We start from the raw sequence: 55,043 nt of genomic DNA on the forward strand, positions 1-55,043 counted from the left end.
TCGAATTACAGTTTTATGCCTGGCGGCCATAGCGTTGTGGAACCACCTGACTCCATGCCGAACTCAGCAGTGAAACGCAACCGCGCCGATGATAGTGTGGCAGCTGCCATGTGAAAGTAGGTCACTGCCAGGCACCCAATATAGTACTCCTGACTATACAGCTTTATGCGGAGCGGTAGTTCAGTTGGTTAGAATACCGGCCTGTCACGCCGGGGGTCGCGGGTTCGAGTCCCGTCCGCTCCGCCATCATACAAAAGCCCTGACCTTACGGTCGGGGCTTTTTTCATTTCCGGCTGCGCCGGACTTGCTGGATGAAGTCGGTGCTTTGCACTTTAGCCTTCAAACACGGTTGCAGGTAACTTTCAGGGCTGCCCTGCTTGCGTAAAATTCCGTACAATGCTCGCCTTGTTTCAAGGGGGACTCATGTCTATCAATTACAACAAACTGGTGTTCTGGAACCTGGCGGCGTTTGCCGTGCTGGGCAGCTGGTTCTGGCTGCCGAACCACGGTTTCTGGTTCGGGCTCGACAAGGCGGTGTTTTATTTCTTTAACCACAAGCTGGGAGAGAGCCAGACATGGGTTAACCTGATCGCGGCACTCAACAACCGGGCCTTTGATGGCGTGGCGCTGCTTGCCATGGGCGCTGTGTATTACAGCTTCTATCGTAAGGGAGACTCGGAACAGCGCCAGCGGCTGGTGATCATCGGCGTATGCATGCTGCTGACCGCAGTCGGGCTGAACCAGCTGGGACGCGCCATTCCGGTGGAGCGCCCCAGCCCGACCCTGACCTTTGACAACGTGCTCAGGCTGACCGAGCTGGCACCGTTCAAGACCAAGGATTCCTCCGGTGACAGCTTTCCCGGTGATCACGGCCTGATGCTGATGATCTTTACCGCTTTCGCCTGGCGTTTTCTGTCCTGGAAAGCCGGCCTCTGGGGTTGTTTATTTGTGGTGGTGTTCTCTGCGCCTCGTGTGATGGGCGGGGCGCACTGGTTTACCGATATTTATGTGGGTGCCTTTGCCGTGGCGGCCTTTGGGCTGGCCTGGTTGTTGCAGACCGGACTGATGGACGCTCTGGTCAGGAGAATACAGGCAGTCCTGCCGTCACGAGGCCGCTGACGTTTCCTTTCTTTCCAGCAGGGCCGGCAGCTGGCGAATGAGCCAGCTCTTGGCCTTGCCCATGGCATCTCTGCGCCAGGCCAGTACTACATTGGCACTTTGTGGTGCTATGCCTGCCACCGCTTTCAGCTCTCCTTGCTCCAACATATCTTCAAACCAGCTCAGAGGCAGGGTCGAGATCCCCAGCCCGGCCCTGAGCGCACTTATCTTGTCTTGCATGGTGCTGACGGTCAGGCGCGACTGCTTGCTGAATAAATGATAAGTGAGTGCAGGCTTATTGCGTGCCGTGTCAGCCACGGCAATGGCGCGATATTTCTGCAGCGTTTCGTCACTAAGCGGGGCCCTTTCCTGGTGAATGGGATGAGCAGGATGAGCAACGTAAATAAAGCTTTCCTGATAGAGCTGCTGCGTTTTAATGCTGCTATGTACCGGCAGATCATGTTGTAGCGCAGCAATCGCCAGATCAGCCCTGCCGGTTTCCAGTGCTTCCCAGCTGCCAGCCAGAATCTCATGAGACAAGCGGATATCGGTATCAGTCTGTTGCAGCAGGGCTTCGAGCGCCGGAAACAGGTGATGACAGGGCAGAATGCCGTCAACTGCTACGGTCAGACTGGTTTCCCAGCCCCGCTCCAGGGCCTGAGCACTTTCTACCAGCTGACTGGATGCCTGTAACAGATGGCGTCCCTGTTCCAGTAACAAACGTCCTACTGGCGTAAAGCGGGTTTTGTGGCCTGAACGATCAAACAGGGTTAAATCCAGCTCGTCTTCCAGTTTCTGAATGGTATAGCTGAGTGCAGAGGGTACCTTGCCCAGCTCATCGGCAGCAGCGGCAAAGCTGCCTCTGCGTTCAATGGCGTCAAGTACTCTCAGTGCATCCAGGGTCAGGGCTTTTTCCCGTTGCATCAGAATTCTCCCAGTGTGCTGAGCAGAGTGGCACCCAGACTGGTGGTCAGCAGAGATCCCAGAGTGGTGACTGCAATAATGTTGGCTGCCAGCACGGCATTGCCACCCATGGCCCGGACCATAACGTAACTGGCGGCGGCGGTAGGTGACGCGTTGATCAAAAACAGCATTACCAGCTCGGCATCTCTGAATCCTATTGCCCAGCCTCCCAGGGTAATAAATCCCGGCACCAGTATCAGCCGCAGCAATGTAATCACAGGCAACAGGCCGGTGTCTTCTCTGCCGGATTTCAGACTGAGGCTGGCTCCGGTACATAGCAGTGCAAGCGGTAGCGTCATTTGAGCCAGTGATGCGCCGGTTTTCATAAAGATATCTGGTAGTTGCCAGCTGCTAAGAGCAAAGGGCAGGGCGGCAACAATACCAATAATCAACGGGTTTTTAACAATGCCAAGCATAATGGCGGCGGGGCGTACTGCGTCACCGGTATTCAGACTGCGGCTCAGGGTTATCACCGCCAGAATATTAAACAGTATGGTCAGACAGGCAACATAAAACGCCATGGCGGCAACGCCCTGGCTGCCATAGGCATTGTTGACATAAGCCAGCCCCACTATGCCCATATTGGCACGAAAAGCCCCTTGTACCAGAATGCCACGCAATGATCTTTTGGGTGTCAGGCGGGTGGCCAGCAACTCCAGTAGCAGGAACATCAGTAAGGTAGCGGCAATACCATATACAATCAGTCCCGGGCTGGCCATCTTACTGATGTCGGCACTGACAATACTGGTGAACAGCAGCACCGGCAGTGTGATGTTAAAAACCAGCTTGCTGGCCCCATCGATAAAGCCTTCATTCATCATCTGCGTGCGACGCAGAAAGAAGCCAAGCAGTAATAACAGGCAGATAGGACCGGTAATTGACAGAGAAAACAGCAAGCTGTTGGCCAAAGCATTCATATTGTAATGAGTATGACGGAAAAATCAGGGATCAAGCATGCAGTGACCGGGCCCTGTACGCAATATCAATGTCAGAGAAGCGTGAAGTCAGCAAACGAAAAAAGGCGCATGAAAGCGCCTTTTTTCGTTTTATGACTGATAATTTCCGGCCCGCTCGGGCTGATACTCCACATCGGTAATGGTCACTGTCAGCGGCCTGCCGTTAGGACCGGGCCATTCAATGCATTGGCCCACAGACAAACCAAGCAGAGCGGTACCAATGGGGGCCAGCACTGAGATTTTGTCTTTGCTGCCATCCATGTCGCGCGGAAAGCAGAGAGTCTTGGTAAAGGTTTCATCACTTCCTGCCATACTGAAGCGGATCACCGAGTTCATGGTGACAATATTATCCGGCATCTCCTGAGGAGTGACGATAGTCGCCCGTTCCAGCTCGTTTTCCAGCCGGCGCACTGCATCCGAGTCGGGTTGTTTGTCGAGCAGCGCCTCAAGTCGGGCAAGATCGAGAGTAGAAATTGTTACAGGCGGCAATTGAGCCATATTAACCTCCAACCAAAAAAATCAGGCAACGCCCAAAAAGCGCTGCCTGTATTCAATGACTAAAGATATACCCTAAGAATTCAGATTTGACCAGTAGCGCTCATGGCTATTTTTTCTGTAAGGAAAAGTTCCGTGGCTTGAGGCGAAAACCGCCCTTAATTTGCGTTAAATCAAAAAAGTTCCGTAGCAGTTCGGGCAAACTGCTCTCAGTCGAAACCATCTTGATCAACATATTAAGGACAGAATATGAAAAAAGTTGCTCTTCTGGTCGCTGCCGCCCTGATAGCCCCTTCCGCTGCCTTTGCTCACCAGGCCGGTGATATTCTGGTTCGTGGCGGTGCGGTAATGGTTAGCCCGACTACGGATGCCAACGACCCCCTGGATGTGCAATCCAACATGCAGCTGGGTTTGACCTTTTCTTATATGGTTACCGATAACTGGGGTGTTGAGCTGCTGGCCGCAACTCCGTTTTCTCACAGCGTTGAAAGTGGCGGTAATGAGGTAGCCAAGGTTAAGCACCTGCCACCCAGCCTGATGGCTCAGTATTACTTTGGTAGTGCCCAGAGCAAGGTGCGTCCTTATGTGGGTGCTGGTATCAACTATACCTTTTTCTTTGATGAGGAAGGCAAAGGGCTGCTGAGTGGCACCAACGTAAAAGCGGATGATTCCTGGGGGCTGGCTGCACAGGCCGGTCTGGATATGAAGGTGACGGATAACCTGTTTGTTAACGGCTCTGTCTGGTATATGGATATTGATACCGATGTAAAAACCGACCTTGAAACCTTTAAAACCGAAATTGATCCCATTGGTCTGATGGTGGGTCTGGGTTATCGTTTCTGATTGATTTGCAATACGGGTTGAGAGGGACTAAACCTCGGCAGTGTTTTTGGGCAGACCATGGGTCTGCCCTTTTTTATTACCGGAATATCATCAAACTGCTGCAACCGGCAGTTCTACCTGCGCTTTTATTTTATCAACAATATAGCCGCCAATAGGAATGGCAGAAGTGGCTGCCGGCGACGGTGCATTACATACATTCAGGGTGCGTCTGGTATTTACAAACAAAAAGTCGTCTACCAGGTTGCCGTCTTTGGATACAGCCTGAGCGCGAATACCTGCCGGATAGGGGGTGAGGTCACTCAGTGCCAGGCTGGGGCAGTATTTGCGTACCAGTTCCAGATAGCCGGCCTTGTTGATGGAATTTTTCATCTCGGTCAGGCCGGGTTTCAGGTTTTTCATCAGTACTTTCAGAATGCCCGGATAAGTGAGCATCTCAAGAGTATCACTGAGGGAAATATCCCGTTTGTTATAACCTTCGCGTTTGAACGCCAGCACCGCATTGGGGCCCACGGTAACGGTACCGTCGATCATGCGGGTCAGGTGCACGCCCAGGAAGGGCATGTTCGGATCCGGAATCGGATAGATCAGGTGGTTTACAATCTGATTATGCTCAGGCTTTAGCAAATAATACTCACCACGGAAGGGACAGATCTTGAATTCGGGCTGCAGGCCCAGCATGCGCACTACTCTGTCGGCCATCAGGCCGGAGCAGGACACCAGGAATTTACCCTGAAAATCACCCTGGCTGGTTTGCACCACCACCTGCTCGGCTTCTTCCTTCAGGCCGGTTACTTCTGTACTGTAACGAATTTCGCCACCCAGCCGCTCAAACTCCTTGCCCATGGCCGCGGTCACTTTCTTGTAATCGACAATGCCGCTGGACGGCACAAAAATGCCACCCACGCCGGTAATGTTGGGTTCGCGCTCATTGAGCTCGTCGGCATTCAGCCAGTAGCGCTCCAGACCATTGGCTTCGCTTCTGTCCCACAGCGCCTTCATGCGCTCCATTTCCAGTTCGTTGGTGGCTACCAGCAACTTGCCGCACTCATCAAAGGGAATGTCATGCTCACGGCAGAACGCCTTGGTAGCGCGGTTACCCTCAAGGCAGAATTTTGCCTTCAGGCTGCCTGGTGTGTAGTAAACACCGGCATGGATAACACCGCTGTTATGACCGGTCTGGTGCCGGGCCGGGCCACTTTCCTTTTCTACCAGCAACATTTTGCTGTCGGGGTAGGTTTTTTTCAGCTGCCAGGCGGTAGACATGCCGACGATACCGCCGCCGATAATAATAAAATCAAACACTGTGCTGCTCACTCTTTGTTAGAGAAGACAACGCCGGGGCGGCCCCGGCGGTCTTAAATCATTGTTTTTAATATCAGGGTGCCGTCGGCACTCTGTCAATGGCTTTAGCCCTGGCGTGGATTTTTCAGGGTTTTGGCGTGAGTAAAGTAACCCCGCTGACGCATCAGCTCACGGCGCAGGCCGTCGTGGGCAGTAAACTTGTCACGGCCGTGCAGCCAGAAATGGTTGTTGATCAGCAAAAATGAACCGGTAGGCACGCGCACCGACAGCCGGTGAGCACTGGTTTCCAGCGCTTCAGACAGCTCGGCCAGCCAGACGCCTTCTTCATAGTTCTTGGGCTGCACAAACTGGTCAATGTAAGACATGATGGGCTTGCCACTACGATCGGTATCGAACACGGCGTGGAACACATCCTTGGTGGTGTTCTTGCTGGGTGGTGCTGCCCAGCGCATCACGCGGCGAGCCATAGGATCGGCATAGAAGCGGTCCAGGTGCTCCCAGTCGTCCAGGTGCAGCAGCAAAGAGTTACCGCCTTCCATATTCTGCTCATCAATTTTCAGCATCAGCACATAGTCGGTGTCCTGCTCCACAAAGGTACCGTCGTTGTGTAGCTCCATCACTCTGTGCGCCTGACGCAGGTAGCTGTCGGAGGCATCCTTGTTCTGTACCACAAAGCGGGCGTAGTACTGACCGCTCATGGCATCGAAATTGGAGCGGCCGAACAGATGGGCAACTGCAGTGGTGAATTTGACCATCTCTTCGGCCTGCTCAACCTTGTCCAGGCCTTCTGGGGTGATCAGCAGGCCACCTGTGTTGCGGTCCACCAGGGTATTTACCAGCAGCGGCTGCAGTGCCTGACCACACAAATCGTTCAGGATCTGGGCAACCCGAAAGCGCAGAAAAGACTTGTATTCCAGCGCTTGCACCGGCCATTCGGCAGTGGCCTTCAGATAGGCGTTCACGGTTTGCTCATCAAAGCGCAGCTCCAGCAGACGCTCAGACTGGGCAGAGGGTGCCAGGCTAAAACCCTGGTACTGGTGATTAACAAAATCGGCGGTAGCAATGTTAGACATCTTGGGGGCTTCCTTGTAATGACACTGTGTTGATGAATGCGATTAATGTCGCTTTATATATAAAATGTCGACATTTTCGGCTTGTGTCAATTATTAGTGGTGATTTTATGATCTCCGTTACAATTTCGTTATAATGCGCCCCATTCATTCACAGTGAGACATCATCATGAGCAACCCCGAGGCTCCGCGGGAGAACCTGGCCCGCACCGCCTACCAGCAACTGAAACAGGACATTATTGAAAGCCACTTCGGCCCCGGCGAAAAGCTGCTGATGAGCGGCCTTAAAACCCGTTATGGCCTGGGAGTGAGCCCGCTCAGGGAGGCACTGTCGCAGCTGGTATCGGAGCGGCTGGTCACGGCAGAGAGCCAGCGTGGTTTTCGTGTCAGCCCCATGTCGGTGGCCGAACTGCAGGATATTTATGACGCCCGCGCTCAGCTGGAAGGCCTGATCGTGGAGCTGGCCATGACCCGGGGCGACGATCTGTGGGAAGCTGGGGTGGTGGCGGCACATCATGCCCTGGCCAAGGTGACTCAGCTTAATTCGGTGGAAGATCAGCTCGATCAGTGGGATGGCCGGCATCAGGCTTTTCATGAGGCGGTGGCTGCCGGCTGCAATTCGCCCCAGCTGCTGGTGGTACGCCGCACCCTGATGGATCAGGCTGCCCGCTACCGGTATTTATGGCTGAAACGCACCGTGTTCAGTGAACAGGCACTGGCCGATAAGCAGCAAGAGCATCAGGCGTTGCTGCAGGCCATATTGGCGCGTCAGCCAAAAGCGGCGGCCATGATGCGGGAGCATCTGCAAAGTCCGGTGCCCATCATTACACAAGTGCTGGCTGAGCGGGGTATCAGCTGAATCAGCCCGGCTGTGTTTGCGTGTATTGACTGGTTTTTTACAAGAAGATCTTGCTAACTCAAGTCAAGACGTGTAAATATTCAGACATTCAGATGTCTAAACGTCTTAATGTGCCACCACGGCTCATAAGTCAGCCGCTGGTTTACAGCAGGTGCGGTGATATCAAGGCATAATGGACTCACTTGAAGTAAGCAGTAAGTAATCAGGAGCAAATCATGGGTTTTCACAGTGCGCGTCATGTTGAAGCGCTGAATCAGTCGCTGTCCGAGCTGAATGGCGATATTAATGTGTCATTTGAGTTCTTTCCGCCCAACAGCGAACAGATGGAACAGACCCTGTGGAACTCCATTGAGCGACTGAAAACGCTGGAACCCAAGTTTGTATCCGTGACTTACGGTGCCAACTCCGGCACCCGGGACCGTACCCACAAGGTCATTAAAGACATTCAGGAAAAAACCGGCCTGATTGCCGCTCCGCACCTCACCTGTATTGATGCCAGCCGCGACGAGCTGCGGGGCATTGCCCGGGACTACTGGAACAGCGGCATTCGCCAGATAGTAGCCCTGCGCGGTGATCTGCCCGAAGGCATGGAAAAACCCGATATGTATGCCGCCGATCTGGTCAGCCTGCTAAAGGAAGAAGCCGACTTTGATATTTCGGTAGCCGCCTATCCGGAAGTGCATCCGGAAGCCAAAAGTGCCCAGGCCGATCTGCTCAGCCTGAAGCAGAAAATTGATGCCGGGGCCAACCGGGCCATTACCCAGTTCTTTTTTGACGTGGAGTCTTATCTGCGGTTTCGGGATCGCTGTGCCACCGTTGGCATAGACGCAGAAATTGTGCCGGGCATTCTGCCGGTATCCAACTACAAAACCTTGCTCAAGTTTGCCGGTTTTTCCAATGTGCGTATTCCGCGCTGGATGCACCAGCGCTTTGAAGGCCTGGATGATGATCAAAATACCCGTAATCTGGTGGGTGCCAGCATCGCCATGGATCAGGTCCGTGTGCTGAGCCGGGAAGGAGTGAAAGACTTCCATTTCTATACGCTTAACCGCTCCGAACTGACCTATGCCATCTGTCACAGCCTGGGTGTGCGCCCGCCGGTGGCCACCGGCGCCGAGTAAGCCCCTTGTCAGTAAAAGCCCCCGGCAACGCGGTTGCCGGGGGCTTTTTTATGGCCGAAAGCGCAGCAGCCGCAGGGCGTTGAGGGTGACTAACGCAGTGGCACCCGTGTCGGCCAGCACCGCCAGCCAGAGGCCGGTGACGCCGGTAATGCTGGTGATCAGAAATACCGCCTTGAGCCCCAGCGCCAGGGTGATGTTCTGGCGAATATTGGCACTGGCGGCCCGGGACAGCCGCACCGCCTCGGGCAGCGCCGTGAGCCGGTTGTGGGTGAGGGCAGCATCGGCGCTGTCCAGCGCGACATCCGTGCCCTGACCCATGGCAATGCCGATGCTGGCCTGCTTCAGGGCCGGGGCATCGTTAATGCCGTCGCCCACCATGCCGAGGCAATGCTGCTCACTGAGCCGGGCTACCTGCTCCAGTTTGTGCTCGGGTTTAAGGCCGGCACGGTAGTCCATGCCAAGCTCAGCGGCAATGTGCCGTGCGGTTTGCTCATGATCACCGGTCAGCATCAGACTTTTTACTTTCAGCTTGTGCAGGGCGGTCATGGCGGCTTTGGCATCCTGGCGCAGGGTGTCTTGCAGCGCAAACAGGGCGGCAATCTGTTGATTAACCACCAGCACCACCAGGGTGCAGGCGGCGGCCCGCAATCGCTCCATATCGGCGATTTGCTGAGGGCTGAAGTCGGCTTCGGGTAAATAAGACGGCGCACAGAGCAGCACCGGCTGGTCTTGCCAGCGACTTTGAATGCCGGCCCCGGGCAGAGTGTGTTTTTCACCGGTTTCCAGTGCTGCAATCTGCTCCTGAGCGGCAGCATTGACCAGGGCTCTGGCAAGAGGGTGGTGAGAGCCGCTTTCCAGCCCGGCGGCCAGCGCCAGCACCTGCTCCCGCCCAAAACCGGCATACAGGCACAGCTCCCGCAGCACCGGCTGCCCCTGCGTCAGGGTGCCGGTTTTATCAAAGGCCAGCATATTTACCTTGCCCAGTTGCTCCAGCGCGGCACCGCCCTTGATTAACACACCCATGCGGCTGGCCGCTGCCAGTGCCGAGGTAACTGCCGCCGGGGTGGAAATTACCAGGGCGCAGGGACAACCAATCAGCAGCAGCACCAGACCGCGATAAATCCAGGTTTCCCAATTACCGGCAAACAGCAAAGGCGGCAGCACTGCCACCAGAGTGGCGGTAGCGATCATGGCCGGGGTGTACCAGCGGCTGAAACGATCAATAAAGCGGGCAATGGGTGCACGGTTGGCGTCGGCGTGCTCCATCAGATGCAGAATGCGGTCCAGGGTGCTGTGGCCGGGTTGTGAGGTTACCGTTAAGCGCACCGACTTATCCACCACCAGGCTGCCGGCGGCCAGCTGAGCGCCGCGCTCATGCTCCACCGGCACAGACTCGCCGGTAATGGCGCTTTCATCAAAGGCAGCCTGCGCATTCAGCAATATGCCATCGGCGGGCAGGCGGCCGCCGGGGTGCACTTCTATTTCATGGCCGGGTTTAAGCTCGCTGATAGCCACTTCCCTGATGCCCTCGGGAGTGATCAGTCGGGCTTGCTCCGGCACCAGTGCCATCAGGGTTTTTACGCCCTGGCGGGCCTTGCCGGCGGCCAGGTTTTCCAGCTGCTCGCCAATGCCGAACAACAGCAGCACCATGGCCGCTTCGGCGGTTTCTCCCAGAAACAGGGCCCCGCTGGCGGCCACCGCCATCAGCATTTCAATGGAAAACGGCGATCCGCTGCGGGCCAGCCGCCAGGCCTGACGCACGATGGGCACCAACCCCCAGAGTGTAGCCAGGGTAAACAGCCAGGGCGCAGCCGCCGGCCACAGCAGCTGGGCCGCACCGGCCAGCAGCATCAGCAGCAGCAGGGTTAACAGGAAGAAATAACGCCGCCAAAACGGCACGTTGGGGGTTGCGGGGGCCTGATCATTAAAGGGAGTAAAACCGGCGGCGTGAATGGCCCGAACTACCTGTTCCCGGTTGCCTTCAGCAGTCAGCCGCACCCGCAGCAGCTCGGTGGCAAAGGCCACCTCGGCGCTGTGCACACCGGGCAGGCGCTTAACGGCGGTTTCTATTTTGCCGGCACAACTGGGGCAGTCCATACCATGAATGCGCCAGCGATGCTCGGTGGTATTGGCGATGGGGGCAGCAGCACCGCCGTCATGGCCGACGGCGGTGGATTGATGACAGCTGTTTTGATCACAGCAGTGACGCATGACTGACTCTCCTGATAACACACTGTTGTCAGTGTAAACCCTGGAGCTTAGTCAAGAGTCAACCGGGCAATGCTTATGCCTTCAGCGCCTGCTCCAGATCGGCAATAATGTCGTCGGCATGCTCAATGCCAATGGACAGACGGATCATTTCGGGCTTAACGCCGGCCTGTGCCTGTTCTGTTTCGCTCATCTGGCGATGAGTGGTAGAGGCGGGGTGGCAGGCCAGTGATTTGGTATCGCCAATATTCACCAGTCGCTTGATAAGCTTGAGCGCATCATAAAAACGCACACCGGCTTCATAACCGCCCTTGAGGCCAAACGACAGAATGGCCGAGGGCTTGCCCTGCATAAACTGCTGCGCGCGTTCATAATCGGGATGACCTTTCAGACCGGCGTAGTTCACCCAGTCTACCGCGTCGTGCTGTTGCAGATACTCGGCCACCTTGAAGGTGTTCTCCACATGGCGCTCCATGCGCAACGACAGGGTTTCCAGGCCCTGCATCAGCAAAAAGGCGTTGAGCGGGGCCAGGGCGCTGCCGGTGTTGCGCAGCGGCACGGTGCGGGCGCGGGCAATAAAGGCGGCGGGGCCAAAGGCTTCGGTATACACCACACCGTGGTAAGCGGCCTCGGGGTTGCTGAACTGAGGGAAACGCTCCTTGTGTTCGGCCCAGGGGAACTTGCCGCTGTCGACAATAATGCCGCCCAGGGAGTTGCCGTGGCCGCCAATGTATTTGGTGAGCGAGTGCACCACAATATCGGCACCAAACTCGATGGGCTTGCACAGCACCGGCGTGGCCACTGTGTTGTCCACCACCAGCGGCACGCCCTGGGCGTGGGCCACATCGGCCAGGCCTTTAATATCAACCACGTTGCCCGCCGGGTTGCCGATGCTTTCGCAATACACCGCCTTGGTGTTGGCGTCGATCAGTTTGGCAATGGCTTCGGGGCTGGCATTGTCGGCAAAGCGCACTTCAATGCCCAGATCCGGCAGCATATGGGCCAGCAGGGTGTAGGTGCCGCCATAGAGCTGAGGCGTGGTAACGATGTTGTCGCCGTTTTTGGCCAGAGTGATCAGGGCGTAGTGAATGGCGGCGCTGCCGGCAGACACCACCAGGCCGGCAATGCCGCCTTCCATGGCGGCCACCCGCTGCTCCAGCACGTCGTTGGTGGGGTTCATGATGCGGGTGTAGATATTGCCGGGCACTTCCAGGTTGAACAGATCGGCACCGTGCTGGGCGCTGTCGAATTCATAGGCTACGGTCTGATAAATGGGCGTAGCCACTGCCTTGGTGGTGGGATCCGTGGTGTAGCCATGGTGAATGGCCAGAGTTTCGTCTTTCATCAAAAAATTCGTCCTTGTGCTTTGGTCGGGTTTTCCAATGTAGGCAGTTTGCCGAAGGGAGTAAAGGCCGGAACTAATGCGGCAGTAATACCGTGGCCAGCAGGCCACCCCGGGAGTGATTGCTCAGGTGCAGTTCGCCGCCGTGCTGGTGTATTAAGGTGCGGGCAATGGCCAGCCCCAGTCCGATGCTGCCGTCTTCCAGATTGCGGGCGCTGTCCAGCCGGGTAAAGGGCTTGAACACTTCCTCCAGCTGATCCTCGGCAATGCCGGGGCCAAAGTCACGAATAAGAATGCGAATATGATCGGGCTCGTCCAGCAGCCGCACTTCCACCCGTTTGCCGTATTTAATGCCGTTCTCCAGCAGGTTCTGCAGAGCCCGGCGCAGTGCCTGGCTTCGGCCGCGAAACAGAATGGGCTCGCACTCTTCCAGGCTGACGCTATGGCCGGCATCCTGCAGATCATCACACAGGCTCTGCACCAGGCTGGACAGATCCAGGTCCCGCATGGGCTCGTCCTGACCGTCGTCCCGAGCAAAGCGCAGGGTGGCATTGAGCATTTGCTCCATGCGTTTCAGCCCCTGTTGCAGCTTGTGCTTGTCTTCTCCTTCGGGCAAAAACTCGCAGCGCAGCTGCAGGCTGGTAAGCGGTGTGCGCAAATCGTGAGAAATGGCCGCCAGCATGCGGGTACGGTCGGTCACAAAGCGGTCCAGCCGCTCCTGCATGCGGTTAAAGGCAGAGAGCGTATCGCGAATTTCACTGGGGCCGGTTTCCGGCAGCGGCTCGGCCTTGTCGCCCCGGCCCAGTTGTTCGGCCCGGCGTGCCAGCTGGTTAAGCGGCCGCGTAATGCGTTGCAGCAGCCAGATCATCAGACCGGTCAGCAGGGCGGCCAACAGCCCCAGGGAGAACATGGCCCTGAGCGACCAGCCGGTATTTTCTGCATCCACCAAAGAGGTGAAATGTAACCAGACGCCTTTATCCAGCTCAATACCGCCATGGAGCCGCACATCAGGGCCATGGTGATGAGGATGGCGAGGCCGGCGCTCCGGCGGCGTGGGCAGCGCATGGCCGCTGCCGGTTTCTGCGTTTATATGAATGGCAAGCGTCTCCGGATAGCCCAGCCGGTTGCGCACAATGCGCTCAAATACCGGATTGCGCTCACCGTCTTCGGGTGCCTGCCGGCTCAGACTCAGCAACAGGGTTTCGCTGCGGCTGGCGCGCAGCACTTCCCGCTGCAGCTCGGGAGGCGACTGATGTAATAAGCGGGTGACCGCCATCAGCCGCTGCAGAGTAAAGCGGCTGTTTACCAGCCCCAGTGCTTCTTCCCGTTCCAGCCGGTAAATTTGCAGGCTTACCAGCTGCACCAGCGCCAGGGCGCACAAGGCCACCAGAATAATCTGGCCGGTGAGGCTGCCCAGCCAGAAGCGCAGCCGCTGCTTAATCTTCATGGTGCACATCCGCTGCCAGCATATAGCCGCCGCCCCAAATGGTTTTGATCAGTTCCGGGTTTTTGGAGTCGGCTTCCAGCTTGCGCCTAAGCCGGCTCACCAGAGTGTCGATGGCACGGTCAAAGGCCTGGGCTTCCCGGCCCCGGGCCAGATCCAGCAGCTGATCCCGGCTCAGCACTCTGTTTGGGTGCTGGGTAAAGACGTGCAGCAGATCAAACTCGGCGGTACTCAGGCTGATAGTAATACCATTGGGGCCGGTCAGCTCCCGGCGTGCTGTGTTCAGCAGCCAGTGCCCAAAGCGTAATTTTTTTGGCATATCGGCAGTGTGATGATGCTCGTTACCATGCTGGCGGCGCAGCACCGCCTTGATGCGTGCCAGCAGTTCGCGCGGATTAAAGGGTTTGGGCAGGTAATCGTCGGCCCCCATTTCCAGGCCGATGATGCGATCCGTGTCTTCGCCCATGGCAGTCAGCATTATAATGGGCACCTGATTGCCCTGGCCTCTGAGTTCCCGGCACAGTGTCAGGCCGTCGTCGCCGGGCAGCATTAAATCAAGAATAATAAGATCGGGCTGGTGGCGGGCCAGATGCTGGCGCATGGCATGGCCATCGGGCACCGCCTGCACCCGGTAGCCATGCTGCTCCAGAAAGCGACGTAATAAATCGCGAATTTCTCCGTGATCGTCCACCACCAGTAACTCTTTACTCTTGTTCATTGTGCTCTCCTGCCATACCGGGCTCAGTATAGGTGCCGCCATGGCGGAAATAATGTCAAAGTGTGTCAGTGTGCGGCGCTGTGACACTTTGTTGCAAAAAACGGCCTGTCCGACACAGTTTGCTGACAATCTCCTGCTTTACTGAATAGCGTATTCATCAGTTCGGGAGAACATTATTATGAAAACTCGTCACACTGCTTTGTTACTTGCCGCCAGTTTACTGACCCTGCCCGCTTTGGCTGTGGCTGCTCATCATGGAGGCGAAGGTAGAGGCCCCATGGCTGAAGAATGCCACCATGGCCAGATGAAAGGTCACCACGGCAAGGGCCATGGCTATCATGGCAAGCGCCACCATGACGGCAAGGCCATGAGCCCGGCCCGCTTTGAGCAGCGACTCAAGGCCCGCATGGAAAAACTGGAAACGCCCGAGCTCAAGGCTCAGTTCATCAATACTCAGAAAGCCCGTCTGAATATGATGGAGCAAAAGCAGCAGCTGCACCGGCTGATGGCCGAGCAGCGGGCCGGCAATGAGACCAATGAAGAGCTGAAAACGGCCATGCTGGAAAAGATTGCTGCCGACAGTAAGCTGAAACAGCAAAAGCTGAAACTGATGCACGATGCTCTGAACACGCTGGAAAACTGATCAGGGGGTGACGTCTCTGTCGATGGGCTGCTGCAGTGAGATCAGCGTTTCGGTAGACTGAATTTCCTCAATCGGCTGCAGGCGGTGGATCAGTACCTGCTGCAGCTCGTCAATGGAGCGGGTCATGACCTTGATAAAAATATTGTAATGGCCCGTGGTGTAATAGGCTTCCACCACTTCTTCCAGCGCCTCCAGCTGCGCCAGCGCCCGCGGATAATCCCGGGCGCTTTTTAGTATGATGCCAATAAAGCAGCACACATCGTAACCCAGCTTCTTGCCGTTTACCTGTACGCGGGTGCCTTCAATAATGCCGGCCTGCTTCATTTTTTCTACCCGCACATGAATGGTGCCCGGGCTCACCTGAAAACGCTTGGCCAGCTCCGCATAGGGCGTGCGGGCATTGTCCATCAGTGCCCTCAGAATGGATTTGTCCAGATTGTCGATTCGATAATGTGCGTCGCCTTTTTCCATGTGCATTTATCAGATCCTTAAAAAAATGGCTTTGTATTAGTGAATTTAAGATCATAAAGGAGTTTTTGCCAGTGGTTGTTGAATTTGATGTTTGTTTCCATGATTATTCTTCAAAACCAATCAGCAAGCTCAGGTGAATGAGATGAAAAAAGCCTATATTGAACGTCAACGCCAAATCCGTTTTGTGAAAGAGTATTTCTCCGGCCAGCTGGCGCAGCAGCTCAATTTGCTGGAAGTTCAGGCTCCTATTCTCAGCCGTCTGGGCGATGGCATGCAGGACAACTTGTCCGGTGCCGAAAAAGCCGTACAGGTAAAAGTAAAGGCCATTCCCGGCGAGCGTTATGAAGTGGTGCACTCCCTGGCTAAATGGAAGCGTCATACGTTGGGACGTTTTGGCTTTGAGCCGGGTGAGGGCATTTATACGCACATGAAGGCACTGCGCCCTGATGAGGATCGCTTAAGCCCCATTCACTCCGTGTATGTGGATCAGTGGGACTGGGAGCAGGTGATCAGCGCCGAACAGCGCCACGAAGGTTATCTGGTACAGACCGTTGAGCGCATTTATGGTGCCATCAAACGCACCGAGCAGGCCGCTGCCGACGAGTTTGGTATTACCCCCTTTCTGCCTGAAAAAATTCATGTATTGCATGCGGAAGAGCTGCTGGCCCGTTATCCGGAGCTGGATGCCAAGGGCCGTGAGCGTGCCATTGCCAGGGAAATGGGTGCCGTCTTCCTGGTGGGTATCGGTGGCAAGCTGAGCCATGGCGACAGCCACGATATGCGCGCCCCTGATTATGACGACTGGTCTACTGAAAGCAAAACCGGTCTGGCCGGCCTCAACGGCGACATTCTGGTGTGGAACCCGGTACTGGAAGATGCTTTTGAGCTGTCTTCCATGGGCATTCGAGTAGATCAGGAAGCCCTGCGTCGTCAGCTGGCGCTGACCGGTAACGAAGACCGCGCCAGCCAGGAGTGGCATCAGGCACTGCTGGCCGGCGGCCTGCCCCAGACCATAGGTGGTGGCATCGGTCAGTCCCGTCTTGCCATGCTGCTGCTGCAACTCAGCCATATCGGCCAGGTACAGTGCGGTGTATGGCCGGCCGAGCTGAGCGCAACCGTAGACGATCTGCTGTAACATAACCGGGCACAGCAACCAAAAAGGGGGCACTGATACAGTGCCCCCTTTTGTTATTTAATACCAAACGGTCAGGTTGCCAGACAGGTCTTCAGCTGATTGTTTAAAAAGCTCATGACCTGATGGCGGGTGACCATGCCAATCACCTTTTTGCCTTCTACTACCGGATACAGCTTGGGTTTGGGCCCGCCCATGGTGCGGGCCAGTTCAAATACGTCGGTATCTGTGGTGACGCTGAGCGGATCCTGGCGCATCAGGTCAGATACCACGACCCGGTTATCGCAGTGATAGCTGGCACCCAGCAGTTTGGGAATGCAGTCCTGCTCCGACAGAAAACCAATCAGCTGTCGCTGGTTGTCGACCACCGGCAGCCCGCTCAGACCTGAGTCCAGCATGCGATCCAGTGCTTCCGACATCGACATGTCTGCGGTCAGCACGGGCACACTGTGCCGCATAATTTCACCCACTGTTGCCATGGTCATTCTCCCTTAAGTAACTGATATACCGATTGTGGCAGGCAATAAGCCTATAATCCATTCAGATCTACAAAGTTGTAAGACGTATAACAAGGATCAGAACCGATAAGGAAAACGAATGCCCACTACATAATCAGGCGCATCTGGAGTAAGACCGGCGGCCCAGTTGGCTACCAAAGAGAGATTGTCACTGATGGCCCAGGTAACACCCATACCCATTGAAGCCGAGTTGCCATCAGAGCCCGGTACTTTGCCTCCGCCTCCTACATCAAAGGTTTGTTCAGCTTCCAGATTAAAGCTTTGATTGAAGTTTAAAGACATACTCAACCGCTCGCTGAGAGCAAAAGCCATTCCGAGGCCGTACCCAAAGCTGTCACCCAGCTGTACTTCACCAGGCTGATTACCATCTTCGGCAGAGATATCATCAAAGCTTCCTTTCAGGTAATGAGTGTAATCAATACTGGCAAACAGAATGGCCGGGTCTACAGTTTTGACAGCAGAGAAGCCGGTAGAAAGCGACCACAAGCCAGTGCCGGTTGCCAGTTCGGAGGGCACATCCCTAAGATTATTGTTGGAGGCATTAGGTGTATTAGGGATGCCGAAGGGATCCTTACCTGTGGGTGCTGTAACCTTGACGTTCCAAACCAAATCAGGTCTGCTCTGATTTTCTGTTAATACTCGGTAATAAATCGCGGCACTGATATCCCCCAGTCCGCCATCATTTCTGTCTGTTACGGATACAATATTAGTGTTGTTACTGCCGGCACCACTGTCACTGGCGGAGAAATCCATGTAACGATATACGTAAGGAATTTTGAGCTCGGCTTGCCAGCGATCATTGAAGGTATAGCGTCCTGTTACATCAAATGTCCATTGATGAGAGCGAATACGATCAGTATCTATTCGACCGAGAAAAATAGCATCGTATACAACCAATCCTTGTAAAAGTAGTTGCTTGCGATCGTAGTAGGCATAGCTTAAACCAAAATCCATACTGAGCTTTCTGTCGAACACATTATGCTGTTCAAGCAAAAGATCTTCAGTTGAGCGGCTGGGAGCTGGTGCCCGTCTTTGAGAGCTGGCTCGTGTATCTGAAACCTGTCCGTTTATCTGAGTCTGGCCGGACGAAAGCTGACTTTGCAGACGATGAAGCTGCTGGTTTTGCAGAATAAGCTGCTGGCGCAGCCGATCCAACTCTTGTTGCATCTGATTATCATTTGCGGGTGAAACCTCTTGTGCCATAAGAAAGGGAGAGTAACAACCAGCCATTGCCAGTAAAATGGTTGTTTTTTTCATATGCGTTCCTTGCATCGGTTGGTTTAATTATTTGAACCCTATCGGTAGTTGCTGGCGTAACGTGTTTGCAATGCTCGCATAGGGACCCAGGCCGTCGCCCATATAAATTTTGGCCTGATTAGAAAGTAGCTGATGATTATCTTCTATGCGAAATTGTTGGACAAAACCTTGATTACCAGTAGCATTTCTCAGCATCTGGCGAGCCACGGTCTGACCATTGCCAGAAGTAACCGCCATTCCTATGGTCGAAGGTGTGAACTCAAACTGCATCATGCCATCAGGAAGATTTATCTGGTACTGCCCCTGAGAGATCGGGCTACCTTTCTGAGGCATATAACCCGGTTGAAAGCTGAAGTCGTTAACTCCTGTGTTTGCATCACCGGCAATTTGTGCCAGCTGCACAAGACCGCTGCCGTTGGGCACACTGTCACTTATGCCTCCATCAGATGGATCTGGCTCTTGGTTACCATATAAATTGACCCCGACGCTCGGGCCTGAACGATTAAAGTTAACGTTCAGCTGCATGCCGCTGGTGATCATGCTTCCCATGGGTCCGGAAATAGTTGTGACAAACTCAATCCCAAAATAATGAGACTTATTAGCTGCTATAAACTTTCCTCGCTGTGCATCCAGAATATCATCACCGAGAAGAATACCTGTCCCATTGTTGTTAAAGGGAGAGGGAATTTCGTTTGCCTGGCTGATACCAACCACTGAGGTCAGTGCCAGGAAGCCTGCTACCCATTTCATGGTAACCTCACAACAAGTCTTTATAGTTGAATCCAAACTCCATCAGTGCCGCATCAGATACAGGAACAAAGCGGTTATCTCTGCCTCGGGCAGTTAGTGGAGGTGCGGGGTTGGCGAGAATAGAGTATTTATCATAGTCTTTACCAATAATGGCTAAGACAATATTGTTCCATCCAGCAAGAAACTCATCCATTTCTACTATTTTGTTACCTAATGCCGGGTCTGCAAGATAAACTCTGTTTTCACTATCAACCTTTTTAATGACAACAAAGTGCTGGAAACCTTTTATATCAAGTAGTACAATGGAGGGTATTTTAAGCTTGACTATCTCTTTGTCTTTTATTTTAAAACCTTTAGCTTCCATGCCAAGCATCTCAACATAATTTTTCATATCGAGCATAGAAAAACCAAATTGTGCTACTTGGTCAGGGTTTGCCATGGCCAACATACCATCCAATACCCATTTCTCATTAGTGTGCATATTATAGGAATACTTTAATATGGTTGCTACCGATGCAGCTCCACAGCTGAAATCAGTTTGCTGTTTTACGACACCAAGGAATTTTCTGTCAGCTATGCTGACTACTTTTTTACTTGATGTGCCAATGCCCGGAACAGTGCCGGTCATATCAATACTGGATGCATGGGAAGGTATAGATAACAAAACCCCAATTAGCAAATATGATTTAAGCACCTTTATACCCTCCCTGAAAAATAAAAAGGCTCCGGTGTTAACCGGAGCCATAATTGCGTTAGAAGTTGCCAACGCTAAGTGCAAGGTTGTTGCTTTGCAGGTTATTAGTGCCTGCGGTAACGTTTACGCCAATATTGCCTGATGATCCATTAAGGGAACCACCACTCAATACAGCATTATTTACGTTAGTTCTGCCAACTACTGTTTTATAAGTAATCAGCTCTCCAGAGAGCGTAACTTCTCCCAGATCAACTGTGCCAGACTCTTCGAATTTGAAGTGACTTTCTACTCCATTGTCTCGTGGGCTATTAGCTGCTGAACTACCGGGAGTGCCGTCAAAGTCAAGATGACCTATATAATTGTCTCCGTCCGGGTGATTCTGGCTAGGACGATTGATAGGGCCAAGCCAGATTTCAGGATAAACATTATTACTTTGTTCACTTTCACCCTGATAACTGCCGGATACATTTCCGCGCATAGTCAAGCTGACTTTTCTTGCGACATCTTCTTCCAGTAAAGTTTTGTTAACAGTAGTATTGCCAGTAGCAAACTGTTTGTTGTCCACAGTTGCCATGGCCATCTGGGCGTCTTTACCATAAGATACCGCAAAGTTATTAGCCTGAACGTTACTGTTACCGGCCGCAACGTTTACACCAAGGTTGCCGCTGTTTTCTGACAGGCTGCCACCATTAATAACCGCATCGTTATGGTTACCGTAGTTGAGAGTGGCATTGCCACTGGCTACCTGTGCGGAGCTTATTTCTGCATCAACCGCAGCACCCTTATCATCGAAAATCGGGAACAAGCCTCTACCTTGAGCAACGGATTCCCCGCCTACAGGGTCTGCTTCACTATCACCGAGTACCGTAATGGCTGCATTGTTGGCCTGAACGTTATTGTCACCAGAGGACATGTTAATGCCTACGTTACCAGCCAGGTCACTGGCTGTGCCTTCACCTCCCAATTTTGAATTGTTAGTGTTGCGGAAGTTGTTAATGGCTGAACCTTCCTGTCCAGCATTTGCATTGTTATTGGTAGAGTTTTGATAGCTGTCAATGGCAGCCATGCCCAGTTTATTCACACCTATTGCACCATAAACCCAGGCACTACCTCCAAAATCAATATCAGCAGAAACATCTATTTCTTTATAGATATCCATGCCGGTATCTTTTCCTTTTCCGCTTTCAGCGTTTGCATAACCACTGATACCGAGTATCACTATGGCAGCTACAGGTGCTAAAGTAAGCTTTTTCATTGTCTCTCTCCTTGAAAGCAATTAACTTTCTTTACCGTCTACTGATGCAGTAAAGTATCGGCATTATCTAACAGGAGCCGATATTCTGTTTACTGCGACATTGCCGTTGCCGGCAATCTGGTTTAACTGAATGGCACCGGAAGAGCCCTTCAGAGAATTTTGGCTTAACCTCACGTTTTTAATGGAATTGTCTGATTCAGCAGGTGTGGAACTTTCTGAGTGAGTATTTATTCCAATCAGAAGTTCATTGCTGACAATGGCATTCTTTCCAAATGCTATCGCCATTGAATTTAGCTGGGAATTTCCTCCGCCTGCTACTTGATTGACAGAAATAAGGCCGTGGCTGTTGTTTAGTGAGTTTTTGTGTATTTCTACTAAAGCACCGGAGCTACTCTCAGTCAAAGTTCTGTTATGAGTGTAGGAGCGAATTGATGAGCTGGCGTGATCATCAGCGGAAATTGACTTCAAGTTCACTTGAATATTGTTGTCTCCGGCAGCCATATTCAAACCCAACGAGCCCTTAATGCTATTTAGGGAGTTGCTTTCCAGGATGCTGGAATTAAGATGGGTGTCTGCAAAAGTCAAACAAGGCTGTGCCAAGCTCAGTGCAACAAATAGAGCAGGTTTAACCAAAAAACAGGTTCTGGACCGATGCCTTAAAATTTTTAGCACGTATTTCACGGTGCCGGACTTTTCCAATGTCACATTCATTGTCTTGCCTCAAATACAAAACAAGAAAATCTCCGGGTTTAAGTTTTGTTAACTTTTAGCTCTTCTCTAAGTGCCCAAGTTGCCCGAAGCTCCTGCATCTAGATAAGCCAGAAGTGTGCCAATGTGTAAATTTGATAAAAATCAAAGACTTACTTTTTTCTCATTACTTTTCTGGTCTCAGTTGTGAGTCAGCGCTTTATTTTTTGTCTTTTTTTTCAATGAGTTATATTGACTTTGATATGACGGCATCTTCTTATTTTCAAGAAAATAAGTAATTCAGTTATGCTTTCTTGATTTTTTATAACGTAAGGTTTTAAATTCAATGTTTGATACAAAGTAATCTAAGATTAGTTATCAGCTCGGATGGCTAAAGCAAGCAGGGAGCAATAATGGAGAACAAAATACGGCATGCAGGAAGACTGTTTATTCATCACAAGGATGAGTATTTTATAAATGAAATCAAAAGGATGGGTTGGGATGTGATTGACAGGCATAGCCTTTATTCAGGCTCGATGCAGGATGTCGCAGATGCTCTGGTTGGTGTCATTGAGATTAATGATAGCTCAAGCATAGACTCAATAGAATCTTTTATACGTACGCATAATGAGATTTTCTGGATTGCGGTGATCAAAGAAGCTCTGCTCAGAAGACAGGATGTGAAGATGCTTCTTAAAAGTTATTTTTATGATTTTCATACATCACCGCCAGACTATACGCGGCTTAAGTTCATTATTGGCCATGCGATGGGCATGGCGAGGCTCTGTGATTTCAAGCGGCAGCAAGTAAGCACCACTGCAACGCCACACAAACCGACAGAACTGATACTGGGTAACAGTACCTGCCTACAGCTTCTGAGAAGTCAGATTCAACGTTTATCGGAATGTCGTTTACCAGTTCTGATAACTGGAGAAAGTGGTACCGGCAAGGAGCTGGTGGCTAGACAACTGCATGAGTCATCTTCTTGTTCAAGGGGTCCTTTCATTCCGGTCAACTGTGGTGCCTTGCCCGCGCAGCTTATACATTCTGAGCTGTTTGGTCATGAGAAAGGGGCATTTACTGGTGCGAGCCAGCGTAAAATCGGAAAGCTGGAGGCAGCAAATAATGGCTCTTTGTTACTTGATGAAATCGGTGACCTGCCGCTGGAGGAACAGGTTAGTCTGTTACGCTTTTTACAGGAGAAAACCATTGAAAGAGTAGGATCAAATCAGTCTATACAGCTTGATGTCCGCATTATTGCAGCAACACATGTTGATCTTGAGCTGGCAGTTAAAAAAGATAAATTTAGAGACGATCTCTACTTCAGGCTCAATGTCATTCGTTTACGTGTGCCGCCACTTCGTGAGCGTGGAGATGATATCTTGCTGTTAGCAAGGCATTTTCTTGACCAGCAGCTCGAGAGTATGTCTTCCTGCCCTGTGCTTGCATTCTCTGAGCAGGCTGAAATTGCAATGCTTCAGCATGACTGGCCCGGTAATGTGAGGGAGCTTCTTAACAGGGTTCAGCGTGCCAGTGTAATGACGACAGGGCGTTATATTCAACCTCAAGATCTGGAGCTGGGTTGCCCGGGTTCAGGCAAGAAAGATGACAGAGTATGCCTCAGGGTGGTGCGTGAAACCGCTGAACGTGAAGCATTGGCCAAAGCTCTTAATGAGACAAACGGTAAAATCAGTAAAATGACTGAAAAGCTTAAAGTTTCACGAGCCACTCTTTATCGGTTGCTGGATAAGCACAGCCTGCTCTGAAGATATCTTGACAATACAAGAATCAAACGGCCGCCTCAGTGCGGCCGTTTATCATTATCTGCTCAGCCTTTAGCGCTGATTTTGTTATTCTGGCCTGCTTATCACCAGCATTAAGGAGCAAGAAGCGAATGTCAAAAGCGGCCAGGGGATTTGCACCCCGTTCATTACTGCGCTTGGTTCTTATCGCTTTTATCCTGGTATTGCTGCCGCTTATTTTGCTGGTCATTCAGAACAGCCGCACCCTGGAACAGGTTAACCGGCTGGCGGAAGAGGGCATACAGAGTGCGGTTATCGACACGCGCCGCGCCTCGGACATGAATGATCTGGCGCTGGATATGGAAAGGGCCATTCGGCGCTATGCGGTGCTGGAAGTGCCGGATCTGCGGCTGCATTATCTGCGGCTGCTGGAGCGTTATCGTATTGAGATGGAAGCACTGCTGAAGGTGGTGGATGCCGGTGAGCTGGATGCGTCACTGCGGGACCAGCTGATAGAGCTGGTGGACCTGGCTCAGGCCAGCGGTGCCGACATTCGTGAACGGGTAGGCATTTTTGATCTGTTCAGTCAGGCCAATGTAGAGCTGGACCGGCTGGCCCGGGAGCAGATTGATGTGCGTATCAGCCGCATTCGCGAGCAGGTGGCGGAAGTGCGCCGGCGCATGTGGCTGCTGAGCGGTGGTCTGGGTGGTGCCAGTCTGGTGCTGGCGCTGCTGTTTACCTATCTGATTATTCGCCCGGTACGTCAGCTTGAAAAACGTATTCTGGGGCTGGGAGACGGCATGGCACCCGATGAGCGTCCCATCAGTGGCCCCGCCGAGCTGGTGGAGCTGGGCGAGCGGCTGCGCTGGCTGCATTACCGGCTGAGAGAGCTGGAAGCCCAGAAATTGCAGTTTTTACGGCATTTATCCCATGAGCTGAAAACCCCCCTGGCCAGTCTCAGGGAAGGGGCCGACTTGCTGGCGGAAAAAGTGACCGGCCCGCTGACTGCTGAGCAGGAGGAAATTTGTGAGCTGCTGGTAGATAACAGCTACCGGCTGCAGGGCCTGATTGAGCAGCTGCTGGACTATAACCGCATTCAGCAGGTGCAGGTCTATCATCAGCCGGTGGAACTGAAACCGCTGCTGGATGAAAGCCTGGATGCGCATCGCCTTGCCATCGAAAACAAGGGCATGACAGTACAGCTGGAGCTGGATGATGAGCAGCCTCTGGCCGATAATCACCGGCTGCGGCTGGTGCTGGAAAATCTGATTTCCAATGCGGTTAACTACGGCGATAAAAACGGCAATATTCACATTTATACCCGAGCCTGTGAGCAGGAGTATGTGCTCAGTGTGGCCAACACCGGTCAGTCCATTCCCGAGGCGGACAGAGAGCGTATTTTTGAGCCTTTTGTGCAGGGTAGTCAGGAGCGCAAAGGCGTGCTGAAGGGCTCTGGCATCGGGCTCAGTATTGCCCGTGAGTCGGCCATCAGTATGGGTGGCCGGCTGACACTGGATTCTACCAAAACCGGGTGGGTTCGATTTGAACTGGGTCTGCCCTTACATGAGAGCAAGGAACCAAACCATGACTAAATTTCTGGTCTCCGGCGTGCTGGCACTGTTCCTTACCGGCTGCAGCAGCACCGGACTTTTCTCCTTTGGAGAGGAACAGATGCCCAAGATGCTGGAAGGCAGCAGCCATGATGATTTGATGTACTGGCTGGAGTTGTCGCATAACATAGTGCAAAGTGCTGAAGCCGAGCGCCTGAATGAAATCAAGCAGCTGCAGCAGTCACCCGCCCAGGATGAACTGGTGCTGGCACTCTGGCTCAGTCACCCCAAGGCCAACCTGGCTCAGCGTCAGCAGGCGCAGCAGCTGTTTGCCAGGGCGCTGCCCGGCGTTAACACTCGTCTGCAGCAGTTTTTTGCCATTCATCAGAGCTACAATCGAGAGATGATTACCTTTAACCGGGTGATCACCGACCGCCAGCAGCAGATTAATGTACTCACCCAAAAACTGAATGAGCTGGCCACCATTGATGAGCAAATCAGTGAACGGCGTTATCAGGGAGGTGAACAATGACCCGCAAGGCCCGCATTCTGCTGGTGGATGATGACGCCAGCTTGCTGAAATTGCTGGGATTAAGGCTGCGCAGTGAAGGCTTTGAAGTTGCGACGGCCACCTCTGGTGCCGAAGCGCTGGAATGGCTGGAGCAACACAGGCCCGAGCTGGTGCTCAGTGATTTGCGTATGGACGGCATGGACGGCCTGGCACTGTTTGATCGCATTCAGCACAAGCATGTGGGGCTGCCGGTGGTGATTATGACTGCCCATGGCTCCATTACCGATGCCGTGTCGGCTACTCGTTCCGGTGTGTTTGGCTTTCTCACCAAGCCGATTGATAAAGAAGCCCTGCGTCAGACTATTAACGAGGCGCTGGCGGTGTCTTTGCCGGCTTTTGAAGACGACTGGCAGCACGACATGCTGACCCGCAGCCCGGCCATGACCGGCGTGCTGGAGCAGGCCCGGCGCATTGCTCCGCTGGATATCAGCGTGCTGATCACAGGTCCGGCAGGGGCCGGGAAGGAGCTGATGGCGCGCACGCTGCACAAGGCCAGCCCGCGGCGGGATCACCCCTTTATGGTGCTGAACTGTGGCTCCCTGACCGAGCCTTTGCTGGAGTCGGAGCTGTTCGGCCATGTGCGCGGTGCCTTTGACGGGGCCGATGCCGACTACTCGGGGGCATTAATTAATGCTCATGGCGGCACCTTGCTGCTGGAAGAAGTGGATGAACTGCCGGTCCGGCTGCAGGCGCGGCTGCTGCGCGCCATGGAGCAGCAGGAAGTGCGCCCCAGGGGCAGTGAGCGCAGCATTACCACTGATGTGCGGGTGCTCTCGGCCACCAGCCGTGACATGGTGGATGCCATGGAGCAGGAGCGCTTTCGGGAGGATCTGTTCTACCGGCTGAACGTGGTGAATCTGGCACTGCCGGCGCTGAAAGAGCGTCCGGAAGATATTCCGCTGCTGGCCCGGCATTTTCTGGAGCAAATTCGCCAGCGCCAGACCACTCAGGTGACCGGCTTTGCCCCCGAGGCGCTGTCGTTACTGGCGGCGGCCCACTGGCCGGGCAATGTGCGCGAGCTGCGCAATCTGGTCGAGCAGGCGGTGGCCATGGCGTCGGCACCGGTGATCAGTGCCCAGCTGGTAGAAAGCATTCTGTCTGCCAGTGATGAGCAGTTTCCTACCTTTAATGAAGCCCGGGCCGAGTTTGAGCGAATGTACCTTAACAAGATACTGCGCATGACCGATGGCAACGTCACCCAGGCGGCGGGGCTGGCCGGGCGCAACCGTACCGATTTTTACAAACTGCTCAGCCGCCATGGCATAGAAGCCGGTACCTTTAAGCGCAAGAGCAGCTGACGAAAGTTTTTTCCGCGTATCATGCTCTTTGTATACAAGTTTCGTCTGCAGGAGTATTCATGTTAATCAGGGTTCGCAAAAAGTCTGAGCTGAAAGAGCATCAGGTTACCCCGGAAGCCATCTATAAGCAGCGCCGTCGCATTGTACAGGGGCTGGGGCTGGGTGCAGCCGCGCTCAGTCTGCCCGCCGGTGCCAATGTGCTCAGCAACCTGCTGGGCAAAGACGAGCCGGCCGCCGTCAGTGATTTTGGCCGCAAGCCACTGGTGTTCAGCCAGCCTGATGCTTACCAGCCGGCGCTGACGCCCACCGCCGAACAGGTGGCCACCAGCTATAACAATTTTTTTGAATTCGGTACCGACAAATCGGATCCGGTGCGGTTCGCTCAAGGGCTCAAAACCGAGCCCTGGACCATTGAAATTGACGGCGAAGTAGAAAAGCCCCAGACCATAGATGTGTGGGCCTGGATGGAAAAACAACAGCTGGAAGAGCGCATTTATCGCCACCGCTGTGTAGAAGCCTGGTCCATGGTCATTCCCTGGCTGGGGGTGCCTCTGGCCAGCATTATCAAGGCGGCCAACCCTACTTCCAAAGCCAAATACGTGGCCTTTGAAACCCTGTACGACCCCGAGCAGATGCGCGGCCAGGCCTCCCGCTATGTGGGCGGCGGCATTGATTACCCCTATGTAGAAGGGCTGCGTATGGATGAAGCCATGCACCCGCTCAGCATGCTGGTGGTGGGTATGTATGGCAAAACCCTGCCTAATCAGAACGGTGCACCGGTGCGGCTGGTAGTACCCTGGAAATATGGCTTTAAAGGTATCAAGTCAATTGTGCGCATCAGCCTCACCGAGCACGAGCCACCCAGCACCTGGAACAAGCTGGCTTCTTACGAATATGGCTTTTATGCCAACGTAAACCCCAACGTGGATCATCCGCGCTGGAGCCAGGCCAGTGAGCGCGCCATTGGTGCCGGCGGCCTGTTTGGCAGCGAGCGCAAACCCACGTTAATGTTTAACGGCTATGAAGAAGAAGTGGCCTCACTGTATGCCGGCATGGATTTGAGGAAGTTCTACTGATGCGACTGGATGCCACTCTCCTGCGCCGGTTGCGGGTGCTGGTGCATGGGCTGGCGGTGTTGCCGCTGCTGTGGCTGCCCTGGGGCTTTTCCGCGGGTTATTTCAGTGCCGATCCGGTGCCCGAGCTGCTGCATTATCTGGGTATCTGGGCGTTGCGCCTGCTGCTGTTAACCCTGTGCATTGCGCCCCTGGCCAGGCGTTTTCGCCTTGGGGCTCTGGTGCGGCTGCGCCGGGCGGTGGGGCTGTGGGCCTTTGCCTATGCCAGCCTGCACCTGCTGGCCTGGATGCTGCTGGACCTGCAGCTGGCCTGGGGCCTGATTGGAGAAGAAATTATCAAGCGCGGCTTTATTACGCTGGGCATGGCCGCCTGGCTGGTGTTGCTGCTGCAGGCCATTACCTCCACTCAAGGCTGGCAGCGCCGGCTGGGCAAGCGTTGGCAAATTCTGCACAACTGGATTTATCCGGCGGTGATAGTGGTGTGCATCCACTTCTGGTGGTCGGTCAAGTCCGGCTGGATAGAGCCCTTTATCTACTTGCTGGTGGGACTGTTTCTGCTGTCGCTGCGGCGGGAACGGCTGACCCGGCTGTTTCGCTGAGCCGGTGCTGCGTGCGCGGTTTTCCGTTACACTGGCGGCAATGACTATATTGCCGCCATGGAGTAACCGATGGACGATCAACTGTGGGCTGTATGCTACCTCGATGAAGGCATTGCCTTGTCCGTTATCAGCCGCAAAGAAACCCGCTGCCAGTGGCTGGCCGGCGAGAACCAGGCCAGAGAATTTATTCTTACCGATTATCTGCACCATGTGGCCGAGCTGGGCGAGCTGGATCCGGATCAGCACCTTGCCGCCCGGGAGCGCTTTGAACTGCTGATGATGCAGTTTCCTGATCCTCAGGTGCTTACCGAATACCTCAACGATCTCACCACCGGCCTGACCCGCATTGTCTGGTTCGGGCCGCTCGCTGCGCTGGCCGAAGACTATTCCGACTTTGCCCTGGCCCTGCGTGCCCACTACTGGGACGAATATGGCGAAGACGACGAAGACCCGGTAACGCCGGTGCCCGAGGCCGACTGGCCCTATCTGGTAGAAGCCATGGACGACTTTTTGCTGAGCGAGGAATACTGAGTTGCTGGCAGCGTGCTGATCCGGGAGAAAGCGGGTGATTCTTTATATTGCTGAAAAGCCAAGCGTGGGCCGGGCCGTGGCCGATGTGCTGCCCAAGCCGCACCAGAAAGGCGACGGTTACATTAAAACCGCCAACGGTGATGTGGTGACCTGGTGCATTGGCCACCTGCTGGAGCAGGCCGAGCCGGAAGCATACGATCCTGAGTTTAAAAAATGGCGGCGTGAGCACCTGCCCATTGTGCCCCAGGAATGGAAGCATGTGGTAAAGCCCGCCACCAAAAAGCAGTTTACTGTAGTAAAAAAGCTGATAAAAGACGCGGACGTGCTGGTAAATATGGGCGATCCGGATCGGGTGGGGCAAATTCTGGTTGATGAAATCATCAATTACTGCGGAGTGCCGAAAGCCAAGCGCGAAGCCGCTCAGCGTTGTCTGATCAGCGACATGAACCCCGATGCCATTAAGCGCGCGCTGAATAACCTGCGGCAAAATACCGACTTTATTCCTCTGGCTACCTCGGCCCTGGCCAGAGCCCGGGCCGACTGGCTTTATGGCATTAACATGACCCGTCTGTGCACTCTGCAGGGGCAGGCATCGGGCTATCAGGGGGTGCTCTCGGTGGGGCGGGTGCAAACACCGGTGCTGGGGCTGGTGGTAAACCGGGATCTGGAAATAGAAAACTTTGTTTCCAGGCCCTTCTATGAAGTGTTTATCGATCTCAAAACAGAAAAGGATCAGACTTACACTGCAAAGTGGAAGCCCAGCCCGGCCTGTGCGCCCTATATGGACGAAGACGGCCGGGTATTGTTAAAAAAGCTGGCCGAAACCGTGCTGACAAAAGTGGTGGGCCAGCCAGGCACAGTGATGGCCGTGACCGAAGAGCGTAAAAAACAGGCACCGCCTTTGCCTTATAACCTGTCTGCGCTGCAGATAGACGCCTCCAGACGGTTTAACCTGAACGCACAGAAAACCCTGGATATCTGCCAGCAGCTGTATGAAAGGCACAAGCTCATTACCTACCCCCGTTCCGACTGCCGCTATTTGCCCCAGGGCCACTACCACGACAAACGGACAGTAACGGCGGCCATTGCCAGCACCTGCGCCGCCCTTGGGGCAGCAGTAGATAATGCCGATCTTTCTGTTAAGTCAAAGGCATGGAACGACAGCAAGGTAGGTGCGCACCATGCCATTATTCCCACCAGCCGGGGAGTGGATGGCAGTCGCTTGTCATCTGATGAGCAAAATATCTATGAACTGGTAGCCCGGCAATATCTGATGCAGTTTTACCCGCATTTTCAGTATCAGGAAAAGCAGATTGATACTGAAGTTGGCGGCGGCACCTTTATCAGCAGGCAAAAAGAAGTGGTGGATAAAGGCTGGAAAGCGTTGTTGCCCGAGCGTAAATCCAGCAACGACGATGACGAATTTTCTGCGATAAAATTGCCCGATGTAGTCAAGGGAGAAGGGGTTTTGTGTGTGGATGGCCGGCTGGATGAAAAACAAACCTCACCGCCCCGGCACTTTACCGATGCCACCCTGCTCGCCGCCATGACCGGCATTGCCAGATATGTGACCGATACCGAGATTAAAAAAGTGCTCAGAGACACAGACGGCCTGGGCACAGAGGCCACCCGGGCCGGCATTATCGAGCTGCTGTTCAAGCGTGACTTTCTGACCAAAAAAGGCAAAGAAATCCATGCCACCGACGTAGGCCGCCGGCTTATTCAGTCGTTGCCGCAAGCCATGGTGTTGCCCGATATGACCGCCCACTGGGAAGCGCAGCTGGAAGCCATTTCTGAAAAGCGCATGAACTATGGCCAGTTTATGCAGCCCATGCTGCAAGGCCTTGGCACTCTCATTCAGCAAGTGGAGCAAATCCGCTTTGACGGCCTTAAAGGGCTGGGCAAGGCCCCGCGCAAATTCCGGCCACGCAAAAAAGCCAGAACCAGGTAAAGCCGACCACGGATGGCGCACAGCGCTGCACTTTGGTTAACCCTTGCGGCGTCTTGGGGTACACTGCAGCGGCATTTTTTCAGGATTTTACACCATGCCGAGCAACGCCCATTCCCTTTTGCCCTTTAATACCTTTGGCCTGGCTCAGAGCGCCAATAACATAGTGACGCTGCACCACAGAGATCAGCTGGCGGAGCTGGCCGAGCATGCCGGTCCGCGGCTGATGGTGGGCGAGGGCTCCAACCTGCTGTTTACCGCGCCTTTTGAGGGGCAGGTGGTGGTAAACCGGCTCAAGGGCATTCACGTCAGCGATGCCGGTGATGCCTGGCGGCTGACGGTGCAGGGCGGGGAAAACTGGCACCAGCTGGTGTGCTACTGCCTGGAGCACCATATGCCCGGGCTGGAAAACCTGGCGCTGATCCCCGGTACTGTGGGGGCGGCCCCCATTCAGAATATTGGTGCCTATGGCGTTGAGCTGTCCCGCTTTTGTGAGCAAGTAGAAAGTTACCACTGGCACAGCGGCGAGACGCACCTCTGGTCTGCACAAGACTGCGCTTTTGGTTATCGCGACAGCGTGTTCAAGCATGCTGCCAAAGGGCAGCTGATTGTCTCGGTAACGCTGTTGCTGCCCAAGGTCTGGCAGCCGGTGCTGGGTTATGGTCCGTTGGTGCAGCTGGGTGAGCAGGCCACGGCACAGCAAATTTTTGAGCAAGTATGTGCCACCCGCCGGGCCAAGCTGCCCAACCCCGCCGAGCTTGGCAATGCCGGCAGCTTTTTTAAAAACCCCAAGGTTATTCCGGCCCAGGCCGAGGCGCTGAAGCTGGCCTGGCCCGAGCTGCCGGTGTATCCGGCCGAAAACGGGCTGGTCAAGCTGGCTGCCGGCTGGCTTATCGACAAGGCGGGGCTGAAGGGCACTGCGGTGGGTGGCGCGGCTGTACATGAGCAGCAGGCGCTGGTGCTGGTGAACCGTGGCGGGGCCAGCAGTGAGGATATTTTGCGGCTTGCCGCTTTGGTGCGAGACAGAGTGGCTCAGCAGTTTGGTGTGCAGCTGGAGCCTGAAGTGCGCATGATTGGCCCTCATGGTGAAACCCATCTGGACGAGGCGCTGTCATGGCTGAACTGACGCCACTACGTGAGGCGCTGTTGCGCCACCTGGCTGATGGCCAGTTTCATTCCGGCGAACAGCTGGGCGACGCCCTGAGCATCAGCCGGGCGGCGGTCAGCAAGCATGTGCAGGCACTTAAAAGCCTGGGGCTGGATATTTACAGCGTGAGCGGCAAGGGCTACCGGCTGGCAGTGCCGCTGCAACTGCTGGACGCGGGCCGGCTCAGCCGGGAGCTGGCACCGGCACGGGTAGAGGTGGTGCCGGTCATCGGCTCCACCAACCAATATTGGCTGGAGCAGACAGAGCAGCTGAACAAGGGCGATCTCTGTTTGGCAGAATGTCAGACCTCGGGCCGTGGCCGCCGTGGCCGCAGCTGGATCTCGCCCTTTGGTGGTCAGCTGGTCATGAGCATGTACTGGCGGCTGGAGCAGGGCATGGCGGCTGCCATGGGGCTCAGTCTGGTGGTGGGCATTGCGGTGGTGGAAGCGCTTGAACGCGCCGGCTTTGGCGGTGTGGCACTGAAGTGGCCCAACGATCTGTATCTTAATGGCCGCAAGCTGGCGGGCATATTGGTGGAAATGTCCGGCACCGCCGGTGGTCCCTGTCATCTGGTTATTGGCATGGGGCTGAATATGGTGCTGCCCCAGAGTGAGCAGGATAAAATTACCCAGCCCTGGGCCGAGCTGGCGGAGCTGGGTAACATTACCGATCGCAACGGCCTGGTGGTTGCGCTGGCCACGGCCTGGCAGCAGGCGCTGGTGCACTTTGAGCAGGAAGGCATTGCCGGCTTTCGCGAGCGCTGGAACCGGCTGGATTATTTTAACGGCAAGCCGGTGCGGGTGCTGATGGGCGAGCTGCAGGTGCACGGCACCGCCCGGGGTATAGATGAACAGGGCGCTCTGCTGCTGGAGCTGGAAAACGGTGACATCAAACGCTATCTGGGCGGAGAAATTTCCCTGCGCGGCTAGCCAATCAGTGACCAGTGGTTATCCCATTGCCAGGGAGAGTAGAAGCGGGTTTCTTCACCCTGCGCATTGAGTTGGCTGATGCCGCCCATGCCACTGCCCAGCCAGATGTCGCCGTTACTGGCCGAGGCACCCGAAGCATCGGGCAGGGGCGCAATGCGAATCAGCTCACCGCTGTGTCTGTGCCACAGGCCATAGCAGTTGCCCGGAGGGGAAGTGGCGGCAATATGGTCATTGGTCACCGCAATACTGGCGATGTAGTGATTGAAGCGGGCCCAGTCCAGGGGCTCGCCACCCAGCGGCTGCAGTGCCTGGCCCCGGCGGTGGCGCACTATCAGCGGCGGATAATCGTCGGGGTTGCCGCGATATTGCTGGCCGGTAAAGACTTCGCCGTCGTGAGTGACCGCCAGATGGCGAATGGACAGGTGTTTATCCACCAGACTGCGTTGCTCCAGAATATCGCCATTGGCAGCCTTCAGATAACACAGGCTGGGATGCATGGTGTCCAGGTTTAATGGTTCCCGGCCCTGCGTGTGCACGCCGCCCACGCCCACCACCAGGTTGCCGTCGGGCAGCCGGCAAATTTCATGGGGGCCCAGACCAAAGCCCGAGAACTCATCCACCTTGGTCAGCCGTTCTTCCTCAAGCTCATAAACACCGATAATGCCCTCACTGGTGCTGCGCATGCCTTCGGTGGTGTACAGCAGCCGGCCGTCGGCGCTGAACACGCCGTGGCCGTAATAGTGGCGCTCGGGATCGGCATCGCGCAGCTGCAGCAGTGTGCCCTGTTCATGGTTGAACAGCGCCAGGTAAGCCCCGGGGCGGCGGGCATGGCACACCGCCAGCGGCAGAAACGGATGCGCCGCCATGCCATGGCCCCGGGCCGGCAGTGGCAGCTCATAGCGCAGGCTGCCATCCAGGTTCAGCGCCTGTACCACATAACGGTTGCCGTCCCGGCGGCCGCCGCCCACCAGATAGCGGCGCGGACCAGCGGGCAGGGCACAGCCCGCCAGTCCCAGACTGCACAGTACGCCGGCGGCAGACAGCCCCTTTAAAAATTGCCGGCGCTGCATCAGTCACCGTCCGTGGCATTAAAGCCAAGGCTGATCCCCAGTGCCTCGGGCAGGCGCAGTTTGAGCTTGCTGCCCAGGCGATCAAAGGAGAGCTTAAAGCGCAGCAGGGCGGCGTAGTTATCGCCTTGCAGCCAGTGGGCCAGGCTGTCGCCTTCGGGCAGGTGAGCCAGAGTATCGGCAAAGGCGTCGTCCAGCTCGGCGATCAGCGCGGTTTGCCGGCTTTGCTCAAGGTAAGTGCGAATGCCACCCTGCTGATATTCCCGCTGCAGGCTTTGCAGGCTGGTGCGCATAAAGTGCAGCGACTGCTCGCTGCGCCAGGCTTCGGCAAACAGCGGGCGGGGGTGCTCAACCGTGTTCAGAGGCAGATCCAGCTTTTTCTCGATGCGATCAAAACGATGGGCGAGCTGGCCGAGTATTTGGACCAGCACCACCTTGTCGCCGCCCTGAACCGTCATCTGCTCCAGTTGCTGCTGGTAATGAGACGGATTGTTCCAGGCCAGCTGCAGCCGTTCGCTGTTTGCTACCAGCTGGTCGTTCACTCTGGGCAGCAGGCGGCAGCGCTGTGCCTGAGTGAGATCTTCATAGAGCAGGTATTCCACCGCCCCAAGAGTAATGCTGGCCCCCTTGAGCTGGCCGGGCTGGTTCAGCTGGCTGGCCAGCTGGCGGCCCGTGGTGTCTTTTTTATCGGGCCACAGCTGAAAGGCGTAACTCAGGCCGGCGGCATCCAGCGGGCCGCCGCTCTGGCCCTGATGGGCGGTCCAGGCGGCAAAGGCCTGCTGCCATTGTTGCTGTACGGCACTCAGCGTCTGCTCACCGGCGCAATAGGCCTGGCTGCTTTGCTGCAGCCGGGTCAGGCCATAAGCCAGCTCGTCGGCCTGCTGGCGCATCAGCTTAAGGTGGGCTCCGGTGAGTTGCGACAGGGCCGGATTGGCCGGTGGCTGGCTCTGGCAGGCGGCCAGCAAGCTCAGGGCGGCAAGGGGTAACAGGCGCAGCATCATAATGACTCCAGAAAGGCGATAAGTTGTTCACGTTCTTGGGCGCTGGCGGCCAGCACCCGGTTACGGGCCGCCTCGGCCTCGCCGCCGTGCCAGATCACGGCTTCCAGCGGAGTGCGGGCGCGGCCGTCGTGCAGATAGCGGGCGGGCTCACCAGCCACTTCATCGGCATAGCCAAGGCCCCACAGCGGCGGTGTGCGCCACTCCCGGCCACTGGCAGCAAACTCGGGGCGGTTATCGGCCAGATCTTCCCCCATGTCGTGCAGCAGCAGATCCGTGTAGGGATAAATGGTCTGGCCGCTCAGCGCCGGGCTTTCATGCTCACCGGTGGTGTAAGACGGCGTGTGGCAGCCGGCACAGCCCAGCGCCAGAAACAGTTGCTCGCCGGCCTGTACCTTTGGATCGTTCAGATTGCGCCGGGCGGGCACGGCCAGATGCTGGCTGTAGAAGGTGACGGAATCGAGAATATCGTCACTGACTTCGGGCTTGCCGCCGTCGGGGTATTGCCCGCAGTTTTGCGCGGCGGTGCAGTCATCCCCCGGCACCAGGTTGGAGGTTAAGCCCATATCACCGGCAAAGGCGCTGGCATTTTGCTGGCGCAGGCTGGGCTGACCGGCCTTCCAGCCAAAGCGGCCCACCACGGTTTGTTCGAGCCTGTTGCTCCACACTCGGTTGGCGTGGCCGCGAATGCCGTCGTTGTTTGCATCGTTAATATCTTCCCGGGCCAGCAGACTGGCTTCGGGAATGGCTTCCAGCAGGCCCAGGCCAATCATGGGCGGCGCAATACGGACCGAGGTGAGCAGCTCATTACCGGGCGCGCCGTAGCCCGGGTTTTTTATGGTCAGGTGCGGGCGGCGCAGCGCCAGGGTGCTGCCATCGTTAAAGCGCACGGTTTCGGGCGTGTAGCGAATGGCTACCTTGCCCTCGGGAACGGCACCGGGAATGGCCATGTCCTGCAGCTGGCCGCCATAGACCGGATGGGGCACCACCCCAAGGGTTTGCAGATAGGCTATGTGCTGCTCGCTGTCATTGGCGGGAACAGACAGCCGCACCAGCATGCTCACCGCATTGTCACCGTCAAAGGTGGGCGGGTGGCCGCGGCCGTCTTTAACGTGGCAGCTCTGGCAGGCGTTGGTGTTGAACAAGGGGCCCAGGCCGTCGCGGGCATCTGTGGTGGCCGGGGCGGCAACCCAGGGATTGCGAAAGAAACTGTTGCCCACGGAAAAGTCGAGGCGTTTGTCAAAGCTCAGGTTGGAGGCGGGCATGGAAAAGGCGTTGGCACCGGTTTTGGTGGTGCTGGTGTCGCCGCCGGGTTTGGCAGGGTTGGCCTGAATGCTCAGGCTGCAGAGGGTGCCAAGCAGTAATGCGGTGAGTCGAAATAACATAAAGACTCCAGAGTAAAAGGGCCGTGCATTGCCGGCCCTGTTGTTATTGTTGTTACTGCACTCAGAATTCGTGATCGGCGGTATCCGGGTTCAGGTTGTTGATGCCAAGGGTGTTGGCGGCCAGTTCAATGGCACGGGTCTGCTCCACCAGCGCGCTGATGGCGTTTTCCACCAGCTGGTTACCTTGCGGATTGTCGGAGGCGATCAGCTGATCAAAGTGCACCTTGTTTACCTCGGCGGATTGTACCAGCTGATATACCGCCTGCTCACTGGTGCGGAACTGATCGCCGATTTGGGTGGCAGTCTTGCCATCCTGCTGGGCCACCAGCTGCAGCAGAGACGGGCCCTGCAGTGTGCTGCCGTCAATGCGCTGATATTCCCCGAACATCAGGTTGCTGATGCCTTTCTCGTTGTAGTAGTGAGAGTGGTGAGTGTTGTCGGAGAAGCAGTCGTGCTCGTCTTCCACCGAGTTGGCCACCAGCGCCACCTTCATGCGTTCACCGGCCAGCTCACCCAAAGACAGGGAGCCCATGCCGAACAGCATGCGGCGCAGGCCTTCTTCCGCCGGCAGGGCGGTCAGCTCGGCGCGGTAGTTATCCTGGTCTGGCTGCCACTGGCCGGCCATGTATTGCAGATCCTGAATAAGCAGGGTGCTTGCGGCCTGCAGGTAGTCGCGGCGGCGGTCACAGTTGCCGTGGGTGCAGTCTGCGCCCAGAGCATAGTCGGTCCAGGGGCGTTCACCGGCGCCGGCGCTGGTCCCGTTCAGATCCTGACCCCACAGCAAAAATTCAATGGCGTGATAGCCGGAGGCCACGTTGGCTTCGGAGCCGGCCAGTTCGTTCAGGCTGGCCAGCAGCTCGGGGGTGATCTCGGATACGTTCAGCAGCTCACCGCCCACCTGCAGCTGGGTGTTGGCAATAATGTTGGCGGTGGCACCCGGGTTGCCCAGTTCGTGCTGATAGCCGGGGGCGACATAGTCGATCAGGCCTTCATCCAGCGGCCAGGCGTTCAGCTGGCCTTCCCAGTCGTCCACAATGGGGTTGCCGAAGCGGAATACTTCCGACTGCTGATAGGGCACCCGGGCAGCCAGCCAGGCGGTGCGGGCGGCATTCAGGCTTTGTTCACTGGGGTTGGCCAGCAGCTCGGCAATGGCCTTGTCCAGATCCTGCGCGGCGATTAAGGCGTCGCTGTAAACGGCATGAGCGATATCGGCGTAATGCTCGACAACCTGATCCTGGGTAACGGCGGGTGTGCTGGTCTGGGCACAGGCGCTCAGCAGGCCGCCAATGGCGGCAGCAAGGGCAAGCTTGCGTAATTGCATCTGTTTATCCTTATGAGGTTGCGAATTATTTGTATTGACAGGGGATTTTAACGGTAGCTCATGCAGAAAAACAATGAATAATTGGGTGACTATTCCGCGATTTGCGCGCAGGCAGCGTTAAGTAAACGTGCAATTTCTGCGGCGGAAATACCCACCGACAGCCCCCGCTTACCGCCGGATACCAGCACGGTATCGTGCTCTTGTGCCGAGGCATCAAGCACAGTGACCAGGCGCTTTTTCTGGGCAAAGGGGCTGATGCCTCCCACTTTAAAACCGGTCAGCCGTTCGGCCTTTTGCGGTGGCATCATCTCCAGCTTTTTCACACCGGCCGCCTTGGCCAGTCGCTTCAGGTTCACCTTGCCCGACGAGGGCACCAGCGCCACCACGGCACCCTGTTCTCCTTCCGTCAGCAGGGTTTTGAACACGCGCGCCAGCGGCACCCCCAGCTGTTCAGCGGCGTGCGCGCCAAAGTCATCCTGCGCCGTGCAGTCATACTGGTACAGGGTAAAGGCGGCCTTTTGTTTTTCCAGAAACACAATGGCGGGGGTCATGGGGTCAGTCCGGTGGCTTTAAAAGAAAGGAAAATTATGCAGATAAAAACAGCGGTAAGCTATAAGCCGGAAAAAAATAGGGCTGGGGGCTGTAGGCCCGAATTTATTCGGGCAAATGCGTTCACATGCTACATCGTTGCCCCGTTGAAACGGGGCCTGCAAAAATTGCAGGCACAATTGCGTGCCTGCAATCACCGCCGAGCTACTTATTATAGCTGACAGCTTAAAGCTTACGGCTGGGTTTAACCGGTGTTACGCATACCTGCGGCAATACCCGCTATGGTCACCATCAGCGCCTGATCCAGCACGGGGTGAATGTCACCCTGCTCCCGGGAGCGCTTGAGCAGCTCGGCCTGCAGCACGTTGAGCGGATCCGTGTAGGGGTTGCGCAGCTTGATCGATTCCTGAATCCAGGGTTCGCTGGCCAGCAGCTCGGATTTTTCTTTCAGCTTCAGCACCAGCTCGGTGCTGGCGCGCAGCTCGTCCCGCAGTGTTTTGCCCAGGGCTTTCAGCTCGTCGGGCACCAGCACGCTGTCGTAGTAGGCGGCCAGGCCGAGATCGGCCTTGAGGAACACCATTTCCAGCATGTCGAGGCGGGCGCGGAAAAAGGGCCATCCCTGATTCATGGCATGCAGGGTGGCTTCGTGGCCGTCTGCCATGACCTTTTCCAGCCCCTTGTGGGCCCCCAGCCAGGCAGGCAACATCAGCCGGTTCTGGGTCCAGGCAAAAATCCAGGGAATGGCGCGCAGGCTTTCTACACCGCCGTTGGGCTTGCGTTTGGCCGGACGAGAGCCCAGTGGCAGCTTGCCCAGCTCCAGCTCGGGAGTGGCGGCACGAAAGTAGGGCACAAAGTCGGGCTCACCGCGAATAAGCGAACGATAATGGGCGCAGGATACTTCCGCCATGGTGTTCATCAGCTCGCGCCACTCGGGCTTTGGCTCCGGCGGCGGCAGCAGGTTGGCTTCCAGCACGGCGCTGGCATAGAGTGCCAGGCTGTCGATGGCCACTTGCGGCAGACCGAATTTAAAGCGGATCATTTCGCCCTGCTCGGTGACCCGCAAACCGCCAATGGTAGAGCCCGGCGGCTGAGCCAGAATGGCCTGACGGGCCGGACCGCCGCCCCGGCCCAGGCTACCGCCGCGACCGTGGAACAAAGTGAGGGTGACCTTTTCCCGTTCGCTGATGGCCACCAGTTTTTCCATGGCGCTGTACTGGGCCCAGCCGGCGGCCAGCATGCCGGCATCTTTGGCGGAGTCGGAATAGCCAATCATGACGTACTGACGGCCCTGCATATAGCCGCGATACCAGGGCTGCTGATACAGCCGCTCAATCACGGCGGCACCCTGATTCAGGTCATCCAGGGTTTCAAACAGCGGCGCTATGGGCATGGCAAAGTTCACACCGCACTCTTTCAGCAGCAGTTGTACCGCCAGCACATCCGATGGCTCACCGGCCATGGAGATGATGTAAATACCAAAGGCATCCTGCGGATGGCGGGAAATCACCCGGCAGGTGTCCAGGGTTTCCTGCGTGTCGGCTGAAGGCTGCCATTGCCGGGGCAGCAGGGGCCGGCGGGAGTTGAGTTCATTGAGCAAAAATGCCTGCTTGTCGGCTTCGCTCCATTCGCCATAGTCACCCAGGCCCAGGTAGCGGGTAAGTTCCGCCAGCGCCTGAGCGTGGCGCTCACCGTCCTGGCGAATATCGAGTTTGAGCAGATGAATGCCAAAACAGGCGACCTTGCGGATCACATCCAGCAGCAGACCGTCTGCAATTTTGCCCAGGCCGCATTGCTGCAGCGAGCGGTAGCACAGCTCCAGCGGCTGGCGCAGCTGCTCGGTGTCGGTGATCAGATCCCTGGCATCGGTATTCTGGCCCTGCACCCGGGCGTTGAGGTGCAGCAGGGTCTCGCGCAAGTCTTCCCGCAGCTGGCGCAGCACCGCCCGGTAGGGCTCGTTGCTGTCGCCGCTGGCGGCGCGCAGCTCGGTGCTGGCATCCGACATTGACAGCTCGGAAACCAGCTCCTGAATGTCATTGAGGAACAGCGAGCTGGCCATCCAGCGCCCCAGCAGCAGCACTTCTTCAGTTACCCTGGCGGTGACAAAGGGGTTGCCGTCCCGGTCGCCACCCATCCAGGAGGTGAATCGTACCGGTGCCGCATTCAGTGGCAGACGTTCACCCAGCTCGCGCTCCATGCGCTGATCCAGCTGGCGCAAAAAGCGGGGCAGGGCAGGCCAGAGGCTGTTTTCAATCACCGCAAAGCCCCACTTGGCTTCATCTACCGGTGTTGGCCGCTGCGAGCGGATTTCATTACTGTGCCAGGCCTGAGTGATCAGCTGGTCGATACGGGCCAGCAGCTCGGTTTTTTCATCTTCCGGCAGATCCAGCTCCATGGCGGCCAGACAGTCATTGAGCTGTACATGTTTGTGAATAAAAGTGCGGCGGGTCACTTCCGTGGGATGAGCTGTCAGCACCAGATCAATATCCAGATTGGCCACGGCATCGCGAATATCCGCCTGGCTGACATTGGCACCTTTCAGGCGGGCAAATACCTCGTCCAGGGGGTTGGGGCCGGCATCTTTCCGGTAACCCCGGGAAATGGTGTGAAATTGCTCGGCCACGTTGGCCAGGTTAAGAAACTGGCTGAAGGCGCGGGCCACGGGCAGCAGCTCGTCATCACTCAGTTGCTTGAGGGTCGTCAGCAGCCGCTGCTGATCGTTATCGTTGCCCTGACGCGCCGACTTGGCCAGCTGGCGAATGGTTTCTATTTTGTCGAGGAAGGCCTGTCCGTGATGATCCCGAATGGCATCGCCCAGCAACTGCCCCAGCAGACCCACATTGGCCCTGAGTGCCGCATGATTATCCATATTCGCCTCTTTTGTTGATTTATTACAAAATAGTCACGTTTCCTCGTTTAATTCAGCCAGCTTTCCTTAATCTGGTCAATCCTTCGACCTGTTTGACTTCACACTTTGTAATTTAATTACTTAAACAAAAGCGGTTCACCAGTCGCTGCAGTACCTCTACCGTGGGTTTAACGAAGGAGAGATCCAGATATTCATCTGGCTGGTGCGCCTGAGCAATATGTCCTGGACCCAGCACTATGGTCTGACAACCCAGCTGATTGATAAAGGGGGCTTCGGTGCAGTAGTTCACCGCCTCGGCGGCGTTACCGGTAATATCGGCGGCGGCCCGCACCAGCTCGGCGTCGGGATCGGTGCCGTAGGGCGGAATGGGTTCATGCAGATGAGTCAGCTCCAGCGCATCAGGGTATTGCTCTTTGAGCGGGGCCAGGGCGTGATGCAGCAGACCCAGCAGCTCATCCGGGCCCACACCGGGAATGGGGCGCATATCAAAGTGCAGCTCGCAACAGGCGCAGATGCGGTTAGGGCTGTCGCCACCATTAATGTGGCCCAGATTGAGGGTGGGCTGAGGCACCTTGAAGTGAGGGTTGGCATAGTTTTCTTTCAGCTGGCGCTGCAGATCAATCAGCCGGCCCATGACCTGCTGCATAATTTCCAGCGCGTTCACACCATTGGCGGGATCCGAGCTGTGGCCGCTCTTGCCGGTAACCCGAATGGCTTCCGACATGTGACCTTTGTGCATCATCACCGGCACCAGGCCGGTGGGCTCGCCGATGACCGCATAGTCGGGCTTGATCGCCATGGCGCTGGCAATGGCGCGGGCACCGGCCATGGTGGTTTCTTCATCGGCAGTGGCCAGAATGCGAATGGGTTTGTTGAGCTTGCTCAGATCCAGATCCTTCAGCGCTTCCACAATAAAGGCAAAGAAGCCTTTCATGTCGATGGTGCCCAGACCATAGATACGGTCGCCTTCTTCGGTGAGTTTGAACGGATCCTTGTTCCAGCGGCCCGGATCAAAGGGCACGGTATCGGTGTGCCCGGCCAGCAGCAGGCCGCCATCGCCTTCGCCTTTGGTGGCCAGCAGATTGAATTTGCCGGGCAGATCGGGCAGTTCGGTCACTTCCACGTCAAAGCCCAGCTGGCTGAACCAGTCGGCCAGCAGACGAATGACCTGCTCGTTGCTCTGGTCCCAGCTGCTTTCGGTGCTGCTGATGGAAGGCAGTGCAATAATGTTGCGGTACATGTCCATAAAGTTAAGGGATGACATGGATCCTCCGTTGAAATCAGTCAAATTTAAATTCAATACGATTGCATAAATATGTCTTTGTTGCTAGTCTGCCACTCTGTCATTTTAGTGAACCGGCGGCATTTACCTCAGGGTGACACAGCCCCCGCAAACACGCCAGGCTGATGCCTGCTTATTGATACCAAGCTGAACGAGATTACGGACGAGACCATGTTGAAAGCTGCAATCATAGGTGCCAGTGGTTACACCGGTGCCGAGCTGGCCGGACTGATCCACGGCCATCCCCATCTGGAACTGGCCGGACTCTATGTGTCCGAGGGCAGCCAGGATGCCCACAAGCCGTTTGCCAGCCTGCACCCCCGCTGGCGTGGCGTGATTGATGCGCCGCTGCTGCCGCTGGATGACGAAGCCCTCAGCCGTATTCACACTCAGGCCGATCTGGTGCTGCTGGCTACCGCCCATGAAGTAAGCCACGATCTGGCACCGGGTTTTCTGGCCAAGGGCCTGCCGGTATTTGATCTGTCCGGTGCTTTTCGCGTACCCGGTGAAGGCTTTTATGACAAATTCTACGGCTTTGCTCACCAGCATGCCGACTGGCTGAATGATGCTGCCTACGGCCTGGCAGAATGGAACCAGGACGCTATCAAAGCAGCCAGCCTGATTGCCGTGCCCGGTTGTTACCCTACTGCGTCACTGAGCGCGCTCAAGCCGCTGCAGCAGGCCGGCCTGATTGCCGAGGGTAAACGCCCCATTATCAGCGCCGTGTCCGGCGTGAGTGGTGCCGGCCGCAAGGCAAGCATGGCCAACAGCTTCTGTGAAGTGAGCTACAAGCCCTACGGCGTGTTTACGCACCGCCATCAGCCCGAGATCAGCCATCACCTGGGCAATCAGGTGGTGTTTCAGCCGCATCTGGGTAACTTTATTCGTGGCATTCTGGCCACCATTTATGTGCAGCTGAAAGAGGGCGTGACCGATGAGCAGATTGCCGCTGCTTATCATCAGGCCTACAACGGTCAGAAAATTGTGCGGCTGGCAGGCCAGTGGCCCCAGATTAACGATGTGGCCGGCACGCCGTTCTGCGATTTACACTGGGGCCGGGACGGTGACCAGCTGATCGTGGTTTCTGCCATCGACAACCTGCTGAAGGGGGCCGCCAGTCAGGCCATTCAGTGCATTAATATCCATCAGGGATTCTCGCCGGTGGCGGGGCTGGTCAAGGAGTAACAACGCATGTCTGAACAACAACCGCTGGTGGTGAAGCTGGGTGGCACTCTGCTGGAAAGCGAACAGGCACTGAACGCGCTGTTCTCCACGCTCAAGGCCTTTATTGATGATTCGGGCCGTCCGTTGCTGCTGGTGCACGGTGGCGGTGTGCTGGTAGATAACCAGCTCAAGGCCATGGGTCTGACCTCCACCAAGAAAAACGGCCTGCGGGTCACGCCGTTCGAGCAGATTCCGGTAATCGCCGGTGCCCTGGCCGGCACTGCCAACAAGCTGCTGCTGGCTCAGGCCATTGCTCATGAGATTCCTTCCGTGGGCCTGTGCCTGGGTGACGGTGGTCTGTGCCGGGTCAGCCAGCTGGATCCTGAGCTGGGGGCGGTAGGCCAGATTGAAGGCGGCGATGCTGCCCTGGTGAGCTCATTGCTGGCAGGCAGCTTTCTGCCCATTGTCAGCTCTATCGGCATCACCTTTGACGGCAAGCTGATGAACGTGAACGCCGATCAGGCTGCCACCGCCATTGCCGAAATTCTTGATGCGGATCTGGTAATGCTGTCGGATGTGAGCGGCATTCTGGACGGTGAAGGCCAGCTGATCGCTCACCTGAGCGAGGCCGACGCTCAGCAGCTGATGGAACAAAACGTAATTAAAGATGGCATGGCCGTAAAGGTAAAGGCGGCGCTCAAGGCCACCAAAACCCTGGGCAAGCCGGTGGCCGTGGGCAGCTGGCGTCATCCGGAGCAGCTGTTGTCGCTGCTGGCCGGTGAGTCCGGCTACGGTACCCGTATTTCTCATTAAGGACGACTCATGCAGCATTTACTGAGCCTGAAAGACTACAGCAAAGAGCAAATCGAGCAGATCCTCACGCTGGCCAAAGACGTTAAGGCCAATCCGGCCAACTATGCCGATGCCCTCAAGGGCAAAAGTGTGGTCACCCTGTTTGAAAAGCCCTCGCTGCGCACCCGGGTGACTTTTGATATTGGCGTGAACAAACTGGGTGGCCATCCCGTCTATCTGGACAGCCAGAATGGTGCCATGGGCACCCGGGAAACCGTACAGGATTTTGCCGCCAATCTGTCGCGCTGGTGCGATGCCATTGTGGCCCGGGTCTATGATCACCAGACCCTGGTGGAAATGACCGAGCACGCCACTGTGCCGGTGATCAACTCCCTGTGCAATCTGTATCATCCGTGCCAGGCACTGGCAGATTTTCTGACCATCTCCGAGCATTTTGATGACTTGAGCAAGGTCCACCTGGCCTATGTGGGTGACGGTAACAACGTGACCCATTCGCTGCTGCTGTGTGGTGCCATTCTGGGTGCTACCGTCACTGCAGTCAGCCCGCGTGGTCACAATGTGGATGCACAAATTCTGAAGGAAGCCGAGGCCCTGGCGGCCGTCAGTGGTGCCACCATTCGCGTGACCGACAGCCTGGATGATATTGAAGGTGTGGATGTGATCTATACAGACACCTGGGTTTCCATGGGTGATAATACCCCGCTGGAGCAGGTGAAGGAGATTTACATGCCTTACCAGATCAATCAGGCCCTGCTCGACAAAACCGGAGCCACCAAGGTGCTGCACTGCCAGCCCGCCCACAGGGAGTGGGAAATTACTTCCGAGGTCATGGACGGTCCTGCCTCCCTGATCCTCGACCAAGCTGAAAACCGCATGCACGCTCAGAACGCCGTGCTGCTGACATTGATGAAGGGATAATTGTTAATGAGCCAATTCAAAAAGATCGTACTGGCCTATTCCGGCGGCCTGGATACCTCTGCCATCATTCCGTGGCTGAAGGAAAACTACGAAGGCTGTGAAGTGGTAGCCTTTGTGGCCGATGTGGGCCAGGGCGCGGAAGATCTGGAAGGCGTGGAAGAAAAAGCCATCGCTTCCGGTGCGTCAAAGTGCATTGTGGCGGATCTGAAAGACGAATTCGTACGCGACTATGTCTATCCCACCCTGACCACCGGTGCCATTTATGAAGGTACCTATCTGCTGGGTACGTCCATGGCCCGTCCGGTGATCGCCAAGGCCATGGTGGAAGTGGCCCTGGCCGAAGGTGCCGATGCCATCTCTCACGGTTGTACCGGCAAGGGCAACGACCAGGTGCGTTTTGAAGGCGCCGTGGCCGCGCTGGCCCCGCAGCTGGCGGTGATCGCCCCGTGGCGGATCTGGGATATGCGCAGCCGTGAAGATCTGCTCGACTACCTGGCCGAGCGCAACATCAAGACCACCGCCAGTGCCACCAAGATCTATTCTCGTGATGCCAACGCCTGGCACATCTCCACCGAAGGTGGCGAGCTGGAAAGCACCTGGAATGAGCCGTCCGAACAGGCCTGGACCTGGACTGTGTCGCCGGAGCAGGCGCCCGACAAGGCCGAGCTGGTTTCTCTGACCGTTGAAAAAGGCCACATAGTGGCAGTAGACGGCCAGGCCATGTCTCCTTATGAAGTGCTGACGCATCTGAACGAGCGTGCCGCCAAGCACGGCGTGGGCCGGGTAGACATAGTAGAAAACCGTCTGGTGGGCATGAAGTCCCGTGGTTGCTATGAAACTCCCGGTGGCACCGTCATGATGGCTGCCCTGCGCGCCATTGAAGAGCTGGTGCTGGACAAGCCGACCCGCGCCTGGCGCGAAAAGGTGGGTGCCGAGTTCTCCCATCTGGTGTACGACGGTCGCTGGTTCACTCAGCTGTGCAAGGGTCTGCTGGCTTCTGCCACCGCCATTGCCGAAGACGTGACCGGTGAAGTGGTACTGAAGATGTACAAGGGCCAGGTGACTGCCATCAAGAAACAGTCGCCCAACAGCCTGTACTCGGAAGAGTTCGCCACTTTTGGCGAAGACGAGGTGTACGACCAGAGCCACGCCGAAGGCTTTATCCGTCTTTACTCTCTGGCCAGCCGCATCAAGGCGCTGAAAGACCAGCAGAAGTAAACACCGAAAAAAGGGGGCTTCGGCCCCCTTTTTATCGAGCTGTAAGCTATAAGCTGTCAGCTGTAAGAAAAAACGCGTTATATTCACTGTCTTGCAGATGTCTCAGGCCTGGCAGGTGATAGAAGAAAACCACCGGCAACTCGGGCAGCTGATAGCTTACAGCTTAAAGCTTACGGCTTTGTTTTTAGAAAGGAGTAACAGAATTATGGCACTTTGGGGTGGACGTTTTACTCAGGCCGCGGATACCCGCTTCAAGCAGTTCAATGACTCGCTGCGGTTCGACTACCGGCTGGCGGAGCAGGACATAGTGGGTTCTGTAGCCTGGTCTCAGGCACTGGCCAAGGTGGGGGTATTGACCGGCGAGGAGCAGCAGCGGCTGGAACAGGCGCTGAACGAGCTCAAGGCGCGGGTCGTGGCCGATCCGGAGCAGATCCTGCAATCCGACGCCGAAGACATTCACTCCTGGGTGGAAGGAGAGCTGATTGCCGCTGTCGGTGATCTGGGCAAGAAACTGCACACCGGCCGCAGCCGTAACGATCAGGTGGCTACCGATCTCAAGCTGTGGTGCAAAGCCCAGGTGCCGCTGCTGCTGGAGAAAATCGATACCCTGCAAAAGCAGCTGGTAAGCGTGGCCCGGGAACAGCAGGGCACCGTGCTGCCCGGTTACACTCACCTGCAGCGCGCCCAGCCGGTGACCTTTTCTCACTGGTGCCTGGCCTATGTGGAAATGCTGGAGCGGGATTACAGCCGGCTGCAGGATGCGGCTGCCCGCATGGATACCTGCCCGCTGGGCTCCGGTGCTCTGGCCGGCACCGGCTTCCCGGTAGACCGCCATGAACTGGCCAAATCTCTCGGTTTTGCCGGCCCGACCCGCAACAGCCTGGACTCCGTGTCCGACCGGGACCATGTGCTGGAGCTGATCAACTGTGCCGTCAACTCCATGATGCACCTGTCCCGCTTTGCCGAAGATCTGATCTTCTACAACTCTGGTGAGGCCGGCTTCCTCGAGCTGTCCGACGCCGTGACCTCCGGTTCCTCGCTGATGCCCCAGAAGAAGAACCCGGATGCGCTGGAGCTGATCCGCGGCAAGACCGGCCGGGTGTTTGGTGCCTATGCCGGCATGATGATGACCCTGAAGGCCCTGCCGCTGGCCTACAACAAAGACATGCAGGAAGACAAGGAAGGTCTGTTCGACGCCCTCGACACCTGGTACGACTGCCTGGAAATGGCCGAGATGGTACTGCACGACCTTAAGGTCAACGAAGACAAGACCCGGGAAGCGGCGCAGGGCGGTTACTCCAATGCCACCGAAATGGCCGACTATCTGGTGTCCAAAGGCATTCCGTTCCGGGAAGCGCACCACATAGTAGGTGCCATCGTCGTGCACGCCATCGGCAAGAAACTGCCGATGGAAGAACTGCCGCTGGAAGATTTTAAACAGTTCAGCGACGTGATTGCTGAAGACGTTTATCCGCGGCTGACCCTGGAATCGAGCCTGGCCAGCCGCTGCGCCCTGGGTGGCGTGGCCCCGGAACAGGTAGAAGTGGCGCTCACTAACGCCGAGCAGCACCTTCAGGCCCGCAAGTAAGCCGGTAGTCTTCCATTATGAGTTATTCCGGCCATGGAGCCGGAATCCACTCTGCGGGCAGCTGGTTAAAAAATAACAAAGCGGGCTTGCAACACAGTGCCAATCCCGTATAATGCCGCTCGCTTGGTTAACTTTATCAAGCGAGCCGAAAGGTTCATGCCAGGTAGCTCCTGGCTCTTACAGGCCCCCGATATGGTGGGCACCGTTGTTAAATCACACCCCCTCTTTCATATGAAGGAGCAGGCGGTGCTGGTTTTATGTTCTTTATCCAATTGGAGCTCTGGTAATGCAGAACCAAAGAATTCGTATCCGTCTGAAGGCGTTCGATCACCGTCTGATCGACCAGTCTACTGCGGAGATCGTAGAAACTGCCAAGCGCACCGGCGCCCAGGTTCGCGGTCCTATCCCGCTGCCGACGCGCAAAGAGCGCTACACCGTACTGGTATCTCCACACGTGAACAAAGATGCACGTGATCAGTACGAAATTCGTACTCACAAGCGTCTGGTCGACATCGTTGAGCCCACCGACAAAACTGTCGATGCGCTGATGCGTCTGGATCTGGCTGCTGGCGTAGACGTCCAGATCAGCCTGGGCTAATAACGGAAAGAGGTTTTATCAATGGCAATCGGTCTAGTAGGTCGTAAGCTGGGTATGACCCGTGTCTTCACCGAAGACGGCGTGTCCATCCCGGTCACCGTTATCGAAGTAGATGCCAACCGTGTTACCCAGGTGAAAACACTGGAACAGGATGGCTACGCGGCCATTCAGGTGACCGCTGGCACCAAGAAAGCGAACCGCATCACCAAACCGGAAGCTGGCCATTTCGCCAAAGCCGGTGTGGAAGCGGGCCGCGGTCTGTGGGAATTCCGCCTGGGTGAAGGCGAAGGCGACAGCATCGAAGTGGGTGCCGAGCTGAAAGTCGACATCTTTGCTGATGTCAAGAAAGTAGACGTTACCGGTACTTCCAAAGGTAAAGGTTTTGCTGGTGCTGTTAAGCGCTGGAACTTCCGTACTCAGGACATGACTCACGGCAACTCTCTGTCTCACCGCGCTCCGGGTTCTATTGGTCAGAACCAGTCTCCGGGCAAGGTATTCAAGGGCAAGAAAATGGCCGGTCACCTGGGCGCTGAGCGGGTAACCACTCAGAACCTGGAAGTGGTTCGCGTTGATGTTGATCGTAACCTGCTGCTCATTAAAGGTGCAGTTCCGGGTGCGACTAACGGCAACGTCATCGTTAAACCTGCCGTTAAAGCGTAACGTCTGAGGAGATAGTAATGGAATTGGTAATGAAAGACGCGCAAGGCGCTCTTGAAGTTTCCGAAACTACCTTCGGGCGTGAGTTCAACGAAGCTCTGGTGCATCAGGTTGTTGTGGCCTATGCCGCCGGTGCTCGTCAAGGTACTCGTGCTCAGAAGACCCGTTCCGAAGTGTCCGGCGGCGGCAAGAAGCCGTGGCGCCAGAAAGGCACCGGCCGGGCCCGTGCCGGTACCATCCGCTCTCCGATTTGGCGTTCCGGTGGTGTGACTTTTGCTGCTAAGCCGCAAGATCACAGCCAGAAGGTCAACAAGAAGATGTACCGTGGTGCCATCAAGAGCATCCTCTCTGAGCTGGTACGTCAAGAGCGTCTGATCGTGGTAGAGAAGTTCGGTGTGGAAGCGCCGAAAACCAAAGAACTGGTTGCCAAGCTGAAGCAGTGGGATCTGAACGACGTTCTGATCGTCACCGGTGAAGTGGACGAGAACCTGTTCCTGGCCGCCCGTAACCTGTACAAGGTTGACGTGCGTGACGTGGCCGGTATCGACCCGGTTTCTCTGATCGCGTTCGACAAGGTACTGGTAACTGCTGATGCAGTTAAGCAAATCGAGGAGATGCTGGCATGATCCGTGAAGAGCGTATTCTGAAAGTTCTGAAGGCGCCGCATGTCTCTGAAAAAAGCACCATGGTTGCCGAGAAGACCAACACCATCGTGTTCAAGGTTGCCAAGGACGCTACCAAAGCCGAAGTAAAGGCGGCGGTCGAGAAGCTGTTCGAAGTTGAAGTTAAAGATGTTCGCACGTTGCTGGTGAAGGGTAAAACCAAGCGCACCGGTAACCGCATTGGCCAGCGTTCCGACTGGAAAAAGGCCTACGTGACCCTGAAAGAAGGTCAGGACATCGACTTCGACGGTGCCGAGTAAGAGAGGAGTAATTAAAAATGGCAATTGTAAAATGTAAGCCTACTTCTCCGGGTCGCCGTCATGTCGTCAAGATCAGCAACCCGGAACTGTACAAAGGCAAGCCGTTTGCAGCCCTGCTGGACAAGAAGTCCAAGTCCGGTGGCCGCAACAACAACGGCCGCACCACTGTTCGTCATATCGGCGGTGGTCACAAGCAGCACTATCGTATGATCGACTTCAAGCGCAACAAGGACGGTATTCCGGCCAAGGTTGAGCGTCTTGAATATGATCCGAACCGCTCTGCCAACATCGCTCTGGTGCTGTATGCAGACGGTGAGCGTCGCTACATTCTGGCCCCGAAAGGTGTTCAGGCCGGCGACCAGCTGCTGTCCGGTGATGCTGCTCCGATCAAGGCCGGCAACAGCCTGCCGATGCGCAACATTCCCGTGGGCTCTACCGTTCACGCGATTGAAATGAAGCCTGGCAAAGGCGCGCAGATCGCCCGTTCTGCCGGTACTTATGCCCAGATCCTGGCTCGCGAAGGCAACTACGTGACCCTGCGTCTGCGCTCCGGCGAAGTACGCAAGGTGCTGGCCGAGTGCCGCGCCACCCTGGGTGAAGTTGGCAATGCTGAGCACATGCTGCGTCAGCTGGGTAAAGCCGGTGCACAGCGCTGGCGTGGTGTTCGTCCTACCGTACGTGGTGTGGCGATGAACCCGGTAGACCACCCGCACGGTGGTGGTGAAGGTCGTACCTCTGGTGGCCGTCATCCGGTTACTCCCTGGGGTAAACCTACCAAGGGCGCCAAAACCCGTAAAAACAAGCGTACCGACAAGTTCGTGGTACGTCACCGTAACAAGTAATAGTTTTTTAGAGGTATCACCATGCCACGTTCTCTCAAGAAAGGTCCGTTTATCGACCTGCACTTGCTGAAGAAGGTAGAGAAAGCGGTGGAAAGCGGGGATAAAAAGCCAATTAAAACCTGGTCCCGTCGTTCAATGATCATTCCGAACATGATCGGTTTGACCATCGCTGTCCATAATGGTCGTCAGCACGTACCTGTCTACGTTTCCGATGAAATGATCGGACACAAGCTGGGTGAATTTGCACCGACTCGTACTTATCGCGGCCATGTCGCTGATAAGAAGGCCAAGAAGCGTTAAGGGGTAAAAGATGGAAGCTATAGCTAAACACCGCTTTGCTCGTACTTCTGCCCAGAAGGCGCGCCTGGTAGCCGATCAAGTTCGCGGTTTGTCCGTAGACAAGGCACTGGATGTCCTGGCGTTCAGCCCCAAAAAGGCTGCCGTTCTGGTCAAGAAGGTACTGGAATCTGCCATTGCTAATGCCGAGCACAATGAAGGTGCGGATATCGATGAGCTGAAGGTGACCAAGATCTTCGTTGATGAAGGTCCCACCATGAAGCGTATTCGTCCTCGTGCCAAGGGCCGCGCGGACCGTATCATGAAGCGTACCAGCCACATTACTGTGGTTGTGTCCGACCGCTAAGAGGCTAGGAGATAAGCAATGGGCCAGAAAGTACATCCGAATGGTATTCGCTTAGGTATCACCAAGCCTTTTAATTCGACCTGGTTTGCGAATACCAAGGACTTCGCTGACAACCTGCACAGCGATTTTGAGGTACGTCAGTTCCTGAACAAGGAACTGAAAAACGCCTCCGTTTCTCGCGTCGTTATCGAGCGTCCGGCCAAGAGCATCCGTGTGACCATTCACACTGCTCGCCCGGGTGTTGTTATCGGCAAGAAAGGCGAAGACGTTGAAAAACTGCGCAAGCATGTAGCCAAACTGGCTGGCGTGCCTGCACAGATCAACATTTCCGAAGTGCGTAAGCCTGAGCTCGACGGTCAGCTGGTTGCCGATTCTATCGCTTCCCAGCTGGAGCGTCGCGTGATGTTCCGTCGCGCCATGAAGCGTGCGGTACAGAACGCCATGCGCATTGGCGCCAAGGGCATCAAGGTGGAAGTGAGCGGTCGTCTGGGCGGCGCTGAAATCGCGCGTACCGAATGGTACCGTGAAGGTCGTGTGCCTCTGCACACCCTGCGTGCCGATATCGACTACGCAACTTCTGAAGCATCTACCACTTACGGCATCATCGGCGTGAAGGTTTGGATCTTCAAGGGTGAGGTACTGGGCGGCCTGCAGGCTGTGGCTCAGGAACCCGCTCCGTCCAAGCCCAAGCGCAAAGGCCGCGGTAAGTAAGGAGACTCGGACATGTTGCAACCAAAACGTACGAAATTCCGTAAAGTCCACAAAGGCCGTAACCGCGGTGTGGCGACCTCAGGCAACCTGGTAGCATTTGGTTCCTTTGGTCTCAAGGCGACTACGCGTGGACGTATCACTGCTCGTCAGATCGAAGCAGCACGTCGTGCCATGACTCGTCACGTCAAGCGTCAAGGCAAGATCTGGATCCGTATCTTCCCGGACAAGCCGATTACCGAAAAGCCCCTGGAAGTACGTATGGGTAAAGGTAAGGGTAACGTGGAGTACTGGGTAGCACAGATCCAGCCGGGTCGTGTTCTGTACGAAATGGATGGTGTACCGGAAGCGCTGGCTCGCGAAGCCTTTGCCCTGGCTGCTGCCAAACTGCCCGTAAGAACCACTTTTGTAACTCGGACGGTGATGTGATGAAAGCACAAGATCTGCGTGAGAAGAGTGTTGAAGAACTGAACCAGGAACTGCTGGGCCTGCTGCGCGAGCAGTTTAACCTGCGCATGCAAGCGAGCACTGGCCAGCTGGCTCAGACTCACAACCTCAAAACGGTACGTCGCGACATCGCGCGTGTTAAGACTGTTCTGAATGAAAAGGCAGGTGCCTAAGATGAGCGAACAAACCATTCGTACTCTGCAGGGCCGTGTAGTAAGCGACAAGATGGACAAGTCCATCACTGTGGCTATCAACCGCTTCGTGAAACACCCGATCTACGGTAAGTACATCAAGCGCACTACCAAGCTGCACGTTCATGATGAGAACAACGAGTGCAAGGCCGGCGACGTCGTGACCATTCGCGAATGCCGTCCTCTGTCCAAGACCAAGTCCTGGACCCTGGTAAAAATCATTGAGCGTCCGGTTAAAGCCTAACGTTCTCTGATATACTACTCAGGTCAAACGGCCCCTTGATGGGCCGTTTGTTTTTTACGCTACCCTTTCGCATTTGGCGGTGCTATAATGCCGCGCCTTCTTTGGCAGCCAACATGCCCTGAAAGGGGTTTTAACGTAGTAAATTTAGCGGAGCACTAACATGATCCAAATGCAAAGTATGCTGGACGTGGCCGACAACTCCGGCGCGCGCAGCGTAATGTGTATTAAGGTCCTGGGTGGCTCGCACCGTCGCTATGCCGGTATCGGCGACATCATCAAAATTACTGTTAAGGAAGCAATTCCGCGCGGTAAGGTTAAAAAAGGTGATGTAATGAACGCGGTGGTCGTACGCACCCGTAAAGGCGTTCGTCGTCCGGACGGCTCTGTCATCCGTTTCGACCGTAATGCGGCAGTGATTCTTAACAACAATCACCAGCCGATCGGTACTCGTATTTTTGGCCCGGTGACTCGTGAACTTCGTAATGAGAAGTTTATGAAGATTGTTTCACTGGCACCTGAAGTACTGTAAGGAGTCAAACGATGGCAGCTAAAATCCGTCGCGATGACGAAGTCATCATTCTTACCGGCAAGGACAAGGGCAAGCGTGGCACTGTCACCAAAGTCCTGACCGCGGAAGGTAAGGTAATCGTCTCTGGTATTAACATGGTCAAGAAGCACCAGAAGCCCGTACCCCAACTGGGTCAGGCTGGCGGTATCATCGACCTGGAAGCACCGATTGACGTTTCTAACGTAGCGCTGTTCAACTCTGCCTCTGGCAAGGCTGACCGCGTAGGTTTCCGGATTGAAGACGGCAAAAAAGTCCGTTTCTTCAAATCCACCGGCGAACTTGTGAAGTAATTGGAGTAATACGATGGCGAAACTGCATGATTACTACAACGAAACTGTAGTAAAAGAACTGATGAGCCAGTTCGGGTATAAGTCTATCATGCAAGTCCCTCGGATTGAGAAAATCACCCTGAACATGGGTGTGGGTGAAGCACTGGCTGATAAAAAAATCCTGGACAATGCTGCTGCCGATCTGGCTGCCATTTCCGGTCAAAAGCCGCTGGTCACCAAAGCTCGTAAATCCGTTGCTGGCTTCAAAATCCGTGAAGGCTACCCCATTGGTTGTAAAGTAACTCTGCGCGGCGAGCGTATGTGGGAGTTCCTGGAGCGTCTGATTTGTATCTCTATCCCCCGGATCCGTGACTTCCGTGGCCTGAACCCTAAGTCGTTCGATGGTCGTGGTAACTACTCCATGGGTGTGCGTGAGCAAATCATTTTCCCTGAAATCGATTATGACAAAGTAGATCGTGTACGTGGTCTGGATATCACCATCACTACTTCTGCTCAGTCAAACGAAGAAGGTCGTGCTCTGCTGGCTGCCTTTGACTTCCCATTCCGTAAG

Annotated in this window: 58 protein-coding genes, 1 tRNA gene and 1 rRNA gene (1 of these 60 running past the window's edge); 37 read left to right on the forward strand and 23 right to left on the reverse strand. The window is 55.7% G+C overall.

What is annotated here, in order from left to right; genetic code table 11:
* Positions 1–18 precede the first annotated feature (18 nt).
* The 3 genes from rrf to R0I78_RS05320 all read left to right on the forward strand — a co-directional run bounded on the left by rrf (position 19) and on the right by R0I78_RS05320 (position 1,119).
* A 5S ribosomal RNA gene (rrf, locus tag R0I78_RS05310) occupies positions 19–133 on the forward strand.
* A 36-nt stretch (positions 134–169) separates the two neighbouring features.
* Positions 170–246 (forward strand) — tRNA-Asp (locus R0I78_RS05315).
* Between the two features lie 177 nt (positions 247–423).
* A complete protein-coding gene (locus R0I78_RS05320; RefSeq protein ID WP_317074586.1) occupies positions 424–1,119 on the forward strand; it encodes a phosphatase PAP2 family protein in 696 nt (231 codons plus the stop codon).
* Here R0I78_RS05320 and R0I78_RS05325 read toward each other — a convergent pair.
* The 3 genes from R0I78_RS05325 to rnk form a co-directional block, all read right to left on the reverse strand.
* Positions 1,105–2,022, reverse strand: coding sequence for a LysR family transcriptional regulator (locus tag R0I78_RS05325; RefSeq protein WP_317074587.1), 918 nt, complete (start codon positions 2,020–2,022; stop codon positions 1,105–1,107). The two genes, R0I78_RS05320 and R0I78_RS05325, sit on opposite strands and share 15 nt — an antisense overlap.
* A complete protein-coding gene (locus tag R0I78_RS05330; protein WP_317074588.1) occupies positions 2,022–2,978 on the reverse strand; it encodes an AEC family transporter in 957 nt (318 codons plus the stop codon). Before R0I78_RS05330 ends, R0I78_RS05325 begins: the two co-directional genes overlap by 1 nt.
* Before the next feature lie 129 nt (positions 2,979–3,107).
* The gene (gene rnk / locus R0I78_RS05335) at positions 3,108–3,515 is read right to left on the reverse strand and encodes a nucleoside diphosphate kinase regulator (RefSeq protein WP_317074589.1); all 408 of its coding nucleotides are present in this window, start codon (positions 3,513–3,515) and stop codon (positions 3,108–3,110) included.
* 246 nt (positions 3,516–3,761) lie between these two features.
* Here rnk and R0I78_RS05340 point away from each other — a divergent pair, with 246 nt between their 5' ends.
* Complete coding sequence (locus R0I78_RS05340; protein ID WP_317074590.1) at positions 3,762–4,355, forward strand: OmpW family outer membrane protein; 594 nt, start codon at positions 3,762–3,764, stop codon at positions 4,353–4,355.
* A gap of 90 nt (positions 4,356–4,445) precedes the next feature.
* Here the strand turns inward: R0I78_RS05340 and lhgO are convergent, their stop codons facing one another.
* A complete protein-coding gene (gene lhgO / locus R0I78_RS05345) occupies positions 4,446–5,657 on the reverse strand; it encodes an L-2-hydroxyglutarate oxidase (protein ID WP_317074591.1) in 1,212 nt (403 codons plus the stop codon).
* A 104-nt stretch (positions 5,658–5,761) separates the two neighbouring features.
* Positions 5,762–6,730, reverse strand: coding sequence for a glutarate dioxygenase GlaH (gene glaH / locus R0I78_RS05350; RefSeq protein WP_317074592.1), 969 nt, complete (start codon positions 6,728–6,730; stop codon positions 5,762–5,764).
* Between the two features lie 166 nt (positions 6,731–6,896).
* Between glaH and csiR the strand changes: the two genes are divergently transcribed.
* Positions 6,897–7,586 carry a DNA-binding transcriptional regulator CsiR gene (gene csiR / locus R0I78_RS05355; protein WP_317074593.1) on the forward strand — a complete coding sequence of 230 codons (690 nt, stop codon included), beginning with the start codon at positions 6,897–6,899 and terminating at the stop codon, positions 7,584–7,586.
* A 215-nt stretch (positions 7,587–7,801) separates the two neighbouring features.
* Positions 7,802–8,707: a methylenetetrahydrofolate reductase gene (gene metF, locus R0I78_RS05360; protein ID WP_317074594.1), complete on the forward strand. Its 906-nt coding sequence runs from the start codon at positions 7,802–7,804 to the stop codon at positions 8,705–8,707.
* A 48-nt stretch (positions 8,708–8,755) separates the two neighbouring features.
* On the opposite strand, the gene R0I78_RS05365 is transcribed toward metF, so the two are convergent.
* The 4 genes from R0I78_RS05365 to R0I78_RS05380 form a co-directional block, all read right to left on the reverse strand.
* On the reverse strand, positions 8,756–10,918 hold the full coding sequence (locus R0I78_RS05365; protein WP_317074595.1) for a heavy metal translocating P-type ATPase: 2,163 nt from the start codon (positions 10,916–10,918) through the stop codon (positions 8,756–8,758).
* Positions 10,919–10,991: 73 nt separating this feature from the next.
* Positions 10,992–12,260, reverse strand: a complete 1,269-nt coding sequence (locus R0I78_RS05370) for an O-acetylhomoserine aminocarboxypropyltransferase/cysteine synthase (protein ID WP_317074596.1) — start codon at positions 12,258–12,260, stop codon at positions 10,992–10,994.
* A 73-nt stretch (positions 12,261–12,333) separates the two neighbouring features.
* Positions 12,334–13,704, reverse strand: coding sequence for an ATP-binding protein (locus R0I78_RS05375; protein ID WP_317074597.1), 1,371 nt, complete (start codon positions 13,702–13,704; stop codon positions 12,334–12,336).
* Positions 13,694–14,419, reverse strand: a complete 726-nt coding sequence (locus tag R0I78_RS05380; RefSeq protein ID WP_317074598.1) for a response regulator — start codon at positions 14,417–14,419, stop codon at positions 13,694–13,696. The genes R0I78_RS05375 and R0I78_RS05380 overlap by 11 nt, the downstream gene beginning before the upstream one ends.
* A gap of 178 nt (positions 14,420–14,597) precedes the next feature.
* Between R0I78_RS05380 and R0I78_RS05385 the strand changes: the two genes are divergently transcribed.
* Complete coding sequence (locus tag R0I78_RS05385) at positions 14,598–15,062, forward strand: hypothetical protein (RefSeq protein WP_317074599.1); 465 nt, start codon at positions 14,598–14,600, stop codon at positions 15,060–15,062.
* Here R0I78_RS05385 and asnC read toward each other — a convergent pair whose 3' ends face one another.
* Positions 15,063–15,539, reverse strand: coding sequence for a transcriptional regulator AsnC (asnC, locus tag R0I78_RS05390; protein ID WP_019935829.1), 477 nt, complete (start codon positions 15,537–15,539; stop codon positions 15,063–15,065).
* Between the two features lie 136 nt (positions 15,540–15,675).
* Between asnC and asnA the strand changes: the two genes are divergently transcribed.
* On the forward strand, positions 15,676–16,668 hold the full coding sequence (asnA, locus tag R0I78_RS05395) for an aspartate--ammonia ligase (RefSeq protein WP_019935830.1): 993 nt from the start codon (positions 15,676–15,678) through the stop codon (positions 16,666–16,668).
* Between the two features lie 71 nt (positions 16,669–16,739).
* On the opposite strand, the gene R0I78_RS05400 is transcribed toward asnA, so the two are convergent.
* From R0I78_RS05400 to R0I78_RS05425, 6 genes are all read right to left on the reverse strand, one after another.
* Positions 16,740–17,123 (reverse strand): CBS domain-containing protein, encoded by a 384-nt coding sequence (locus R0I78_RS05400; RefSeq protein ID WP_410506568.1) that lies wholly within the window; start codon positions 17,121–17,123, stop codon positions 16,740–16,742.
* 117 nt (positions 17,124–17,240) lie between these two features.
* Entirely contained in the window at positions 17,241–18,440 is a 1,200-nt protein-coding gene (locus tag R0I78_RS05405; protein WP_317074601.1) for a transporter, read from the reverse strand.
* A gap of 27 nt (positions 18,441–18,467) precedes the next feature.
* A complete protein-coding gene (locus tag R0I78_RS05410) occupies positions 18,468–19,190 on the reverse strand; it encodes a hypothetical protein (RefSeq protein WP_317074602.1) in 723 nt (240 codons plus the stop codon).
* A 7-nt stretch (positions 19,191–19,197) separates the two neighbouring features.
* The gene (locus R0I78_RS05415) at positions 19,198–19,968 is read right to left on the reverse strand and encodes a C39 family peptidase (protein ID WP_317074603.1); all 771 of its coding nucleotides are present in this window, start codon (positions 19,966–19,968) and stop codon (positions 19,198–19,200) included.
* The gene (locus R0I78_RS05420; RefSeq protein WP_317074604.1) at positions 19,943–21,139 is read right to left on the reverse strand and encodes a hypothetical protein; all 1,197 of its coding nucleotides are present in this window, start codon (positions 21,137–21,139) and stop codon (positions 19,943–19,945) included. The genes R0I78_RS05415 and R0I78_RS05420 overlap by 26 nt, the downstream gene beginning before the upstream one ends.
* 63 nt (positions 21,140–21,202) lie before the next feature.
* Positions 21,203–21,850 (reverse strand): hypothetical protein, encoded by a 648-nt coding sequence (locus R0I78_RS05425; protein ID WP_317074605.1) that lies wholly within the window; start codon positions 21,848–21,850, stop codon positions 21,203–21,205.
* 389 nt (positions 21,851–22,239) lie between these two features.
* On the opposite strand from R0I78_RS05425, the gene R0I78_RS05430 reads away from it, so the two are divergent.
* From R0I78_RS05430 to birA, 10 genes are all read left to right on the forward strand, one after another.
* Positions 22,240–23,592: a sigma-54 dependent transcriptional regulator gene (locus R0I78_RS05430; protein ID WP_317074606.1), complete on the forward strand. Its 1,353-nt coding sequence runs from the start codon at positions 22,240–22,242 to the stop codon at positions 23,590–23,592.
* Positions 23,593–23,720: 128 nt separating this feature from the next.
* Positions 23,721–25,160, forward strand: a complete 1,440-nt coding sequence (locus R0I78_RS05435; RefSeq protein WP_317074607.1) for a sensor histidine kinase — start codon at positions 23,721–23,723, stop codon at positions 25,158–25,160.
* On the forward strand, positions 25,153–25,650 hold the full coding sequence (locus R0I78_RS05440; protein ID WP_317074608.1) for a hypothetical protein: 498 nt from the start codon (positions 25,153–25,155) through the stop codon (positions 25,648–25,650). Before R0I78_RS05435 ends, R0I78_RS05440 begins: the two co-directional genes overlap by 8 nt.
* The gene (locus R0I78_RS05445; RefSeq protein ID WP_317074609.1) at positions 25,647–26,987 is read left to right on the forward strand and encodes a sigma 54-interacting transcriptional regulator; all 1,341 of its coding nucleotides are present in this window, start codon (positions 25,647–25,649) and stop codon (positions 26,985–26,987) included. The genes R0I78_RS05440 and R0I78_RS05445 overlap by 4 nt, the downstream gene beginning before the upstream one ends.
* 59 nt (positions 26,988–27,046) lie before the next feature.
* The gene (gene msrP / locus R0I78_RS05450; RefSeq protein ID WP_317074610.1) at positions 27,047–28,063 is read left to right on the forward strand and encodes a protein-methionine-sulfoxide reductase catalytic subunit MsrP; all 1,017 of its coding nucleotides are present in this window, start codon (positions 27,047–27,049) and stop codon (positions 28,061–28,063) included.
* On the forward strand, positions 28,063–28,659 hold the full coding sequence (locus tag R0I78_RS05455) for a protein-methionine-sulfoxide reductase heme-binding subunit MsrQ (RefSeq protein ID WP_317074611.1): 597 nt from the start codon (positions 28,063–28,065) through the stop codon (positions 28,657–28,659). The genes msrP and R0I78_RS05455 overlap by 1 nt, the downstream gene beginning before the upstream one ends.
* A gap of 69 nt (positions 28,660–28,728) precedes the next feature.
* A complete protein-coding gene (locus tag R0I78_RS05460) occupies positions 28,729–29,190 on the forward strand; it encodes a hypothetical protein (protein ID WP_317074612.1) in 462 nt (153 codons plus the stop codon).
* 34 nt (positions 29,191–29,224) lie between these two features.
* Positions 29,225–31,141 (forward strand): DNA topoisomerase III, encoded by a 1,917-nt coding sequence (locus R0I78_RS05465; protein ID WP_317074613.1) that lies wholly within the window; start codon positions 29,225–29,227, stop codon positions 31,139–31,141.
* Between the two features lie 94 nt (positions 31,142–31,235).
* Complete coding sequence (murB, locus tag R0I78_RS05470; RefSeq protein WP_317074614.1) at positions 31,236–32,264, forward strand: UDP-N-acetylmuramate dehydrogenase; 1,029 nt, start codon at positions 31,236–31,238, stop codon at positions 32,262–32,264.
* A complete protein-coding gene (gene birA / locus R0I78_RS05475) occupies positions 32,252–33,214 on the forward strand; it encodes a bifunctional biotin--[acetyl-CoA-carboxylase] ligase/biotin operon repressor BirA (protein WP_317074615.1) in 963 nt (320 codons plus the stop codon). The genes murB and birA overlap by 13 nt, the downstream gene beginning before the upstream one ends.
* Here birA and R0I78_RS05480 read toward each other — a convergent pair.
* The 7 genes from R0I78_RS05480 to argE all read right to left on the reverse strand — a co-directional run bounded on the left by R0I78_RS05480 (position 33,211) and on the right by argE (position 42,664).
* Complete coding sequence (locus R0I78_RS05480) at positions 33,211–34,284, reverse strand: DUF1513 domain-containing protein (protein WP_317074616.1); 1,074 nt, start codon at positions 34,282–34,284, stop codon at positions 33,211–33,213. The genes birA and R0I78_RS05480 overlap by 4 nt on opposite strands.
* The gene (locus R0I78_RS05485; protein ID WP_317074617.1) at positions 34,284–35,282 is read right to left on the reverse strand and encodes an imelysin family protein; all 999 of its coding nucleotides are present in this window, start codon (positions 35,280–35,282) and stop codon (positions 34,284–34,286) included. The genes R0I78_RS05480 and R0I78_RS05485 overlap by 1 nt, the downstream gene beginning before the upstream one ends.
* Positions 35,279–36,664: a di-heme oxidoredictase family protein gene (locus tag R0I78_RS05490; RefSeq protein WP_317074618.1), complete on the reverse strand. Its 1,386-nt coding sequence runs from the start codon at positions 36,662–36,664 to the stop codon at positions 35,279–35,281. Before R0I78_RS05490 ends, R0I78_RS05485 begins: the two co-directional genes overlap by 4 nt.
* Before the next feature lie 61 nt (positions 36,665–36,725).
* Positions 36,726–37,985, reverse strand: a complete 1,260-nt coding sequence (locus tag R0I78_RS05495) for an imelysin family protein (RefSeq protein ID WP_317074619.1) — start codon at positions 37,983–37,985, stop codon at positions 36,726–36,728.
* Positions 37,986–38,074: 89 nt separating this feature from the next.
* The gene (ybaK, locus tag R0I78_RS05500; protein ID WP_317074620.1) at positions 38,075–38,536 is read right to left on the reverse strand and encodes a Cys-tRNA(Pro) deacylase; all 462 of its coding nucleotides are present in this window, start codon (positions 38,534–38,536) and stop codon (positions 38,075–38,077) included.
* Positions 38,537–38,778: 242 nt separating this feature from the next.
* On the reverse strand, positions 38,779–41,400 hold the full coding sequence (gene ppc, locus R0I78_RS05505; protein WP_317074621.1) for a phosphoenolpyruvate carboxylase: 2,622 nt from the start codon (positions 41,398–41,400) through the stop codon (positions 38,779–38,781).
* 112 nt (positions 41,401–41,512) lie between these two features.
* Positions 41,513–42,664: an acetylornithine deacetylase gene (gene argE, locus R0I78_RS05510; RefSeq protein WP_019935847.1), complete on the reverse strand. Its 1,152-nt coding sequence runs from the start codon at positions 42,662–42,664 to the stop codon at positions 41,513–41,515.
* 189 nt (positions 42,665–42,853) lie between these two features.
* Here argE and argC point away from each other — a divergent pair, with 189 nt between their 5' ends.
* The 19 genes from argC to rplE form a co-directional block, all read left to right on the forward strand.
* Positions 42,854–43,867, forward strand: a complete 1,014-nt coding sequence (argC, locus tag R0I78_RS05515; RefSeq protein ID WP_317074622.1) for an N-acetyl-gamma-glutamyl-phosphate reductase — start codon at positions 42,854–42,856, stop codon at positions 43,865–43,867.
* A 6-nt stretch (positions 43,868–43,873) separates the two neighbouring features.
* Complete coding sequence (argB, locus tag R0I78_RS05520) at positions 43,874–44,659, forward strand: acetylglutamate kinase (RefSeq protein WP_317074623.1); 786 nt, start codon at positions 43,874–43,876, stop codon at positions 44,657–44,659.
* Between the two features lie 9 nt (positions 44,660–44,668).
* Complete coding sequence (locus R0I78_RS05525; protein WP_019935850.1) at positions 44,669–45,577, forward strand: ornithine carbamoyltransferase; 909 nt, start codon at positions 44,669–44,671, stop codon at positions 45,575–45,577.
* 6 nt (positions 45,578–45,583) lie between these two features.
* On the forward strand, positions 45,584–46,795 hold the full coding sequence (locus R0I78_RS05530) for an argininosuccinate synthase (RefSeq protein ID WP_317074624.1): 1,212 nt from the start codon (positions 45,584–45,586) through the stop codon (positions 46,793–46,795).
* A gap of 205 nt (positions 46,796–47,000) precedes the next feature.
* The gene (gene argH / locus R0I78_RS05535; RefSeq protein WP_019935852.1) at positions 47,001–48,383 is read left to right on the forward strand and encodes an argininosuccinate lyase; all 1,383 of its coding nucleotides are present in this window, start codon (positions 47,001–47,003) and stop codon (positions 48,381–48,383) included.
* A gap of 286 nt (positions 48,384–48,669) precedes the next feature.
* Positions 48,670–48,981, forward strand: coding sequence for a 30S ribosomal protein S10 (rpsJ, locus tag R0I78_RS05540; protein WP_014290685.1), 312 nt, complete (start codon positions 48,670–48,672; stop codon positions 48,979–48,981).
* Positions 48,982–49,002: 21 nt separating this feature from the next.
* Positions 49,003–49,641: a 50S ribosomal protein L3 gene (gene rplC, locus R0I78_RS05545; protein WP_019935853.1), complete on the forward strand. Its 639-nt coding sequence runs from the start codon at positions 49,003–49,005 to the stop codon at positions 49,639–49,641.
* Between the two features lie 17 nt (positions 49,642–49,658).
* A complete protein-coding gene (gene rplD, locus R0I78_RS05550; protein ID WP_014290683.1) occupies positions 49,659–50,264 on the forward strand; it encodes a 50S ribosomal protein L4 in 606 nt (201 codons plus the stop codon).
* Positions 50,261–50,560, forward strand: a complete 300-nt coding sequence (gene rplW / locus R0I78_RS05555) for a 50S ribosomal protein L23 (RefSeq protein ID WP_019935854.1) — start codon at positions 50,261–50,263, stop codon at positions 50,558–50,560. The genes rplD and rplW overlap by 4 nt, the downstream gene beginning before the upstream one ends.
* Positions 50,561–50,577: 17 nt before the next feature.
* A complete protein-coding gene (rplB, locus tag R0I78_RS05560) occupies positions 50,578–51,402 on the forward strand; it encodes a 50S ribosomal protein L2 (RefSeq protein ID WP_317074625.1) in 825 nt (274 codons plus the stop codon).
* A 21-nt stretch (positions 51,403–51,423) separates the two neighbouring features.
* Positions 51,424–51,702, forward strand: a complete 279-nt coding sequence (gene rpsS / locus R0I78_RS05565) for a 30S ribosomal protein S19 (protein ID WP_014290680.1) — start codon at positions 51,424–51,426, stop codon at positions 51,700–51,702.
* A gap of 10 nt (positions 51,703–51,712) precedes the next feature.
* The gene (rplV, locus tag R0I78_RS05570) at positions 51,713–52,045 is read left to right on the forward strand and encodes a 50S ribosomal protein L22 (RefSeq protein WP_019935856.1); all 333 of its coding nucleotides are present in this window, start codon (positions 51,713–51,715) and stop codon (positions 52,043–52,045) included.
* Positions 52,046–52,063: 18 nt separating this feature from the next.
* Positions 52,064–52,756, forward strand: coding sequence for a 30S ribosomal protein S3 (rpsC, locus tag R0I78_RS05575; RefSeq protein ID WP_019935857.1), 693 nt, complete (start codon positions 52,064–52,066; stop codon positions 52,754–52,756).
* Positions 52,757–52,768: 12 nt separating this feature from the next.
* On the forward strand, positions 52,769–53,182 hold the full coding sequence (gene rplP, locus R0I78_RS05580) for a 50S ribosomal protein L16 (RefSeq protein ID WP_019935858.1): 414 nt from the start codon (positions 52,769–52,771) through the stop codon (positions 53,180–53,182).
* Positions 53,182–53,373 carry a 50S ribosomal protein L29 gene (gene rpmC / locus R0I78_RS05585; protein ID WP_014290676.1) on the forward strand — a complete coding sequence of 64 codons (192 nt, stop codon included), beginning with the start codon at positions 53,182–53,184 and terminating at the stop codon, positions 53,371–53,373. Before rplP ends, rpmC begins: the two co-directional genes overlap by 1 nt.
* Before the next feature lies 1 nt (position 53,374).
* Positions 53,375–53,635 (forward strand): 30S ribosomal protein S17, encoded by a 261-nt coding sequence (gene rpsQ, locus R0I78_RS05590; RefSeq protein ID WP_019935859.1) that lies wholly within the window; start codon positions 53,375–53,377, stop codon positions 53,633–53,635.
* Positions 53,636–53,795: 160 nt separating this feature from the next.
* A complete protein-coding gene (gene rplN / locus R0I78_RS05595) occupies positions 53,796–54,164 on the forward strand; it encodes a 50S ribosomal protein L14 (protein ID WP_019935860.1) in 369 nt (122 codons plus the stop codon).
* A gap of 11 nt (positions 54,165–54,175) precedes the next feature.
* Positions 54,176–54,493: a 50S ribosomal protein L24 gene (rplX, locus tag R0I78_RS05600; RefSeq protein ID WP_019935861.1), complete on the forward strand. Its 318-nt coding sequence runs from the start codon at positions 54,176–54,178 to the stop codon at positions 54,491–54,493.
* A 13-nt stretch (positions 54,494–54,506) separates the two neighbouring features.
* A protein-coding gene (gene rplE / locus R0I78_RS05605; RefSeq protein ID WP_019935862.1) for a 50S ribosomal protein L5 crosses the window boundary here: on the forward strand, positions 54,507–55,043 show its 5' portion. 3 nt of this gene lie beyond the right edge of the window; the window shows 537 of its 540 coding nt (coding positions 1–537); it begins with the start codon at positions 54,507–54,509; its stop codon lies beyond the right edge, outside the window.

The organism is Oceanimonas sp. CAM02, assembly GCF_032842915.1.
GTDB lineage: Bacteria > Pseudomonadota > Gammaproteobacteria > Enterobacterales > Aeromonadaceae > Oceanimonas > Oceanimonas smirnovii.

Bases quoted from the DNA above. Each gene is read 5' to 3' on its own strand.
- R0I78_RS05425 (WP_317074605.1), bottom strand. From the start codon at position 21,850: ATGAATGTGACATTGGAAAAGTCCGGCACCGTGAAATACGTGCTAAAA.
- R0I78_RS05430 (WP_317074606.1), top strand. From the start codon at position 22,240: ATGGAGAACAAAATACGGCATGCAGGAAGACTGTTTATTCATCACAAG.
- R0I78_RS05320 (WP_317074586.1), top strand. From the start codon at position 424: ATGTCTATCAATTACAACAAACTGGTGTTCTGGAACCTGGCGGCGTTT.
- R0I78_RS05330 (WP_317074588.1), bottom strand. From the start codon at position 2,978: ATGAATGCTTTGGCCAACAGCTTGCTGTTTTCTCTGTCAATTACCGGT.
- metF (WP_317074594.1), top strand. From the start codon at position 7,802: ATGGGTTTTCACAGTGCGCGTCATGTTGAAGCGCTGAATCAGTCGCTG.
- asnA (WP_019935830.1), top strand. From the start codon at position 15,676: ATGAAAAAAGCCTATATTGAACGTCAACGCCAAATCCGTTTTGTGAAA.
- argH (WP_019935852.1), top strand. From the start codon at position 47,001: ATGGCACTTTGGGGTGGACGTTTTACTCAGGCCGCGGATACCCGCTTC.
- ybaK (WP_317074620.1), bottom strand. From the start codon at position 38,536: ATGACCCCCGCCATTGTGTTTCTGGAAAAACAAAAGGCCGCCTTTACC.
- R0I78_RS05460 (WP_317074612.1), top strand. From the start codon at position 28,729: ATGGACGATCAACTGTGGGCTGTATGCTACCTCGATGAAGGCATTGCC.
- rplD (WP_014290683.1), top strand. From the start codon at position 49,659: ATGGAATTGGTAATGAAAGACGCGCAAGGCGCTCTTGAAGTTTCCGAA.
- rpmC (WP_014290676.1), top strand. From the start codon at position 53,182: ATGAAAGCACAAGATCTGCGTGAGAAGAGTGTTGAAGAACTGAACCAG.
- R0I78_RS05410 (WP_317074602.1), bottom strand. From the start codon at position 19,190: ATGAAATGGGTAGCAGGCTTCCTGGCACTGACCTCAGTGGTTGGTATC.
- R0I78_RS05480 (WP_317074616.1), bottom strand. From the start codon at position 34,284: ATGCAGCGCCGGCAATTTTTAAAGGGGCTGTCTGCCGCCGGCGTACTG.
- R0I78_RS05420 (WP_317074604.1), bottom strand. From the start codon at position 21,139: ATGAAAAAGCTTACTTTAGCACCTGTAGCTGCCATAGTGATACTCGGT.
- rplP (WP_019935858.1), top strand. From the start codon at position 52,769: ATGTTGCAACCAAAACGTACGAAATTCCGTAAAGTCCACAAAGGCCGT.
- R0I78_RS05445 (WP_317074609.1), top strand. From the start codon at position 25,647: ATGACCCGCAAGGCCCGCATTCTGCTGGTGGATGATGACGCCAGCTTG.
- R0I78_RS05340 (WP_317074590.1), top strand. From the start codon at position 3,762: ATGAAAAAAGTTGCTCTTCTGGTCGCTGCCGCCCTGATAGCCCCTTCC.
- R0I78_RS05525 (WP_019935850.1), top strand. From the start codon at position 44,669: ATGCAGCATTTACTGAGCCTGAAAGACTACAGCAAAGAGCAAATCGAG.
- rpsQ (WP_019935859.1), top strand. From the start codon at position 53,375: ATGAGCGAACAAACCATTCGTACTCTGCAGGGCCGTGTAGTAAGCGAC.
- ppc (WP_317074621.1), bottom strand. From the start codon at position 41,400: ATGGATAATCATGCGGCACTCAGGGCCAATGTGGGTCTGCTGGGGCAG.
- R0I78_RS05325 (WP_317074587.1), bottom strand. From the start codon at position 2,022: ATGCAACGGGAAAAAGCCCTGACCCTGGATGCACTGAGAGTACTTGAC.
- R0I78_RS05365 (WP_317074595.1), bottom strand. From the start codon at position 10,918: ATGCGTCACTGCTGTGATCAAAACAGCTGTCATCAATCCACCGCCGTC.
- argB (WP_317074623.1), top strand. From the start codon at position 43,874: ATGTCTGAACAACAACCGCTGGTGGTGAAGCTGGGTGGCACTCTGCTG.
- R0I78_RS05490 (WP_317074618.1), bottom strand. From the start codon at position 36,664: ATGTTATTTCGACTCACCGCATTACTGCTTGGCACCCTCTGCAGCCTG.
- rnk (WP_317074589.1), bottom strand. From the start codon at position 3,515: ATGGCTCAATTGCCGCCTGTAACAATTTCTACTCTCGATCTTGCCCGA.
- rplC (WP_019935853.1), top strand. From the start codon at position 49,003: ATGGCAATCGGTCTAGTAGGTCGTAAGCTGGGTATGACCCGTGTCTTC.
- csiR (WP_317074593.1), top strand. From the start codon at position 6,897: ATGAGCAACCCCGAGGCTCCGCGGGAGAACCTGGCCCGCACCGCCTAC.
- argE (WP_019935847.1), bottom strand. From the start codon at position 42,664: ATGTCATCCCTTAACTTTATGGACATGTACCGCAACATTATTGCACTG.
- rpsS (WP_014290680.1), top strand. From the start codon at position 51,424: ATGCCACGTTCTCTCAAGAAAGGTCCGTTTATCGACCTGCACTTGCTG.
- asnC (WP_019935829.1), bottom strand. From the start codon at position 15,539: ATGCACATGGAAAAAGGCGACGCACATTATCGAATCGACAATCTGGAC.
- R0I78_RS05530 (WP_317074624.1), top strand. From the start codon at position 45,584: ATGAGCCAATTCAAAAAGATCGTACTGGCCTATTCCGGCGGCCTGGAT.
- rplB (WP_317074625.1), top strand. From the start codon at position 50,578: ATGGCAATTGTAAAATGTAAGCCTACTTCTCCGGGTCGCCGTCATGTC.
- R0I78_RS05440 (WP_317074608.1), top strand. From the start codon at position 25,153: ATGACTAAATTTCTGGTCTCCGGCGTGCTGGCACTGTTCCTTACCGGC.
- R0I78_RS05380 (WP_317074598.1), bottom strand. From the start codon at position 14,419: ATGAACAAGAGTAAAGAGTTACTGGTGGTGGACGATCACGGAGAAATT.
- R0I78_RS05405 (WP_317074601.1), bottom strand. From the start codon at position 18,440: ATGAAAAAAACAACCATTTTACTGGCAATGGCTGGTTGTTACTCTCCC.
- murB (WP_317074614.1), top strand. From the start codon at position 31,236: ATGCCGAGCAACGCCCATTCCCTTTTGCCCTTTAATACCTTTGGCCTG.
- R0I78_RS05370 (WP_317074596.1), bottom strand. From the start codon at position 12,260: ATGAAAGACGAAACTCTGGCCATTCACCATGGCTACACCACGGATCCC.
- rpsC (WP_019935857.1), top strand. From the start codon at position 52,064: ATGGGCCAGAAAGTACATCCGAATGGTATTCGCTTAGGTATCACCAAG.
- R0I78_RS05385 (WP_317074599.1), top strand. From the start codon at position 14,598: ATGAAAACTCGTCACACTGCTTTGTTACTTGCCGCCAGTTTACTGACC.
- R0I78_RS05455 (WP_317074611.1), top strand. From the start codon at position 28,063: ATGCGACTGGATGCCACTCTCCTGCGCCGGTTGCGGGTGCTGGTGCAT.
- R0I78_RS05400 (WP_410506568.1), bottom strand. From the start codon at position 17,123: ATGCGGCACAGTGTGCCCGTGCTGACCGCAGACATGTCGATGTCGGAA.
- rplX (WP_019935861.1), top strand. From the start codon at position 54,176: ATGGCAGCTAAAATCCGTCGCGATGACGAAGTCATCATTCTTACCGGC.
- argC (WP_317074622.1), top strand. From the start codon at position 42,854: ATGTTGAAAGCTGCAATCATAGGTGCCAGTGGTTACACCGGTGCCGAG.
- rplW (WP_019935854.1), top strand. From the start codon at position 50,261: ATGATCCGTGAAGAGCGTATTCTGAAAGTTCTGAAGGCGCCGCATGTC.
- msrP (WP_317074610.1), top strand. From the start codon at position 27,047: ATGTTAATCAGGGTTCGCAAAAAGTCTGAGCTGAAAGAGCATCAGGTT.
- rplV (WP_019935856.1), top strand. From the start codon at position 51,713: ATGGAAGCTATAGCTAAACACCGCTTTGCTCGTACTTCTGCCCAGAAG.
- R0I78_RS05375 (WP_317074597.1), bottom strand. From the start codon at position 13,704: ATGAAGATTAAGCAGCGGCTGCGCTTCTGGCTGGGCAGCCTCACCGGC.
- R0I78_RS05485 (WP_317074617.1), bottom strand. From the start codon at position 35,282: ATGATGCTGCGCCTGTTACCCCTTGCCGCCCTGAGCTTGCTGGCCGCC.
- birA (WP_317074615.1), top strand. From the start codon at position 32,252: ATGGCTGAACTGACGCCACTACGTGAGGCGCTGTTGCGCCACCTGGCT.
- glaH (WP_317074592.1), bottom strand. From the start codon at position 6,730: ATGTCTAACATTGCTACCGCCGATTTTGTTAATCACCAGTACCAGGGT.
- rplN (WP_019935860.1), top strand. From the start codon at position 53,796: ATGATCCAAATGCAAAGTATGCTGGACGTGGCCGACAACTCCGGCGCG.
- rpsJ (WP_014290685.1), top strand. From the start codon at position 48,670: ATGCAGAACCAAAGAATTCGTATCCGTCTGAAGGCGTTCGATCACCGT.
- R0I78_RS05495 (WP_317074619.1), bottom strand. From the start codon at position 37,985: ATGCAATTACGCAAGCTTGCCCTTGCTGCCGCCATTGGCGGCCTGCTG.
- R0I78_RS05435 (WP_317074607.1), top strand. From the start codon at position 23,721: ATGTCAAAAGCGGCCAGGGGATTTGCACCCCGTTCATTACTGCGCTTG.